Annotated in this window: 51 protein-coding genes (2 of these 51 running past the window's edge); 15 read left to right on the top strand and 36 right to left on the bottom strand. The window is 72.9% G+C overall.

Annotation, left to right across the window (positions count from 1 at the left end; all coding sequences use genetic code 11):
• The 3 genes in view from NZH93_RS02585 to NZH93_RS02595 are tightly spaced (at most 38 nt apart) and all read right to left on the bottom strand, a layout consistent with a single transcriptional unit that may run on beyond the window.
• On the bottom strand, nt 1–804 hold the start of the coding sequence (locus NZH93_RS02585) for a dipeptide/oligopeptide/nickel ABC transporter permease/ATP-binding protein (RefSeq protein ID WP_259621232.1). It extends 1,107 nt beyond the left edge of the window; 804 of the gene's 1,911 nt are visible here — the first part of the coding sequence; it begins with the start codon at nt 802–804; its stop codon lies beyond the left edge, outside the window.
• Nucleotides 804–1,799 carry an ABC transporter permease gene (locus tag NZH93_RS02590; protein WP_259621233.1) on the bottom strand — a complete coding sequence of 332 codons (996 nt, stop codon included), beginning with the start codon at nt 1,797–1,799 and terminating at the stop codon, nt 804–806. Before NZH93_RS02590 ends, NZH93_RS02585 begins: the two co-directional genes overlap by 1 nt.
• Nucleotides 1,800–1,837: 38 nt before the next feature.
• Nucleotides 1,838–3,340, bottom strand: coding sequence for an ABC transporter substrate-binding protein (locus NZH93_RS02595; protein ID WP_259621234.1), 1,503 nt, complete (start codon nt 3,338–3,340; stop codon nt 1,838–1,840).
• A gap of 448 nt (nt 3,341–3,788) precedes the next feature.
• Here NZH93_RS02595 and NZH93_RS02600 point away from each other — a divergent pair, with 448 nt between their 5' ends.
• Nucleotides 3,789–5,273, top strand: coding sequence for an alpha/beta fold hydrolase (locus NZH93_RS02600; RefSeq protein ID WP_259621235.1), 1,485 nt, complete (start codon nt 3,789–3,791; stop codon nt 5,271–5,273).
• A gap of 171 nt (nt 5,274–5,444) precedes the next feature.
• Complete coding sequence (locus NZH93_RS02605) at nt 5,445–6,284, top strand: class I SAM-dependent methyltransferase (RefSeq protein ID WP_259621236.1); 840 nt, start codon at nt 5,445–5,447, stop codon at nt 6,282–6,284.
• Nucleotides 6,285–6,329: 45 nt separating this feature from the next.
• Here NZH93_RS02605 and NZH93_RS02610 read toward each other — a convergent pair whose 3' ends face one another.
• The 3 genes from NZH93_RS02610 to NZH93_RS02620 all read right to left on the bottom strand — a co-directional run bounded on the left by NZH93_RS02610 (nt 6,330) and on the right by NZH93_RS02620 (nt 10,046).
• A complete protein-coding gene (locus NZH93_RS02610; RefSeq protein WP_259621237.1) occupies nt 6,330–8,342 on the bottom strand; it encodes an alpha/beta hydrolase in 2,013 nt (670 codons plus the stop codon).
• Between the two features lie 79 nt (nt 8,343–8,421).
• Nucleotides 8,422–9,312, bottom strand: a complete 891-nt coding sequence (locus tag NZH93_RS02615) for an NAD-dependent epimerase/dehydratase family protein (protein WP_259621238.1) — start codon at nt 9,310–9,312, stop codon at nt 8,422–8,424.
• Nucleotides 9,309–10,046 carry an SDR family NAD(P)-dependent oxidoreductase gene (locus NZH93_RS02620; RefSeq protein WP_259621239.1) on the bottom strand — a complete coding sequence of 246 codons (738 nt, stop codon included), beginning with the start codon at nt 10,044–10,046 and terminating at the stop codon, nt 9,309–9,311. The genes NZH93_RS02615 and NZH93_RS02620 overlap by 4 nt, the downstream gene beginning before the upstream one ends.
• An 88-nt stretch (nt 10,047–10,134) precedes the next feature.
• On the opposite strand from NZH93_RS02620, the gene NZH93_RS02625 reads away from it, so the two are divergent.
• From NZH93_RS02625 to NZH93_RS02645, 5 genes are all read left to right on the top strand, one after another.
• Nucleotides 10,135–10,764 carry a TetR/AcrR family transcriptional regulator gene (locus NZH93_RS02625; RefSeq protein WP_259621240.1) on the top strand — a complete coding sequence of 210 codons (630 nt, stop codon included), beginning with the start codon at nt 10,135–10,137 and terminating at the stop codon, nt 10,762–10,764.
• Between the two features lie 102 nt (nt 10,765–10,866).
• Nucleotides 10,867–11,316, top strand: a complete 450-nt coding sequence (locus NZH93_RS02630) for a YybH family protein (protein WP_259621241.1) — start codon at nt 10,867–10,869, stop codon at nt 11,314–11,316.
• A 41-nt stretch (nt 11,317–11,357) separates the two neighbouring features.
• Nucleotides 11,358–11,966 carry a TetR/AcrR family transcriptional regulator gene (locus NZH93_RS02635; RefSeq protein WP_259621242.1) on the top strand — a complete coding sequence of 203 codons (609 nt, stop codon included), beginning with the start codon at nt 11,358–11,360 and terminating at the stop codon, nt 11,964–11,966.
• Nucleotides 11,967–11,971: 5 nt separating this feature from the next.
• Nucleotides 11,972–12,445: a hypothetical protein gene (locus NZH93_RS02640; RefSeq protein ID WP_259621243.1), complete on the top strand. Its 474-nt coding sequence runs from the start codon at nt 11,972–11,974 to the stop codon at nt 12,443–12,445.
• Nucleotides 12,446–12,471: 26 nt separating this feature from the next.
• Nucleotides 12,472–12,891: a hypothetical protein gene (locus NZH93_RS02645; protein WP_259621244.1), complete on the top strand. Its 420-nt coding sequence runs from the start codon at nt 12,472–12,474 to the stop codon at nt 12,889–12,891.
• An 11-nt stretch (nt 12,892–12,902) separates the two neighbouring features.
• Here the strand turns inward: NZH93_RS02645 and NZH93_RS02650 are convergent, their stop codons facing one another.
• From NZH93_RS02650 to NZH93_RS02755, 22 genes are all read right to left on the bottom strand, one after another.
• Nucleotides 12,903–16,004: an AfsR/SARP family transcriptional regulator gene (locus NZH93_RS02650; protein ID WP_259621245.1), complete on the bottom strand. Its 3,102-nt coding sequence runs from the start codon at nt 16,002–16,004 to the stop codon at nt 12,903–12,905.
• Between the two features lie 3 nt (nt 16,005–16,007).
• A complete protein-coding gene (locus tag NZH93_RS02655; protein ID WP_259621246.1) occupies nt 16,008–16,424 on the bottom strand; it encodes a hypothetical protein in 417 nt (138 codons plus the stop codon).
• A gap of 160 nt (nt 16,425–16,584) precedes the next feature.
• Nucleotides 16,585–17,427: a sugar phosphate isomerase/epimerase family protein gene (locus NZH93_RS02660; RefSeq protein ID WP_259621247.1), complete on the bottom strand. Its 843-nt coding sequence runs from the start codon at nt 17,425–17,427 to the stop codon at nt 16,585–16,587.
• A 14-nt stretch (nt 17,428–17,441) separates the two neighbouring features.
• Nucleotides 17,442–18,452 carry a sugar phosphate isomerase/epimerase family protein gene (locus tag NZH93_RS02665; protein WP_259621248.1) on the bottom strand — a complete coding sequence of 337 codons (1,011 nt, stop codon included), beginning with the start codon at nt 18,450–18,452 and terminating at the stop codon, nt 17,442–17,444.
• Nucleotides 18,452–19,846 carry an alkaline phosphatase family protein gene (locus tag NZH93_RS02670; RefSeq protein ID WP_259621249.1) on the bottom strand — a complete coding sequence of 465 codons (1,395 nt, stop codon included), beginning with the start codon at nt 19,844–19,846 and terminating at the stop codon, nt 18,452–18,454. The genes NZH93_RS02665 and NZH93_RS02670 overlap by 1 nt, the downstream gene beginning before the upstream one ends.
• Complete coding sequence (gene eboE / locus NZH93_RS02675) at nt 19,843–21,003, bottom strand: metabolite traffic protein EboE (RefSeq protein WP_259621250.1); 1,161 nt, start codon at nt 21,001–21,003, stop codon at nt 19,843–19,845. The genes NZH93_RS02670 and eboE overlap by 4 nt, the downstream gene beginning before the upstream one ends.
• On the bottom strand, nt 21,003–21,869 hold the full coding sequence (locus NZH93_RS02680; RefSeq protein ID WP_259621251.1) for a TatD family hydrolase: 867 nt from the start codon (nt 21,867–21,869) through the stop codon (nt 21,003–21,005). The genes eboE and NZH93_RS02680 overlap by 1 nt, the downstream gene beginning before the upstream one ends.
• 2 nt (nt 21,870–21,871) lie before the next feature.
• Complete coding sequence (locus NZH93_RS02685) at nt 21,872–23,302, bottom strand: EboA domain-containing protein (RefSeq protein WP_259621252.1); 1,431 nt, start codon at nt 23,300–23,302, stop codon at nt 21,872–21,874.
• Nucleotides 23,299–24,153, bottom strand: a complete 855-nt coding sequence (locus NZH93_RS02690; protein ID WP_259621253.1) for an SCO3242 family prenyltransferase — start codon at nt 24,151–24,153, stop codon at nt 23,299–23,301. Before NZH93_RS02690 ends, NZH93_RS02685 begins: the two co-directional genes overlap by 4 nt.
• A complete protein-coding gene (locus NZH93_RS02695; RefSeq protein ID WP_259621254.1) occupies nt 24,150–24,272 on the bottom strand; it encodes a hypothetical protein in 123 nt (40 codons plus the stop codon). The genes NZH93_RS02690 and NZH93_RS02695 overlap by 4 nt, the downstream gene beginning before the upstream one ends.
• A complete protein-coding gene (locus NZH93_RS02700) occupies nt 24,269–25,438 on the bottom strand; it encodes an inositol-3-phosphate synthase (RefSeq protein ID WP_259621255.1) in 1,170 nt (389 codons plus the stop codon). Before NZH93_RS02700 ends, NZH93_RS02695 begins: the two co-directional genes overlap by 4 nt.
• An 88-nt stretch (nt 25,439–25,526) precedes the next feature.
• Nucleotides 25,527–30,254, bottom strand: a complete 4,728-nt coding sequence (locus NZH93_RS02705; protein WP_259621438.1) for a ThuA domain-containing protein — start codon at nt 30,252–30,254, stop codon at nt 25,527–25,529.
• 246 nt (nt 30,255–30,500) lie between these two features.
• Nucleotides 30,501–31,646, bottom strand: coding sequence for a Gfo/Idh/MocA family protein (locus NZH93_RS02710; RefSeq protein WP_259621256.1), 1,146 nt, complete (start codon nt 31,644–31,646; stop codon nt 30,501–30,503).
• 83 nt (nt 31,647–31,729) lie between these two features.
• Nucleotides 31,730–32,782: a substrate-binding domain-containing protein gene (locus NZH93_RS02715; RefSeq protein ID WP_259621257.1), complete on the bottom strand. Its 1,053-nt coding sequence runs from the start codon at nt 32,780–32,782 to the stop codon at nt 31,730–31,732.
• Nucleotides 32,783–32,877: 95 nt separating this feature from the next.
• A complete protein-coding gene (locus tag NZH93_RS02720; RefSeq protein ID WP_259621439.1) occupies nt 32,878–33,861 on the bottom strand; it encodes an ABC transporter permease in 984 nt (327 codons plus the stop codon).
• Nucleotides 33,862–33,902: 41 nt separating this feature from the next.
• Nucleotides 33,903–35,423 carry a sugar ABC transporter ATP-binding protein gene (locus NZH93_RS02725; protein ID WP_259621440.1) on the bottom strand — a complete coding sequence of 507 codons (1,521 nt, stop codon included), beginning with the start codon at nt 35,421–35,423 and terminating at the stop codon, nt 33,903–33,905.
• A gap of 95 nt (nt 35,424–35,518) precedes the next feature.
• Entirely contained in the window at nt 35,519–36,778 is a 1,260-nt protein-coding gene (locus NZH93_RS02730) for an ROK family transcriptional regulator (RefSeq protein ID WP_259621258.1), read from the bottom strand.
• Between the two features lie 953 nt (nt 36,779–37,731).
• On the bottom strand, nt 37,732–38,934 hold the full coding sequence (locus NZH93_RS02735) for an ROK family transcriptional regulator (RefSeq protein ID WP_259621259.1): 1,203 nt from the start codon (nt 38,932–38,934) through the stop codon (nt 37,732–37,734).
• 122 nt (nt 38,935–39,056) lie between these two features.
• Nucleotides 39,057–39,443, bottom strand: coding sequence for an STAS domain-containing protein (locus NZH93_RS02740; RefSeq protein WP_259621260.1), 387 nt, complete (start codon nt 39,441–39,443; stop codon nt 39,057–39,059).
• 106 nt (nt 39,444–39,549) lie between these two features.
• Nucleotides 39,550–40,200: a response regulator gene (locus NZH93_RS02745; RefSeq protein ID WP_259621261.1), complete on the bottom strand. Its 651-nt coding sequence runs from the start codon at nt 40,198–40,200 to the stop codon at nt 39,550–39,552.
• Complete coding sequence (locus NZH93_RS02750; RefSeq protein ID WP_259621262.1) at nt 40,200–41,372, bottom strand: sensor histidine kinase; 1,173 nt, start codon at nt 41,370–41,372, stop codon at nt 40,200–40,202. Before NZH93_RS02750 ends, NZH93_RS02745 begins: the two co-directional genes overlap by 1 nt.
• Nucleotides 41,373–41,445: 73 nt before the next feature.
• Nucleotides 41,446–41,898: a hypothetical protein gene (locus NZH93_RS02755; protein ID WP_259621263.1), complete on the bottom strand. Its 453-nt coding sequence runs from the start codon at nt 41,896–41,898 to the stop codon at nt 41,446–41,448.
• Between the two features lie 154 nt (nt 41,899–42,052).
• On the opposite strand from NZH93_RS02755, the gene NZH93_RS02760 reads away from it, so the two are divergent.
• Nucleotides 42,053–42,568 (top strand): hypothetical protein, encoded by a 516-nt coding sequence (locus tag NZH93_RS02760; RefSeq protein WP_259621264.1) that lies wholly within the window; start codon nt 42,053–42,055, stop codon nt 42,566–42,568.
• Here NZH93_RS02760 and NZH93_RS02765 read toward each other — a convergent pair.
• Both NZH93_RS02765 and NZH93_RS02770 read right to left on the bottom strand, forming a co-directional pair.
• Nucleotides 42,565–43,026 carry an RDD family protein gene (locus NZH93_RS02765; protein WP_259621265.1) on the bottom strand — a complete coding sequence of 154 codons (462 nt, stop codon included), beginning with the start codon at nt 43,024–43,026 and terminating at the stop codon, nt 42,565–42,567. The genes NZH93_RS02760 and NZH93_RS02765 overlap by 4 nt on opposite strands.
• A 65-nt stretch (nt 43,027–43,091) precedes the next feature.
• Nucleotides 43,092–43,724, bottom strand: coding sequence for a TetR/AcrR family transcriptional regulator (locus NZH93_RS02770; protein ID WP_259621266.1), 633 nt, complete (start codon nt 43,722–43,724; stop codon nt 43,092–43,094).
• Between the two features lie 197 nt (nt 43,725–43,921).
• On the opposite strand from NZH93_RS02770, the gene NZH93_RS02775 reads away from it, so the two are divergent.
• A complete protein-coding gene (locus NZH93_RS02775) occupies nt 43,922–45,142 on the top strand; it encodes a cytochrome P450 (RefSeq protein WP_259621267.1) in 1,221 nt (406 codons plus the stop codon).
• A 42-nt stretch (nt 45,143–45,184) separates the two neighbouring features.
• Here the strand turns inward: NZH93_RS02775 and NZH93_RS02780 are convergent, their stop codons facing one another.
• The 3 genes from NZH93_RS02780 to NZH93_RS02790 form a co-directional block, all read right to left on the bottom strand.
• Nucleotides 45,185–46,246 carry an aldo/keto reductase gene (locus tag NZH93_RS02780; protein WP_259621268.1) on the bottom strand — a complete coding sequence of 354 codons (1,062 nt, stop codon included), beginning with the start codon at nt 46,244–46,246 and terminating at the stop codon, nt 45,185–45,187.
• Between the two features lie 96 nt (nt 46,247–46,342).
• Nucleotides 46,343–46,705 carry a nucleoside triphosphate pyrophosphohydrolase family protein gene (locus NZH93_RS02785; RefSeq protein ID WP_259621269.1) on the bottom strand — a complete coding sequence of 121 codons (363 nt, stop codon included), beginning with the start codon at nt 46,703–46,705 and terminating at the stop codon, nt 46,343–46,345.
• An 11-nt stretch (nt 46,706–46,716) separates the two neighbouring features.
• Nucleotides 46,717–47,742 carry a saccharopine dehydrogenase family protein gene (locus NZH93_RS02790; RefSeq protein WP_259621270.1) on the bottom strand — a complete coding sequence of 342 codons (1,026 nt, stop codon included), beginning with the start codon at nt 47,740–47,742 and terminating at the stop codon, nt 46,717–46,719.
• Between the two features lie 96 nt (nt 47,743–47,838).
• On the opposite strand from NZH93_RS02790, the gene NZH93_RS02795 reads away from it, so the two are divergent.
• The gene (locus tag NZH93_RS02795; protein ID WP_259621271.1) at nt 47,839–48,792 is read left to right on the top strand and encodes a helix-turn-helix transcriptional regulator; all 954 of its coding nucleotides are present in this window, start codon (nt 47,839–47,841) and stop codon (nt 48,790–48,792) included.
• A 7-nt stretch (nt 48,793–48,799) separates the two neighbouring features.
• On the opposite strand, the gene NZH93_RS02800 is transcribed toward NZH93_RS02795, so the two are convergent.
• Nucleotides 48,800–49,258, bottom strand: a complete 459-nt coding sequence (locus NZH93_RS02800; RefSeq protein ID WP_259621272.1) for a nuclear transport factor 2 family protein — start codon at nt 49,256–49,258, stop codon at nt 48,800–48,802.
• 129 nt (nt 49,259–49,387) lie between these two features.
• Here NZH93_RS02800 and NZH93_RS02805 point away from each other — a divergent pair, with 129 nt between their 5' ends.
• The 4 genes from NZH93_RS02805 (at nt 49,388) to NZH93_RS02820 (ending at nt 53,742) form a co-directional block, all read left to right on the top strand.
• Nucleotides 49,388–50,227 (top strand): helix-turn-helix domain-containing protein, encoded by an 840-nt coding sequence (locus NZH93_RS02805; protein WP_259621273.1) that lies wholly within the window; start codon nt 49,388–49,390, stop codon nt 50,225–50,227.
• Nucleotides 50,224–51,144, top strand: coding sequence for a phosphotransferase (locus NZH93_RS02810; protein ID WP_259621274.1), 921 nt, complete (start codon nt 50,224–50,226; stop codon nt 51,142–51,144). Before NZH93_RS02805 ends, NZH93_RS02810 begins: the two co-directional genes overlap by 4 nt.
• A 202-nt stretch (nt 51,145–51,346) precedes the next feature.
• A complete protein-coding gene (locus tag NZH93_RS02815) occupies nt 51,347–53,032 on the top strand; it encodes a serine/threonine-protein kinase (RefSeq protein ID WP_259621275.1) in 1,686 nt (561 codons plus the stop codon).
• A gap of 50 nt (nt 53,033–53,082) precedes the next feature.
• Nucleotides 53,083–53,742, top strand: coding sequence for a DNA alkylation repair protein (locus tag NZH93_RS02820; RefSeq protein WP_259621441.1), 660 nt, complete (start codon nt 53,083–53,085; stop codon nt 53,740–53,742).
• 99 nt (nt 53,743–53,841) lie between these two features.
• Here the strand turns inward: NZH93_RS02820 and NZH93_RS02825 are convergent, their stop codons facing one another.
• Nucleotides 53,842–54,276: a DUF5980 family protein gene (locus NZH93_RS02825; RefSeq protein WP_259621276.1), complete on the bottom strand. Its 435-nt coding sequence runs from the start codon at nt 54,274–54,276 to the stop codon at nt 53,842–53,844.
• Nucleotides 54,277–54,441: 165 nt separating this feature from the next.
• Between NZH93_RS02825 and NZH93_RS02830 the strand changes: the two genes are divergently transcribed.
• The gene (locus tag NZH93_RS02830; RefSeq protein WP_259621277.1) at nt 54,442–54,801 is read left to right on the top strand and encodes an SRPBCC family protein; all 360 of its coding nucleotides are present in this window, start codon (nt 54,442–54,444) and stop codon (nt 54,799–54,801) included.
• 38 nt (nt 54,802–54,839) lie between these two features.
• On the opposite strand, the gene NZH93_RS02835 is transcribed toward NZH93_RS02830, so the two are convergent.
• Nucleotides 54,840–56,678, bottom strand: the 3' portion of a protein-coding gene (locus tag NZH93_RS02835) for an FAD-dependent oxidoreductase (RefSeq protein ID WP_259621278.1). The gene runs 78 nt beyond the window's last position; 1,839 of the gene's 1,917 nt are visible here — the last part of the coding sequence; its start codon lies beyond the right edge, outside the window; the stop codon is at nt 54,840–54,842.

The raw sequence follows: 56,678 nt of genomic DNA on the forward strand, positions 1-56,678 counted from the left end.
CACCTCGCCCGCAAGGATGAACGTCAAGCCCGCGACCACGATGGCCGCGCACGGCAGGAGGCCCGCCGCCGGGGTGGTGTAGATGCTGCCGAGGCCGTCGCTCAGCAGCCGCCCCCAGTCGTAGTCGGGCGCCTGCACGCCGAACCCGAGGTAGGACAGGCCGGAGAGGGACAGCAGCGCCGTGCCGACCGTCGTGGTCGCGTTCACCACGAGCGGTTCGGCGATGTTGGGCAGGATGTGCCGCAGGACGATCCTGGCCCGGCCGACGCGGAGCAGGCGGGCCGCCGCGATGTAGTCGCTGCCCGCCACCGCCGCGGCCGTGCTGTGGGTCAGCCGGGCGAAGCCGGGCGCCATCGCGAGCGCCAGCGTCAGGACCGCCCCCTGCGCCCCCACACCGAAGATCATCGCCAGGAACAGGGCCAGCAGCAGGCTCGGGAAGGCGACGCTCAGGTTGATGGTGGCGACCAGGAGGCGTCCCAGCCGCCGTCCCAGCACGAACGGCAGGGCGCCCGCCAGCACGCCCACCACCGCGGCCACGACCGTGGTGATCACCGCGAGCACGACGGAGAGCCGCGTCGCCACCAGGGTTCGGGCCAGGAGGTCCCGGCCCAGCGGGTCGGTGCCGAAGAGGTGCTGGGCCGACATGCCCTGGTCCATCGCGGCCACGTCGATGGTCTCCGCCCGCGACCCCAGCACGAGCGGGGCGACGACCGCGACCCCGACGACGGCCACGAGCAGCACCAGCGTGCTGATCCCGAGCGGGGTCCGCAGCACCGCGGCGCGCCCGGACGTGCTTCGTCGCATCAGGTCTCCTTGATCACCGAACGGGGGTCGACCACGGCGATCAGCACGTCCACGGCCAGGTTGATCAGCAGCACCGACCCCCCGAAGAAGACCGCCATCGCCTCCACCACGGGGAAGTCCTTCGACAGCACCGATCGCACGAGCTGGTTGCCCACGCCCGGCCAGGCGAAGACGCTCTCCACCAGCACCGTGCCCGCCAGCAGCGAGGAGAGGGCGAGCCCGCTGATGGTCAGCGCCGCGGTGAGCAGGTTGGGCAGCGCGTGGCGCAGGTACACCAGCCGCGCGGGCAGCCGCTTCGACCTGGCGGTCCGCAGGTAGTCCTCGGCCAGCACGCGTTGTGCCTCCACGCGGACGACGCGGGCCAGCAGCGCGGCCGGACCCGCCGCGAGGGCGATCACCGGCAGGACGTACGACTCCGGCCCGGACTGGCCCGCGACCGGGAGGACCTTGAACGTCACCGAGAAGACGAACACGAGCCCCACGCCGAGGACGAAGTCCGGGACGACCGAGAACACGCCCGTCACCGAGGTGAAGGCGACGTGCGTACCGCGCGACCGCCCGTCGCGGGTGGCGATCCCGGCGAGCAGGCCGAGCGGGATCGCCACCACTACGGCAAGGACGAACGCCGCGGCGGCGAGCCCGACGGTCGCCGGGATCAGGCGCGTCATCACCTGCGCGACCGGCACGTGGCTGATCAGCGAGTCGCCCATGTCCCATGTCACCAGGCCGCGCAGGAACCGCGCGTACTGGGTCCACAGCGGATCGTCGAGGCCCAGGGTCCGGCGGGTGGCGGCCACCACGGCGGGCTGCGCGTTCAGCCCGAGCGCGTTGCGCACCGGGTCGCCGGGGATGGCGTGCACCATCCCGAACGCGGCCGTCGCCAGCACGACCATCGACGCGGCGAACCGGCCGAGCTGCCGTCCCAGGAACACCGGCCACGGCCCGCGGAGGCCGGAGCGGATCCGGTCCCCCCGCGGCGCTGGTCCGGCGGTCACGTCAACGCCTCCGGACGCGGCGGCTCGGTCGTCGGCCGTCACGGGGCGAGCAGCCGCATGCTGGTCGGCACGATGGTGTTCGTGGCGTCGTTGACGGCGAACGTGGCGTTCTTGCCCCACCACAGGTTCGGGCTCATCGACAGCGGCGTGACGTCCGCGCTCCCGATCAGCGCCGCTTCGGCGGCGTTCCAGTCGGCACAGCCCTCGGTGCCGGTCTTCACCACCGCCTGCTCGGACAGCGACCGGTACCGGTCGTTGGCGATGGCGGCGAAGTTCTGCCCATTGGGCGGCGTGGTGCCGGAGAAGAACGGCGCGAGCGCGGCCGGGGTGGAGACGTTGATGATGATCAGCGCCGCTCCCCAGCTCACGGTTCCGCCGAGCAGGCCGCTCGCCACCTGGTCGGAGGGTCGCTGGTCCAGGGTCACCTCGACGCCGACCTCCTTCCACCGCGAGGCGATGTACTCGGCCGACGCGCTGGTCTGCGGCTGGTTGCTCAGGTGCAGCAGGCTCAACGTCAGCCTGGCGCCGCCCTTGGCGCGGACGCCGTCGGGGCCGACCGCCCACCCGGACCGGTCCAGCAGCGCCTTCGCCTGCCCCGTGTCGTGGGCGGGGGTGCTGCCGGTCATCACGTCGCCGGGGCAGATCCTCGGCACCGGCAGGAGCCCTGCCGCCGGTCCGCCGAGCCCGCCGCTGTTCACGGCGCTGAGCTGGCCGAGGTCCAGCGCCATCACCAGCGCGCGGCGCACGTCGACGTCGGCGCCGGGGTTCCCCGCGGCCTGGTTGAACACCAGCTCGTCGTTCAGGTTCGACGGGCCCGCGGAGAACAGCCCCGCGCCCTTGAGGCGCTTCTGCTCCGAACCCACCACGGACGCGGCGTTGAGCTGGCCGTTGAGCAGGAGGTTCGCCGTGGTGGTGGGGTCGGTGACCGTCTTGACGACGACCGTCTCCGGGATGCCCTCGACGTCGGTGCCGGGGTGGTCGGCCGGGCCCCAGGAGTACCCCTTGCGCAGGGTGAACGTGACGTGGTCGCCGGGCACGTTCTGCGACACCACGTACGCGCCCGACCCGCTGCTGCCCGACGTGAGCAGGTCGCGGTTCGCCAGCCCCGGCGCGCACACGAGCTGGAGCAGGCTGAGGTTCTGGATGAAGAAGGGCGCGGGCGAGGAACTGGTCACCGCCACGCTGCCCGCCGCCACGTCCCCGACCGCCGTGGTCCCGGCCTGCACGGCGAGCCCGGTGAACGGCGACCCGTTCTCCGGGTTGGCCACGTAGTTGATGTTGTCGGCGACCGTCTTCGCGTCCAGGGGGCTGCCGTCCGAACAGGTCACGCCCGGCCGCACCGTCAGCACCCACGCGCCCGAGCCCGGCTCGTTCCGCCACGCCGTCACCACGCCGGGCACCGGCTCGTTCTTCGAGTCGAGGCTCAGCGGGGTGTCGTAGGCCAGCGTGGACGCCACCGCGTTGGCGTTGGTGGCCGACTTGTGCGGGTCAAGGCTCCCGAGGTCGACCGGGACGGCCAGCGTCAGCGTCCCACCGCTCACCACCGCACGCTCGCCGGTTCCGCCTCCCCCCGCCGAGCAGGAAACCGTCGCCGCCGTGACGGCGGCGATCCCCACCATCACTCGAAGTGTGCGCTTCATGGGCTGAATACCCTTCATCAGCGGACCAGTGGCATCCGTCGTCGGTCCGCGGGAAACGTCCACCGCAGTCTCGGCGGCCCACCGCCGCGAAAGCTTTGTGGAATCGGCCAAAGCGCCCCGCCCCGGTTGGTGGCCCTCGTCAGACCGCACGCGCGCCAAGTACTCCGGTCCACTGTGGATGGCGGCCCCGACCTGCGGCTCGTCGTGGTGGCTGGTGGCCTCCGCACAACGCGTCCGCGCGACTTTGAAGTCGACCCCAACGCACCGCGACGTTCTCGTCGGTAATTTTCGGCGGTGGGCGAGCAGTGTGCCGCCACCTTTCCGTGCAACCGATCGAGGGATTTCTCCGATGAGCAAACGATCCTTGGCCGCGGTCGTCGCCGCCGTCCTGCTGGTGGCGGGCTGCGGTGAGGACGACGAGTCGTCGGCGCCGCCCACCACGACCCCGGTCGCCCCGGCCCGGCTGTCCCCGTGCGAGGTCCCGGAGATCCCCACCGCGCAGTGCGGCAGCGTCACGGTCCCGCTGGACCGGGCCAACCCCGAGGCGGGCACGACCACGGTGGGCTTCACGCTGGTCCCGCGCACCGATCAGGCCCAGCCGTCGCTGGGCACCGTCGTCACCAACCCCGGTGGGCCGGGCACCGGCGCGGTCGACGCCGTCGGCCACGTCTACGCCGACGGCCTGAAGCCGATCCTGGACCGGCGCGACCTGCTGCTCGTCGACCCGCGCGGGGTCGGCCGGTCCAGCCCGATCCACTGTCCCGCCCTGGAGGGCCCGGAGATGGTCTTCGCGTCGGCGGACGGGCAGCGCGCCGCCATCGGCGAGTGCGGGAAGCAGTTGGGGGACAAGGCCCGGTACTACGGCACGGCGGCCGTCGCCGACGACTTCGACGACGTGCGCGCCGCGCTGGGCCTCGACCGCCTGGACCTGCTCGGCGACTCCTACGGCACGTACCTGATGGCCACCTACGTCGCGCGGCACCCCGAGCACGTCCGCTCCGTCGTGCTGTCGGGCGCCTACCCGGTGCACACCGACGACAACGTCGCGGGCGGTGTCGCCATCGCCGCGCTCCGGCGCGCAGTGGGCCTGGTGTGCGAGCGGACGACCTCGTGCTCCGGCGACGCGGTCCTGGGCGACCTCGACGCGCTGGCGGCGAGGCTGCGCGCCACCCCGGTGCCGACGGACCTCCAGTACGAGGGGAAGACCTACCCGATCGTCCTCGACGAGCGGATGCTCGCCGGGACCGTCGGCAAGCTCTACGCGGGCTCGGCGGACGTCGACAAGAAGCTGGAGCTGGCCAGGGCACTGGCCGCCGCCAGGACCGGCGACCTCGCCCCGGTGCAGGACGTGGTCCGCGCGCACCTCGTGGAACTCGCGAGCATCTTCGCCCTGGGCCCCTCGGTCGTCTCGCACGCGCTGCTGTGGGCCACCACCTGCCACGACTACCCGCAGGACTTCGACTACTCCGACGGCGCCGCCGACCGCGAGCGCGACTTCGACGACTCGGTGAAGCGCCTGAAGACCGAGGACTACGCCCCCTTCTCCCCCACCGCCTGGCTCTCCAGGGACTTCTACGACGTCGGCGCCTGCCTCGACTGGCCGAACGACCCGACCGCGGGCGCTCCCTTCCCCAAGGGCACGAAGCTCGCCGACGTCCCCGCGCTGGTGCTCGCGGGCGACCTGGACGCCAACACCTCGACCACGTCCGGGAAGCAGGCGGCGGCCCAGTTCCCGAACGCCCGGTTCGTCGAGGTGAAGGACGCGGGCCACACGCCCACGTCCACCCCCGAGGGTGCGAAGCTGGTCATGGAGTTCATCTCCGCGGACCGCTGACACCGGGGAGCCGTCCGGTCACGGCGTTCCGGCCCAGCGCGGGCCGGACCCATCCTCACCGCGCACCGGCCACCCCGGCTGGTTGCGCGATCGGCCACCCATCCCGCCGACTTCTTGCGTTTTCCGGGATTGGTGATGCCAGGGCGGCAAGACCGACCTACCGTCGTCCCCATGGCCCACACCCCGCACACCCACCACCACTCGCACACCACCAGCCAGGCGGAGATCCTCGACCTCGACGCGGAGGTGCTCGCCGAGCACCTCGCGGCCATCACGGCCTGGCTGCCCGTCAAGGAGGACCCGCGCCAGGTCCTGGACCTGGGGTGCGGCACCGGAGCGGGGACCTTCGCCCTGCTGGCCCGCTTCCCCGACGCCGAGGTGACCGCCGTCGACGCGTCGGCGGACCACCTCCACCGCCTCCAGGCGAAGGCCGAGGCGCTCGGGGTGGCCGACCGGGTGCGCGTGGTGCTCGCCGACCTCGACGCGGACTGGCCCGACCTGGGCCGGCCAGACCTGGTGTGGGCGTCGGCGTCGATGCACCACGTGGCCGACCCCGACCGGGCACTGCGCGCCGTCCACGACCTGCTGGCGCCCGGCGGCCTGTTCGCCGTCGTCGAACTGGCGGGCTTCCCGCGCTTCCTGCCCGCCGACGCCCCGGAGGAGCGGCCCGGCCTGGAGAACCGCTGCCACGCCGCGCTCGCGCACGACCACGCCGACCGCGTCCCGCACCGCGGCGCCGACTGGGGCCCCAAGCTGACGGCCGCCGGGTTCACCGTCGAGGGCGAGCGCACGATCACCGCGAACGTCGAGGGCGCGGGGAACGAGGCCGTCGGCCGGTACGCGCTCACCAGCCTGGGGCTCATCCGCGGCAAGGCCGCCCCCGCCCTGAACACCGCCGACCTCGACGCCCTGGACCGGCTGCTCGACACCGACGGTCCCGCCAGCATCCTGCGCCGGCCGGACCTGGCGGTGCGCACCGAGCGCACGACGTGGGCCGCGCGCCGCGCCTGACCCCGTCACGCGGAAGGGGGACGACACCGTCCCCCTTCCGCCTGCTCAGCCGACGGTCACCGGGGCCGCCAGCGGAGGCCCGCCCGCGATACGTCCACTGTGGAACCGGGACGAGGAACCCAGCGCCACCAGGGCGAGGTTCGCCGCCGCGGCCGCTCCGACGATGGCGGTGAACGGGGCCACGAGGCCGTCGGCCGCGCCGGAACCCAGCACCGCGCCGACGAACGCGGCGCCGATCACCGCGGCCAGGAACGTCCTGCGGGCCCGGCGCGGCAGGTCGCGGGGAGCCCACGCCAGGTAGGCCCCGACGCCGATCATCAGGCTCACGCCGGGCGCGATGACCGTCGTGCTGGCGATGAAGTCGTCCGGGTTGACCGTCCACACCAGCAGGACGTCCAGGAACCACCCGCCGAGCCCGAGCGGGACCACCGTCAGCACCCGGAGCCAGACGCCCGCGCGCGGGCTGAAACCGCCGCGCACGTGCCGCCTGCGGGCCATCGCGCCGAGGAGCAGCAGGGCCAGGACCGTGACGGTGACGGTGATCCCGACGAGCAGCTTGGCGATCGTGGACATGCTCATCGGCACGTCGCCGAAGCCGACCGGCCGCGCGTCGAACCGGGAATCGTCCACCTCGCCGGTGTCGTAGAACGTCGTCAGCAGGTGCTCGCTCGCCTCGGGGCGGTGCTCCCAGAAGTCGCTGGTGTGGCCCAGCCCCGGCAGGACCACCTGCTTGCCGCGGGACAGCGTGGGCAGGAGTTCGTCGGTGGCGAGTTGGGACGGGGTGGAGAAGTCGACCGAGCCGCTGACGAGGAGGGTCTCGACGTCGCTCGGCCGCAGCTCCCGGTACTCGGCGTTGTCGGGGCTGTCCGGCCACACCGTGGAGAAGCCCGACTTCCCGGTCCAGAGGAAGTCGGAGGAGGCGTTGCCCAGCACCGAACCGGGATCACCGCCGCCCTCGTAGTAGCGCCGGGCCGCCGGGGCGTCGATCATGGCGAACGAGGCGAACTCGCCCCAGACGATCGAACTGGGCAGCATGACGTCGCCGAGGACCGACATCGCCCACAGCGCGCCGGTGTCCCCGCTGAGGTAGGCGTCGACGAGGGTCGGCGCGTTGTTCGGCGCCGAGCCCGCGCCGTTGTGGTGCATGCCGTACTGGCTCAGGATTCGGACGTTCGTGTCCTTGACGCGGAACGGGCCCCAGCGTTCGGGGATGGTCGTGGCGACGTCCCGGATCGAGGCGGCGAGGTCGGGCGTCCGCGCGGCGCAGTCGGCGTCGGCGCGGCACAGCTCGGCGTACTGGGCGAACTGCGAGTCGGTGATGCGCGGGTCCCAGACGAAGTGGCCGGGAGGGTTGACCGACACCATCGCGGACCGGTGCAGCGCCTCGGGGTGCCGCCAGGAGTAGACCATGGCGGTCCGCGTCCCGGCGCTGGAGCTGAGCAGGTTGATCTTCGAGTAGCCCAGCGCGGTGCGGGCCGCCTCCAGGTCCTCGACGCGCTGGACGACCGAGTAGCCGGTGAGGTCGACGCCCTCGCGGGTCAGCCGGGTCGCGCACAGCTCGAACGCGCGGGTGGTGGCGGGCAGGTCCTTCGCGCCCGCGAGTTCGTCCGAGGCGTGCATCGCGCCCTCGAACTCGGGGCAGTCCAGCCTGCGCGACCCGTCGATGCCGCGGTAGCCGACCAGGACGACGTCGTGGTCGGCGTTGAGCCTGCTCGCCTGCGGGAACGCCATGTTGGTCCCGCCGGGACCGCCCGCGAGCCGGAAGACCGGTGCGCCGGGGTTCGGGGAGCTGGCGCGCACCCGCACCACGGGCAGCGCGATCAGGTCGGACGACGGGTCGCGCCTGCTCTCCGAGACCACGAGCGTGCCGCAGTCGGCCGCGACGGGACCGGCCTCGGTGTCGAAGTCGCACTGCTCCAGTGCGAGCGACCCCGCCCCCGCCCCGTCTGGCACCGCGAGGGTGGGGTCCGGCCGGGCGGTCAGGTAGACGAGGGAGAGGAGCACGCCCCCGGTGATCGCGAGTGCGACGACGCGGGGGCCGGGCTTGGTCAGTGCCATGCCGGAACAGTAGAAACCCGGAGGGCCCCGATCTTCCCTCCGCGGATCGACCACTCCTCCCCCTCCGGGGTGATGCGGGTCAGGCGGTGGCCATGATCCGCAGCCGGGGATCGCCCACCGTCGTGAGCATGTCGGTGTGCTCGGGCCGCCACCCCAGCTCCCCGCGGGCCCGCGGCGCGCGGATGCGGCTGGACGCGGAGAGGATCAGCGCGTCGAACTCCCCCCACACGGTGACGGCCTCGTCCGGCGAGAGGCCGCGCGTCGGGCGGCCCAGGTCCTCGGCTACCGCCTGGGCGATCCACCAACCCGGCGTCTCACCGGCGACCGCGTGGTAGAGCGCTCCCGGTGACCCATTGGTGAGCGCGAGCGAGACGAGCGCCGCCACGTCGTCGACGTGCACGTTGGAGTAGGTGTTGAGGCCTTCCCCGACGTAGCAGGCGGCGCCCGTCACGGCGACCGAGCGGTAGACCTTCGACACGTGGCCGTGGTCGCCCGGCCCCCAGACCAGCCCCGGCCGGACGACCATCGCCCGGACCCGGTCGGCCGCGGCCCGCACCGCCTCCTCGACGGCGAGTCGGCGGGCGGCCAGCGGCTCGACGGTGAACGGGTCGTCCTCGGCGAAGCTGTCCTCGCTCCACCCGCCCGCCGTGCGCTGGAGGAGGACGCCGCTGCCGGACGTGAACAGGAACGTCCTCCCGGCGAGCGGGGCGAGCAGCTCCGCGACGACGTGCTCCTCGTGCGCCGCCGCCAACTGGGCGGCGAACACCACCGCGTCGGACCGCGCGGCCACCGCGACGACCTCGGCCAGTCCCCCGTCCAGGTCACCCGGCAGCGGGATGACGCCCGCCGCCAGGCTCCGGGCCGAGTCGGCGGAGCGGGCCAGGCCGGTGACGCGGTGGCCGTTCCCGGCGAGGTGGCGCGCGATCCCCCCGCCGACGAAGCCGGTGGCGCCGACGACGAGGACGTTCACGAGGGCAGCGAGCTGGGTTCGCCGCCGTTGGCCACGACGACGGTGCCGTTGATGTAGCTGCTGCCCGCGTCGACGAGGAACCGGACGACGGCGGCGATCTCCTCCGGCTCCCCGATCCGGTCGCGGAGGTTGGCCCGGCCCAGCGCGTCGACGTGCTCGCCGAGCATCGCGGTGGTGCCCGCGGTGCGGACCGGGCCGGGTGAGACACCGTTGACCCGGACACCGCTTGCCCCGAACTCGGTGGCCCACGAGCGGGTCAGCAGTTCGATGGCCGCCTTGGAGGCGCCGTACGCGCCACCGATGGGCGCCGGGGACGTCGCCGCGGTCGAGGTGATGTTGACGACCGTCCCGTGCCCCCGGCCCGCCATCGCCGGGACGAGCGCGCCGACCAGCAGGAACGGCGCGCGGGTGTTGAGGGCGAACTGCCGGTCGAAGCTGTCGGCGGTGGTGTCCGGCGTGTTGGTGAACGCGTAGACCCCCGCGTTGTTGACCAGGATGTCGACGTCGCCCGCCTCCGCGGCGAGTGCCAGCACCTCGTCGGGGTTCGTGAGGTCGGCGGTGACGAAGCGGGCGGTACCGCCCTTCGCGCCGATCTCCTCGACGAGCCGGGCACCCCGCTCCGGGTCGCGGCCGTGGGCGATCACGTCGATGCCGCCCGCGGCCAGTTCGATCGCAACGGCGCGGCCGATGCCCGCGGTGGCTCCGGTGACGAGGGCGGTTCGGGTGGTGGTCATGGGACGACCTCACTTTCTGGGTTGTTCTGTCCAGAACCGTAGGGACGAATTCTGGATTGCGCAACCCAGTCCGAGGTAGGCTGTGACCGTGACCGAGGAACCGAAGCCGCGCCGCCTGACCCCGAAGGGCCGGGCGACCAGGGACCGCATCATCGAGGCCGCGACCGAGCTGATCGCCCGCAACGGCGTCGCGGGCACCGGCATCGAGGACGTGCGCGCGGCGGCCGGGGTGAGCGGCTCGCAGCTCTACCACTACTTCGACAGCAAGCAGGCCCTGATCAGGGCGGTCATCACCAGGCAGGCCGACTCGGTCCTGCACCCCGACCAACCGCGGGTCACGGCGCTGGACAGCTTCGACGCGCTGCGCGCCTGGGCCGACGCCGCGATCGAGCGGCAGCGGGAGAACGGCTGCCGCGGCGACTGCACCCTCGGCTCGCTCGCCGGCGAGCTGAGCGTCAGCGACGAGGAGTCCAGGACCGACCTCGCCACCGGCTTCCTGCGCTGGAAGGACCTCATCCTCGACGGGCTGCGGGCCATGCGGGACCGCGGGGGGCTGCGCGCGGACGCCGACCTGGACGAACTCGCGCTGTCGCTGCTCACGGCCTTGCAGGGCGGCGTCCTGCTCTCGCAGACCATGCTCCACGTGCGACCGCTCGAAGCGGCGATGAACGCCTCGCTGGCCTACGTCCACTCGTTCGCCACGACCGCGGGCCGCTGACCCCGCACCGGGGTTCGTCTCCCCCGGCGGAGTGACTACCCGGCGTGGGGCGAACGGCAGGATGTCCGCTCAGGACGTTCCACCGATCGGGAGAACCACCACGTGACCACCACAGCCGACACCATCGACCGCTTCGTCGCGAGCTTCAACGTGCAGGACCTCGACGACACCATGTCCTTCTTCGCCGACGGCGCCGAGTACCTTCCCGGCGACGGGAAGACCCACCGCGGCCACGCCGAGATCCGCGCGGCGTTCGAGCCGATGTTCTCCGGGGCGTTCGGACTGGTCACGTTCGACGAGCACGACCGGCTCATCGACGAACCGGCCCGCCGCGCGGCCATCCGCTGGACCTGCCGCCTCGACCTCACGGCGGGGCCCGCCCGCGGCGGGAACCCGCTGCTGCGCTGGTTCCTCCTCGCCCGCTACGGCAAGCGGATCAGTTGGGAGGGCACCGACATCTTCCACTTCGACGAGGAGCAGCGGATCACCGGCAAGTACACCTACGGCGGCTTCCGCAGGCCGGTCATGCGCAAGGACGTCCCAGCGAGCTGATCCCCCTTTACAATACAGTTCTGCACTGTATTGTATCCGTCATGGACACCGACGACCGCGCCCCCGGACGACCGCGGAGCGCGGAAGCCGACGCCGCGATCCTGGACGCCGCGCTCGACCTGCTGATCGAGCGCGGCGCGGAGGCGACCAGCATCGAGCAGGTGGCCCGGCGAGCCGGGGTCACCAGGGCCACGGTGTACCGGCGCTTCCCCGACAAGGTCAGCCTGCTGATCGCCACGGTCGAGGCCGCGTACGGCGATCCCCCGCCCACACCGGACATCGTCGACGTGGAGCACCTGCTGGCCGGGTGGGCGTCCGTGCTCGCCGACCCGCGCCTGCGGCGGCTCCTGCGCCGCCTCTACGGCGCGATCGAGGACTTCCCGGACGTCGCCCGCGCCTACCAGGGCTCCCTCGGCGACCAGCGCGACCAGGCCCGCCGCGAGGTGTTCCGGCGGGCCCGCGACCTCGGGCAGTTCCCCGCGGACACCGATCCGGACGTGCTGCTGGACCTGCTCACCGGCGCGGGCTGGCAGCACCTGGCCGTCCACCCGGACACCTGCGCGGTCGAGGACGCCGAACGGTTCCTGCGCGCCGTGCTCCACCAGGCCGGGTACCGGCCCGGCGGTCACCGACGAGCGGAAGAGGAGTAGCCACCATGTCCACGGCCACCGTCGAGGCCCAGGAGCGCACCAGGGCGTTCGCCCGCGTCATCGGGCCCTACGTCGCCACCTTCACCACGTTCTACGCGTTCCGCCTGCCCGACCTGCTGGGGCTGCTCGACGACCTGCTGGCCCAACCCGTGCTGGTCTGGCTGCTCGGCGCCCTGATGCTCGGCGCCGGACTCGTCATCATCGGCGCGCACCGCAACTGGCGCGGTCCGCTCGCGGTCACCGTGTCGCTGTTCGGCTGGTTCGTCGCCGTGCGCGGGTTCCTCCTGGTCGTCACCCCCGACACGATCCGATCGGCTGCCGTCTCCACGGTCCTGTCCCCCACCGGTTTGACCCTGGCCCGCGTCTTCTTCGGCGTCCTGGCGGTGATCGGCCTCCTGCTGACCTACGCGGGCTGGTTCACCGGCGGGCGAAGCGCGGGAGAAGCCGCGGCGAAGGGCTCCTCCCTACCTTCCACGTGACTGGTCCACGAGGAAAGGTGAAACGCATGGTGGCGACGAAACGCCTGGCGGCGGCGACGTTCATGGCGCTGGCCACGGGGCTCGGGATGGTGGCGACGGCGTCGCCCGCCGTTGCCCAGACCAACACCGAGGTCTACAGCGACGACGACAACCCCGGTGGCATGGCCTGGTTCGTGGCGGAGGGAGAGCACTTCGGCGTCTGCGACCGGCAGAACGACTCGCTCGGCGTGCGCGGCAAGCTGACCTGGACGGACAGCGGCGGGTCGCACGAGCGGAAGCTCTGGCACCACAACGGTCACTGGCCCGACCGGCCGGACCTGAGCTGCTCCGAGTACACGAAGGACTTCAACATCCCCGAGGGCACGACCGTGTACCTCCAGGTGTGCCTCCAGAAGGAGAAGGGCGCCACCCTCAAGTTCTGCGACACCGACACCGGCGTCGCCTGAACCGACGGGAGCTAGCGCGGCGCGCGTGCGGCGAGGTCCTCCAGCGAGCGCGTCGCCCGCGCCGCACCGGTGACGTGCCCGGTGGCCTGCCAGATGCGCAGGGCCTCGCGCACCGCGTCCTCGGCTCGGGCGGGCCGTCCGGCGGCGATCTCCACGGCTGACGCGCTCATCAGCGCCTCGGCCTCCAGCAGCCGGTAGCCGCCCGCCCGCGCCGACTCCAGCGCACCGCGCGCGTGCTCGTCCGCCTCGACCACCCGACCCGTGGCGGCGAGCACGCGCGCCAGTGCCGCCGACGCGTCCGCGAGGTGGACGCGCAACCCGGACCGGGTGGCCGTCTCCCACGCCGACCGCAGGTGGTCCTCGGCCGCCGCGAGGTCGCCCAGGCCCTGCCGGGCCCGACCCAGCGCGATCAGCGCGCCGACCTCGACCGGGCGGTCACCGTCCTGCCGGGCGAACCCCAGTGCCTCCTCCGCCGCGTCCCCGGCGGCCCCGTACCGCCCACCCGCTTCGTGCAGCGCGCTCAGCCCGTTGAGCGCGGTCGCCTGGCCGAACCGGGAACCCAGGGCACCGAACGACTCCAGCGCGCGCAGCAGCGTCAGCTCGGCCTCCGCGGCCCGGCCGGTGCCGAGCAGGACGGACCCGAGGTCGGCGAGGTTCGCGGCCTCCCAGAAACCGAGTTCCTCCCCGCGGCACAGCGCGATCGCCTCACCCAGGCGCTCCTCGGCCTCCGCCAGCCTGCCGAGCTGCCGGTAGTGGCAGCTCAGCGAGTTCAGCGCGAGGTTCTCCCCCGACCGGTTGCCCAGCTCGCGGAACAGCTCGATCGCGCGGGAGCTGTGCTCGACGGCCTCGGTGAGCCTGCCGGTCCACTCCAGCATCGAGCCCAGGTTCGCCACGGCCGTCGCCTCGCACTCCCGCCACCCGCACGCCCGGCTGGCCAGCACCGCCTCCGTCGAGTGGTGGACGCCCTCCTCGTGCCTGCCCTCGCGGAAGTACGCGCCGCCGATGCTCAGGTGCACCAGCGCCGCGGCGGAACGGGCCCCGCGCCGCACGGCGGCGTCCAGCACGACCGGGGCCAGCTCCAGCCACTCCGCGCGCCTGCCGTGGTCGTGGAAGAACCGCCGCAACGAGTCGGTGAGGTACCACGCCCAGGGGTGCGGACCGTGCGCCGCCGCGTGCCGCAGCGCGGCGGACAGGTTCGGCACCTCGACGTCCAGCCAGGCCACCGCCTCGGCGGCGTCGGCAAAGCGCACCGGGCTGTCCGGCGCGGGCGACCCGTCCCTGGGCAGCGACACGATCCGCGCGCCCAGCAGCGCGACCGCCGCGTCGGTCGCGGCGAGGTAGCACCCGAACAGCCGCTCCCACGCGGCGGCGCGGGTGACCTCGTCCTCCTCGGTGCGGACGCGTTCCCCGGCGTAGCGCCGGACGAGGTCGTGGAACCGGAACCGGCCGGGCGTGCGCGCCTCGACCAGGTTCGCCGCGGCCAGCCCGCGCAGCCGCCGGGTCGCCTCGGCGGGCGGGACGTCCATCAGCGCGGCCGTCGCGTACGACGTGAAGTCGGGGCCGGGCACCAGCGCGAGCAGCCGGAACGCCCGGCGCTGGTCCGGTGTGAGCGCCCGGTAGGACACCGAGAAGGCGGCGGTGACCGCGCTCTCCTCGGCGCCGTCCAGGGCGAGTTCACCGAGCGGGTCACCCCGCAGCTCCGCCACGGCCGCCGCGAAGCTCGTCGTCTCGCCGATGTTCGCCGCGGCGATGCGCAGCGCGAGCGGGTGGTGGCCGCACAGCGCGGCCAGCTCGGCGGCGGCTTCCGGCTCGGCGGCGACCCGGTCGCCGCCCACCACGGCCGTCAGCAGGGCGTGCGAGTCCCGCTCGGGTAGCTGCGCCAGCGTCAGCGACCGGGCGCCGGTGCGGGCGACCAGCTCACCGAGCCGGTGGCGGCTCGTCACGAGCACCCGGCCCGACGACGGCAGCAGCGGGAGGACCTGCTCGGCGTCGCGGGCGTTGTCCAGCACCACCAGCGCCTTCCGGTCGGCCAGCAGCGACCGGTACAGCCCGCTCTGGTCGTCCTGGCCGAGCGGCACGTCCCGCATGTCCACGCCGAGCGTCCGCAGGAGCTGGGCCAGCGCCGCGGCGGGCGTCAGCGGCTCGTCGTGGGCGTGGAAACCGCGCAGGTCCACGTAGAGCTGCCCGTCCGGGAAGCGGTCGCGCGACGCGTGCGCCCACCGCACGGCGAGCGCGGTCTTGCCGACGCCGGGTGATCCGGTGACGACCCAGACGTCGCCGGGTCCGTCCAGTTCGGCCAGTTCCGCCGACCGGCCCGCGAAGCCGCGCACGTCCAGCGGCAGCTCGGCCGGGCGCGGCGCGGGCGGCTGGGGCGCGGGCGGCGCGGGTACCGGCGGCTCGTCCTCCCCGCGCAGGATGCGCTGCCTCAGGTCCCGCAACGGTTTTCCCGGTTCGATGCCGAGTTCGTCGACCAGCCGCTCGTGCGCCTGGTCGTAGGCCTCCAGGGCTTCCGGTGTGCGACCGCAGCGGTGCAGTGCCAGCACCAGCGCGGCCCGCAGCCGTTCCCGGTACGGGTTCGCGTCGACGTCCCGCCGCAGCTCGCCGGTGATCCGGGCGTGCCCGCCCACGGCGAGTTCGAGCTCGTAGAGCTCTTCGAGCACGACCAGCCTCCGCTCGTGCAGGGCCGGGCGCTCCTGCTCGGCGAGTTCCGGGCTCACCCCGCCCAGCGGGGTGCCCTCCCACAGGTCGAGCGCGGCCCGGAACAGCTCGACCGCGGCCGGACCCCCGGTGGCCCGCGCCCGTGCCGCCGTCTCCTCGAACACGTCGAGGTCGCGCTCGCCGGGCGCCACCTCCAGGACGTAGCCGGACGACCGCCGGATGATCGCGTCGGGGCCCAGCAGCTTGCGCAGGTCGGAGACGAGCACCTGGAGCCTGCCGCGCACGCTGCGCGGCGCGTGCTCGCCCCAGGTCACGTCGATCAGCCGGTCCTCCGGCACGACGCGGTTCGGGCTGAGCAGCAGCGCGGCCAGCACGGACGTCTGCTTCTCGCCACCGGGCCTGGCCGCGTCCGCGGCGCCGAGCACCGCGACCGGTCCCAGCAGGCGGTAGCGCACGGGCTACCTGAGCTCGGCCTTGGCCGAGCAGCCGGAGCCCCCGCCGGAGAAGGACACCGCGACGGCGGCCTCGTTCGTCCTGGGCAGGCTGGTGCCCGAGGGGATGGTGAAGCTGAACCGGCCCGCCGGGACGCCCGTCCTCGTCTTGAGGTAGGCCTCGTGCTCGACTCCGGTGGCGTCGACGTGCGACAGCCGGATCTTCACCGTGCCCGAGTCGCCGATGTACGGGCCGACACCGCCGCGCACAGCGGTCGGGAGGTAGGCCTCCCCGTCGGCCTCGTACGCCAGCGTGAAGCTCCCGCTGAAGGAACCGGAACGGCAGCTCCCGCTCACCTGGTTCCCCGCCGCGCCCGCCTCCGGCACCAGCACCACGGCCGCGAGCACCGCGACCACCGCGCCCTTCACCACAACTGCGCCCACCGTCGCCCCCCTGGTCGCGCGGACGTGCTCCGCGCCGATGTCCAGGAGTAGAACACACGGGGGTCGTCCGACGATCAACCGCGTCGCGACCCTGTCCGATCCGGACGCCGGGACCGGCGCGGGCGCGCCCCGGAATTCGGGGCGCGCCAACGGTGTCCGGTCAGAACCTCAGGTCGCGCAGGTACTTGTAACCCACCTCCGCCGTGACCAGCGCGTCCGCGGGCTGGTCGTTCTCCACGATGTACTCGTCGACGTGGTGGTGCCAGGTCTCGCGGAAGATCCGGCCGAAGTCGATCGTGCCCTTGCCCAGGTCGGCGAAGCTGCCGTCGGGCTTGCGGTCCTTGACGTGGTACTGCCGCACGCGCGGGAAGTTCTGCCGGAACACCTCCACCGGGTCGACCCCCGCCGTGACGACCCAGTACAGGTCGACCTCCAGGTGCACGTCCCGCCGCGACGTGCCCTTCGCGATCACGTCGATCGGGCGCTTGCCCTCCAGCACCTGGAACTCGTGCGCGTGGTTGTGGTAGCCCATCTTCAGGCCCGCCTTGCGCAGCACCTTCGACGCCGCGTCCAGGCGTTGGGTGAACGACACCCACTCGGCGAGCGTCGGGTAGTTCACGTACGGCACGTTGACGTAGGTGTTGCGCAGCGCTTTCGCGTCCGCCACCAGCTTGTTCAGGTCGCCGTCGATGCCCACGTGCGCGGACGTCGCCGAGATGCGGTACTTGCGCAGGAGCTTCGCGAACTCCTCGGCGGTGCGGCCGTAGGTCCCGGCCAGTTCCACCTTGCGGTAGCCGATGTCCGCCAACGCCTCCAGCACGGGCGCCGGGTTGTCGCCGATGACACCGCGCAGCGTGTAGAGCTGGATGCTGATCGACTCGCGCGGCACGCGGCGGCCGTGCCACCCGCCGCCGGTGGCGGACGCCGTGCCGGGCAGCGCCGCGACGGCCGCGGCCGCTCCCAGTGCGCCGAGAACTGCTCTTCTGGACGGGCTTTGCGTCATGACGCGCTGTCCTCTCAGGATTCTTCTCGGGTGGAGAACGCGGCGTCGAAAGCCGCCGCGGGCGGGTCGAACACGAGCCCCCTGATGAACTTCACGGCTTCCTCGGCGCCGCGCAGCCGGTCCATCCCGGCGTCCTCCCACTCGACGGAGATGGGTCCGGTGTAGCCGATGGCGTTGAGCGCCCGGAACGACTGCTCCCACGGGACGTCGCCGTGACCCGTCGACACGAAGTCCCAGCCGCGCCTCGGGTCCGCCCACGCGAGGTGCGAGCCGAGGCGGCCGTTTCGGCCGTCGAACCGCTTCTTCGTGTCCTTGCAGTCGACGTGGTAGATCCGGTCGGCGAAGTCGAGGATGAAGCCGACCGGGTCGAGGTCCTGCCACACGAAGTGCGACGGGTCCCAGTTGAGGCCGAAGGCCGGGCGGTTGCCCAGCGCGTCCAGGGTCTTGCGGGTCGTCCAGTAGTCGTAGGCGATCTCGGACGGGTGCACCTCGTGGGCGAAGCGGACACCGACCTCGTCGAACACGTCGAGGATCGGGTTCCACCGGTTCGCGAAGTCGGTGTAGCCGTCGTCGATCACGGCCTGCGACACCGGCGGGAACATCGCCACGTACTTCCAGATCTTCGACCCGGTGAAGCCGACGACGGTGTCCACGCCCAGCTTCGCCGCCGCGCGGGCCGTGTCGGCGATCTCGGCCGCGGCGCGCTTGCGCACGCCCTCCGGCTCGCCGTCGCCCCAGATGCGGGCGGGCAGGATGTTGCGGTGCCGCTCGTCGATCGGGTCGTCGCAGACGGCCTGGCCCACGAGGTGGTTGGAGATCGCGTACACCTTGAGCCCGTGGGACTCCAACTGCGCGAGCTTCGCGGGCACGTAGTCGGGCTCGGCCAGCGCCCGGTCGACCTCGAAGTGGTCACCGGAGCAGGCGATCTCCAGCCCGTCGTAGCCCCAGCCCGCTGCGAGGCGGCAGACCTCCTCGAACGGCAGGTCGGCCCACTGGCCCGTGAACAGGGTGACGGGTCGGCTCATCAGCGATCTCCTCTCGTGTGCACCGCGGGTGCCCGCAGTCCTTGCAGTTCCAGCAGGAAGTCCTTGACCTCGGTCGCGGCGATCCGCTCGCGCGGCTCGACGGTGGTGTCCGAGCACAGCAGGACCGGTCCGTCGGAGGGGTCGTCCGGCAGGCGGCCGTGGCTGCCCCGGACCGGGGACGGGTCGAGCGGGACCACGCTCATCGCGTACCGCAGACCCGCCTTCTTGCGCACGAGGTTCAGCCCCGCCTTGGCCTTCGCCAGCGGATCGGCCGGGTTGAAGAACAGCTCGGCCGGGTCGTAGCCCGGTTTGCGGTGGATCTCCACCCCCCGCGCGAAGTCCGGCGCGCGGTCGTCGTCGAGCCAGTAGTAGTAGGTGAACCACGCGTCGGGCTCGGCGACCGCGACGAGTTCGCCCGAGCGCTCGTGGTCGAGGCCGAACTCCGCCTGTGCCGCGCGGTCCAGGACGCGGTCCACGCCGGGCAGCGCCTCGACGACCGCCTTCGCCCTCGGCACGTCCGCCGGGTCCGCGACGTAGACGTGGGCGATCTGGTGGTCGGCCACGGCGAAGGCCCGCGACGTCCACGGGTCGAGGTACTCCATGCCCGCCTGCGAGTAGACCTCCAGCAGGCCTTCCCCGCGCAGCGCCCGGTTCACGTCGACGGCTCGGCGCGCCTCGGTGATGCCGTACTCGGACAGGGCGACCACGGTGGCGCCCGCGCCGAGCGCGTCGGTCAGCAGCGGCGCGATCTCCGCGTCCACGGCCTTCGCGGCGGCCACGGCCTGCGGGGAGTTCGGGCCGAACCGCTGGAGGTCGTAGTCCAGGTGCGGCACGTAGACCAGCAGCAGGTCGGGGCGCTGCTCGACGAGGATCTTGCGGGCGGCGCCGACGATCCAGCGGCTGGACGCGATGGACGCCGTCGGACCCCAGTACTGGAACAGCGGGAACTCGCCCAGCGCGGCCACGAGCCGGTCGTGCAGCTCCGGCGGGCGGACGTAGGCGTCGGGCGACTTGCGGCCGTCGGCGTGGTAGATCGGCCGGGGCGTGATCGTCACGTCGGTGGTCGCGCCCATCGCGTACCACCAGCAGACGTTGGCGGCGGTGTAGCCGGGGTGGGCGCGGCGCGCGGTCTCCCACAGCTTCTCCCCGCCCACCAGGCGGTTGTGCTGGCGCCACAGGTGGACCTCGCCGAGGTCGCGGAAGTACCAGCCGTTGCCGACGACCCCGTGCTCCGCCGGGGTGAGGCCGGTGAGGAACGTGGACTGGGCGCTGCACGTCACGGCGGGCAGCACCGTGCCCAGTTCCGCCTGCCAGCCCAGGCGCGAGAGGTTCGGCATGTGCGGCAGCAGCGCCGGGGTCATCCCGACGACGTCGATCACGACCAGCGGCTTCACGGGCGCGCCCCTTCCTCGACGGTGAGGTCCCGCGCGGGGACCGCGTTCTCCAGCGCTCCCAGGTGTTCGCGGGCCCAGCGCAGTTCGGCGGCGATGCCGCGGACGAGCGCGGTGTCGTCCTGGCCGACGGCGCCGGGGAGCACGCTCCACGTGTACGTCTCGACCTCCACGTGCGGCAGCGGACCGTCGGCGGCCAGCGCCCCCACGGCTTCGCGCAGCACGTCCGTGGTCGCCGACAGGGGCGCGGCGGGCCGGGCGTGCAGCGGCACGTGGAAGTGCACGCGCCACGGGTCCCGGCCGGGCAGCTCGTGGTGGGCCTGCGGCAGGTCGTCGGAGGCGAACACCACTCCCCCGCGCAGTTCGCGGACCTGGTGCAGGTAGCGGGGTTCGGTGAACGCCGCCAGCGCGCGGCGGCTCTCCGGCGAGCCGGGCCGGGTCACCTCCAGCGCCGCGGAGGCCTGCACCTTGACCACGCGCAGCCCGGCCGCGCGGATCTCGGCGACGGCGGCGGCCGGGTCGGCGAAGGACACCGCGAGGTGGCAGGTGTCCAGGCAGATCCCGACGTGCTCGGGGTCGACGCGCCCGGCGAGCCGGGTCACGGTGTCGTGCACGGTGTCCAGGACGCAGCCCGGTTCGGGTTCGACGGCCAGCGCGATCGGCCTGCCGGTCCACGCGGCCTGCGCGCGCAGCACCCGCGCCATCTCCTCGAGGGCGGCGAACGCCAGGGTGTCGTCCGACCGGGTCCACGGGGTGCGCCACCCCAGCGGCAGCGTGGAGATGGAGCCGCTCGCGGCGTCGTCGGGCAGCAGGTCGCCGAGCACGGTCGCGCAGTCGGTGGTGTAGCTCAGCCGTTCCGGGTCGGTCCAGCGCGGCTGGTACACCGAGTGCTTCACCACGGCGTCGTGGAAACCGCCGTAGGGGAAGGCGTTGAGGGTCCGGACCTCCAGGCCGCGCGCGTCGAGTTCGGCGCGCAGCCGCCGCCGGGACACCTCGTCCTCGGCGAGGCCGCGGGCCACATCCGCGGACAGCCACAGGCCGAGGCCCAGGTGGTCGACGCCGAGCAGTCGGCGCACGGGCAGGGCGAACCGGTCGAGTTGGGCGAGGACGCCGCGCAGGTCCTCGGCGGGGTGCACGTTGGTGCAGTAGGACAGGTCCATCAGCGGTCACCGCCGCCGCGCAGCACGGAGTTGCCGGAGAACGTGTCCGAGGACGCGGTGAAGCCGGGCAGGTCGTCCAGCAGGAGGCGTCCGCTCTGCCCGTAGAACTCCACCGGGTTGCGCCACAGCACGTCGTCCACATCGGACTCGCTGAAACCGGCCTCCAGCATCGCCAGTCCGGTCTTGTGGGTCTTGAGCGGGTCGGACCGGCCCCAGTCGGCGGCGGAGTTCACCAGCACCCGCTCGGTGCCGTACTCCTTGAGGAGCGCGACCATCCGGTGCTCGTCCATCTTGGTGTCCGGGTAGATGGAGAAGCCCATCCACGCGCCGGAGTCGGCGACCGCGCGCACGGTCGTCTCGTTGAGGTGGTCCACGGCGACCCGTTCCACCGGAAGGCCGGACTCCTTGACCAGGTCGAGGGTTCGGCGCGTGCCCGCCGCCTTGTCGCGGTGCGGGGTGTGCACCAGCGCGGGCAGGTCGTGCTCGACCGCGAGCTGGAGCTGGCGGGCGAACGCCTCGTCCTCCTCCGGGGTCATCGAGTCGAAGCCGATCTCGCCGACCGCGACGACGCCGTCCTTCTCCAGGTAGCGCGGCAGCACGTCCAGCACGGGCGTGCAGCGCGGATCGTTGGCCTCCTTGGGGTTCAGCGCGATGGTGCAGTGGTGGCGGATGCCGAACTGGGCGGCGCGGAAGCGCTCCCACCCGATGAGCGCGTCGAAGTAGTCGGTGAACGAGCCGACCGAGGTGCGGGGCTGGCCCAGCCAGAACGCCGGTTCCACCAGTGCGCGCACCCCGGCCGCGCGCATGGCCTCGTAGTCGTCGGTCGTGCGGGACGTCATGTGGACGTGCGGGTCGAAGATGCGCATCCTCACTCACCCTTCCCGAGCAGTCGTGCGGCGTCGGCGGGCACGTCACGGCCCGCGGCGGTGCGTTCGGCGGCGTAGTCGGCGACCATGCGCAGCAGCTCGTCGTCGGTCCGCCGCTCCAGCCCCGCCACGGCGGCCAGCGGCACGCCGGTGAACAGGCACTTGAGGACGCCGTGCCGCCAGCCGTGGTCGTCGAGGTGGTCGGCGGCGAACGGGCCGAGCGCGGCGGCGACGAGGCGGACGTCGTTGGTGCGCAAGGCGTCCCGGACGACCTCCAGTCCCGCGGCCGACGCCCGGTCGCCGACCAGGGCGAGGCCGCGCAGCACGCCGCGCTTCTCCGCGTCGTCGCCGTGCCGGTAGAGCGCGAGCAGTTCGGCGGACAGGGCGTCGTCGTCCAGCATGGTGGCGAGCGCGCCGAGGAGTTCGGCGCGGGCCGCGTCGTCGACGCTGCCGTGCACCAGGCCCTGCGGGTCGTCGGGCCGGTTGAGGCCGCGGCCGACCCGACGGCCCACCGCGGGGAACAGCCGTCCCACGACGGCGGGGTCGCGGCGCACCGCGCGCTGGGCATCGGCCAGCCACGGGTGTCGGGGCTTGGCGGGCTCGTCCGGCATCGCCGCCTTGAGCGCCTCCACCGCCCGGCGGGCCACGTCGGGGGCGGCGTGGCTGTGCCGGGGCAGTTCGACGGCGGCGACGCCGACGTAGTTGACGGCGGCGAGCGCGGCGAGGGTGGCACCCAGGTCCAGGTCGCCCTCGCCGAACTCCAGGTGCTCGTGCACGCCCGGCAGCATGTCGTCGAGCTGCACGTTCACCAGCAGCCCACCCGCGCGGCGCACGCACGTGGCGGCGTCGTCGGGTTCCACGGCCACGCAGTGCCCCACGTCGAGGGTGACGCCGAACAGCGACGGCGAACCCAGTTCCTCGCGCAGCCGCAGCGCCTGGGTGAGGTGCTGCACGAACATCCCCGGCTCGGGTTCGAGGCCGAGGGTGACGCCGAGCGGTTCGGCGCCCTCCAGCACAGCGGCGACGCCGGAGCGCATCCGGTTCCAGGCCTCGTCAGCGGGCACGTCGGCCGGTTTGATGCCGGACCAGAACGACACGCAGTCGGCGTTCAGCTCGGCCGCGATCCGCACCGCGCGGAGCAGGAAGTCCACCCGGACCTCCTGGGCCTCGCTGACCAGGGTCGGGTGGTGCTTGCGGTGCGGGTCGAGCAGGAACCGGGCGCCGGTCTCCACGACGCAGCGCAGGCCGAGCCGGTCGAGCTTCGCGGCGACGTGCGACACCCTGGCGGGCAGGTCGTCGGCGAACGGGTCGAGGTGGTGGTGGTCCAGGGTCAGCGCCACGGACGTGAAGCCGAGCCCGGCGATGATGTCGAGCGCGTCGTCGAGGCGGTGGTTGGAGAACCCGTTGGTGCCGTAACCGAGGTGGAAGGTCACGTCGGGCTCACCTTCCGGCCCAGCCGCCGGGCGAGCGGCAGTGCCAGAGCGACGGCGGCGGCCCCGACGACCGACCCGGCCCGTGCGGCGAGCGCCGACTGGAGCGGGACCATGCCGTGGATGCCCGCCTTCGTCGCGGTCCGCACGGACGCCGCGTCGGGCGTCCGCAGCGCGTCGAGCTGCGCGCGGCCGACGGTGGCGGCGTAGCCGGTGGCCGCGACGAGCCCGGCCAGGCGGTGCCGCCAGCAGGCCGACGGCCCGACGACGGCGGCGAACGCGCTGAGCGCCGTGCCGCCGAGCACCGCGCGGGCGACGGGCGCGGACGTGCCGTGCACCTCGCCGCGCGACAGCGCCGTCACGCCGAGGGTGTGCCCCGCCACGGCCGCGGCGGCGGGCAGCGCCCTCCGCGCGTCCAGTGCGCCCGCGCCGAGCAGGACGTCCAGCGCCCGGCACGCGGCCATCCCGACCGGACCGGCCGGGGTGGACTTCAGCACGGTGTCGTAGGACCACACGGCCAGCGCGAGCGGCACGGCGACGCGCAGCGAGTCCCGTCCACCCGCCCAGGCCGCGATCCCGAGACCGGTGGCGCTCAGCCCGGCCGCGACGGCCAGCGCCCGGTTCGGCGAGATCCGCCCCGACGGCACCGGCCGCTCCGGCCGCTCGACCGCGTCGAGGTCCCGGTCGGCCCAGTCGTTGAGGGCCATGCCCGACCAGTACAGCGCCACCGACGCGAGCGGCAGCAGCGCACGACGGCCGCGCAGCGGGTTCCCGGACGCCGCGGCCCCGGCGACGGTGTCACCGAGGACGGTGAGCGCGGCGGGCGCGCGCACCAGCTCCACGTACGCCCTCACGCCGTCCACCTCCTCGACCCGCGCACTCGCACGACCGCGAACCGACCCGGAACGGGCAGGTCCGCGCACCCGACACCCTGCACGCCGCTCTGGGCCGGCGCGCACACGACGTCCCTCATGCCCCGTACCTCCCCAGCTCACGGGCCCACGCGTGCAGGTCGCGGGTCTGCTCGGCGAAGCGGTGCTCGTCGTGGCCGAGGGGGTCCTTGAAGAAGAACGCCAGCGCTCCCAGCGCGCCGGACTGGCCGTCGGCGTGCGCGGCGGCCACGAGGCGGGCCAGGTCGAGCACGAGCGGCGCGGCCAGTGAGGAGTCCAGGCCGGTCCAGGTGAACTGGAGGCTCATCCGCGCGCCGAGGAACCCCTCGAACGACACGTGGTCCCACGCGGTCTTCTGCTCGCCGAGGTCGGGGACGTTGTCGATGTGCAGCGGCGCGGTGACCGGCTCCCCCAGCAGCGCGGCCAGGCCGCGGGCCTTGGACTCCAGCTTGCTGGCCGCGTGCTCGGGGTCCTCCAGCGTCGCCCCGTCGCCGCCGCCGAGCAGGTTGGTGCCCGACCAGGAGCGCACGCGAAGGCCGCGGGCGGTGAACATGGGCGCGAGGACGGTCCGCAGCAGCGTCTCGCCGGTCTTGCCATCGCGCCCGGCGTAGGGCAGGCCGAGGTCCACGGCGAGCTGGTGCAGCGCGGGCAGCGCGACACCGGTGGACGGGGTGAAGTCGACGAACGGGCAGCCCGCGCGCAGCGCCGCGTACGCGGTCAGCGAGCTGGGCGGCAGGACCGCGCGCTCCGGGTCGGCCAGCGCGGCCTCCAGCAGCGCGAGGTCGTCGTGCTCCGGCAGGTGCGGCACGGGTGGTTCGGTGGAGGACACGTTGACCACGACGACCCGCGCCAGGTCGTGCCGCTCCCGGAAGGACACCAGGTCGGCCGTGAGTCGTTGGGCGGCGGTGGCCTGCGCGCCGCGGTGGGTGGCCGGGTGGTAGCCCTCGCGGACCTCCGCGTCGACCGCGGCCAGCCCGTCGACCAGCGACGGCAGCAGGTGGTGCGGCAGGACGCCCGCGTGCGCGAGCTGCTCGGCGCGCTTCTCCAGGCAGGTGGTCACGACGTCGTGGCCGCCGACGACCAGGTCGTCCCACGACGGCAGGTCGACCTCGGCCAGTTCCGGTCTCGCGGTGACGCACCCGGTGGGCGGCGCGAGTCCCGCCCGCAAGGCGAGCAGTCCGCTCACGGCGGTGGTCGCCACCGATCCGCGCGCCCCGATCAACCACAGCCCGGTCCGCTGGTCCGCCATCACGGCCGCCCTTCTTCGCAGGGGGAAAGCTGGGTGGTGCGGGGCCGGGCAGACGCGGGTGACCGCGCCCGCCCGACCCGTGTGCGGCCTACTTCAAGCGCCGCGACGTGCCGTCGAGCAGGGCGATCACCGCGTCGGTGTCGCGGACGAGCACGGCGCGCACGCCGGTGTCCGGAACACCGACGGCCAGGACGCGGAACGCCCGCAGCTCCTTGACCGCCTTCGTGTCGTTGCCGTCCGCCTCCGCCTTGCGCGCCTTGGCGAGCTGCTTGGTCAGCTTGTCGTAGGACGCCTTCGGCAGCCGGTTGGTCGCCTTGAACCGGTCGAGGAGCTGGGACACGTCCCGCAGCGACGTGGTGACCGCGAACGGCACCGTCCTGGTGGTGGCGTTGCCCGCGACGTCGGTCGCGACGACCTTCAACTCGTGCACGCCGAGCGCCAGCTCGTGCAGCGGCAGGGCCGCGCCCGAGGTCAGCGCCCGCTGGCCGACGGTCGCGGTGACCGCGCGGACGCCGGAGGTGGCGTCACCGGCCTCCCACGACACGACCACGTCGGTCGCGTCGCCGTACACCCGGCCGTTGGCCACGCCCGCGACGATCAGCGTGGGCGAGGTGCCGTCGATCTCGATCGTCACCGCGCGGTCGGCCTCGGTGTTGCCCGCGACGTCGACCGACCGGTGCAGCAGGGTGTGGGTGCCGTCGCCGGACACCGCCACCGGGCGGAGGTAGGGCGTCCACGCCCCGCCGTCCAGGCTCCACTCGGTGCGCGCCACCCCGGAGGCCGGGTCGGCGGCGGTCAGCGCCACCGACACGGCGCCGCCGTGCCAGCCGCTCTCGCCGGGTGCGGCGAACGTGGCGGTGGTGACGGGGGCGGTGCCGTCGATCTTGACGTCCAGCGCCTTGACCTGCTCGACGTTGCCCGAGGTGTCGGTCGAGCGGTACTCGACCTTGTGGGCGCCGTCGGAGGCGACCACGACCGGCTCGGTGTAGGCGGTCCAGTCACCGCCGTCGAGCCGGTACTCGGTGCGCGCCACACCACCCGCGTCGGTGGCGACCAGCTCCACCGAGACCGGGGCCGCCGTGTACCAACCGGATCCGCCGGGGGGCGTGCCGGTCTTGGCGGTGGTCACCGGCGCCACCACGTCGAGGTCCTTGACGCGCACGTTGCGGAACCGCACGTCGTCGGAGTCGCCGTGGTTCTGGAGGCCGATGAAGCCCCGCGTCAGGTCGCGGGCCGGATCGGTGCTGGTGTAGTCGTTGATCTTCACCCCGTTCAGCAGCACCTGGATGCGCTGGTCGGTGACGAGGATCTCGTAGGCGTTCCACTGACCCGCCGGCTTGAGCGCCGCGTCGCGGGCGGCGATGTCGGCCGCCTTGAACGTGTAGATCGCACCGGTGGTGCGGTCCACGGCGTCGGTCGGGTCGATCTGGATCTCGTAGCCCTGGTTCACCGCGACCCACGGGTCGTCGCCGGGGTCGGGGAACCCGATGAAGACACCGGAGTTGTCGTCACCGGCGAGCTTCCAGTCGAGCTTGAGGCTGTACGAGCCGAGCTCGCCCTCGTGCCACAGCAGGCCCATGCCGCCCTCGGAGCGGATGGAGCAGTCGTTCTGGTGGACGAAGCGACCGGGACCGGCCTGGTTCCACGCCTCCAGGCTGCCGGGCGTGCCGTCGTAGAGGCTGCGGTAGCCCTCCTCGGGCGTGACCGGCGTGCACGCGGCGGGCTGGTCGGTGCTGAAGGTCAGCGAGTCCACGTCGAACAGCGCGCCCGAGCCGCCCTTGAACACGAGGTACATCTCGTGCGTGCCACCGGGATCGGTGATCGGGGTCGGGTCGAGGTCGACGTAGTTGTCCCAGCCGCCGGTGTTGGCGACGTACAGCGACTGCACGAGCGGGCCGTCCGGCGCGTCGAGCCGGACCTCCAGCGTGCCGCCGGACCCGCCGGACGAGACGCGGTACCCGATCCCGGTCACCCCGGCGAGGTTCACCGGGCTGAACTTGATCCAGTCGCCGTTCTCGATCTCGCCGACGCGCTTCTTGCCCTCCGCGGTGTCGCGTTCCAGCGCCCGCGCGCCCTGCGCGCCGGTGTAGAACTCGGCCTGCTTGTGCTTGGGCTGGAGCACCGCCTCGTCGGAGCCGGTCAGCGCCGGGGCACCGGGCGCGCCGTTGTCGGTGTAGGTGGCGTTGATGACGCCGAAGACGTTGGCGTCCGCGCCGTGACCGCCGTCGGCCGGGGTCGGGATGGTGCCCTGGCAGCCCGTGGCCCTGCTGAGCGGGTGGCCGTGGCTGTCGTGGCCGAGGATGTACTCCACGACCACCTTGGAGCAGTCGACCGGCTGGTCCTCGGGGTCGACGACGGTCACCGAGAACGGCACCTGGTCGCCGAAGCTGAACACCGAGCCGTCGAGCGGGGTGTTGAGGGTGACCACGGGGGCGGTGTTGCCGACGTTGATCACCACGCTGGCCGAGCCGGTCAGCCCGGTCGGGTCGGTCACCGACAGCTTCGCGCTGTACCGGCCGACGGTGTCGTAGGTGTGGCTCACCGGTCCGGCCTGCGTGGAGTCGGTGGTGCCGTCACCGTCGAAGTCCCACGCCCAGGTCAGCTCGGGACCGTCCTCGTCGGTGGTGCCCGTCGGGTCGAAGTTCACCGTCAGCGGCGCCGGGCCCGACGTCTTGTCGGCCGCCAGCTTCGCCACGGGCGTGTGGTTGCCCTGGGTGTAGTCGATCCGGTAGACCGCCGAGTCGGCCGCCCCGCCGAAGTAGCCGCTGCCGTAGTCGAGGACGTAGAGCGAGCCGTCCGGCCCGAACTCCAGGTTCATCGGCCTGGTCAGGGTCATCGAGTCGAAGAACGGCGTGATCGCGCCGCGTTCGCCGTTCGCGCCGACGTCGATGGTCTTGATCCAGCCGCGGTCCCACTCGTACGCGAAGTTCTTGTTGTCGAAGAACTTCGGGAACTTCGTCACCTGGTTCAGGTTCGGGTCGTAGTTGTAGGTCGGGCCGCCCATGGGCGACTCGCCGCCGGTGCCGAACTCCGGCACGGAACCGCCGTCGTAGGGGATCCACGCGGCCTTGGCGGGCGGCAGGTCGACCAGACCGGTGTTGTGCGGGCTGTCGTTGCGCGGGTTGGCGCAGTCGAACTTGGCGCCGGACGTGCCGGTGGCGAAGTCGTAGTCGTTGAACGCCAGGTTGTCCCCGACGCACAGCGGCCAGCCGTAGTTGCCCGGCTCCTTGATCAGGTTGAACTCGACGGTCCCGCCGGGACCGCGGTTCGGGTTGGCCGACCCGGCGTCGGGACCGTAGTCGCCGAGGTGGATCCAGCCGGTCTTCTTGTCCACGGCGAACCGGAACGGGTTGCGGAAGCCCATCGCGTAGATCTCGGGACGGGTCTTCTCGGTGCCCGGCGCGAACAGGTTGCCCGCGGGCACCGTGTACGAGCCGTCGGCGGCGACCTTGATGCGGACGATCTTGCCGCGCAGGTCGTTGGTGTTGGCCGAGGAGCGGCGGGCGTCGAACGCGGGGTTGCGGTCGGCGCGCTCGTCGATCGGCGAGTAGCCGTCCGAGGCGAACGGGTTGGTGTCGTCCCCGGTGGACAGCAGCAGGTTGCCCTGCGCGTCGAAGTCGATCTCCCCGCCCGCGTGGCAGCACAGGCCGCGGTCGGCCGGGATCTGGATGATCTTCTGCTCGCTCGCCAGGCTCAGGGTGCCGTCGTCGGACAGCGTGAACCGGGAGAGCTGGTTGTGGCCCTTGAACCGCTCGAAGTCCGCCGCGGTGCCGTTCTCCGGCGCGTCACCCGCGGGGGTGTCCAGCGGTGGCGCGTAGTAGAGGTAGACCCACTTGTTGGTGGCGAAGTCCGCGTCGACCGCGATGCCCTGGAGGCCGTCCTCGTCGTGGTTGTACACGGCGATCTGGCCCGCGAGCGACGTCGTCGCCTCCGGCGTGGTCAGCCACACGCGACCGTCGCGGGAGGTGTGCAACACCCGGCGGTCGGGCAGGACGGCGAGCGCGATCGGCTCACCGGTCTTCTCCTCGCCCAGCGCCAGCGTGATCTGGTCGAAGTCCGCGTCGGTCGGCGGCTCGTTCGGCGTCGTGCCGCCCGGCTCGCATCCGGCGGCCGCGGAGCCCGCGGCGTACTTGATGCCGCCCAGCAGGTGCTGCCGGAACGCCGCGTCCGCGTAGGACTCCTTGGTGTGGCCCATCCCCGTGTACCAGGAACGGCCCGAACCCTGCGTGTGGCACCACACGATGGGGTGGTCGCCAGCGGGGTCGGTGGGCGTGTAGCTGGTCTCGTCCAGCGCCGCCAGCACGTGCACGTCGGTGCGCGGGTTGCTCTGGTAGCTGTACCACTCGTCGGTGCGCGTCCACTTGTCCGGCAGGTGCGCCGTGGAGGCGTGGTCGTGGTCCTCGACGAGGACGTCGGCCTGCTGGATGGCCGGGTGGGACTTGAAGTACGAGCCCACCAGGTCGCCGTACCAGGGCCACGAGTACTCGGTGTCCGCGGCGGCGTGCACGCCCGCGTAGCCGCCGCCGTCCTGGATGAACCGCTCGAAGGCGCCCTGCTGGTCGTTGTTCAGGACGTCACCGGTCGTCGACAGCCACACGACCGCGTCGAAGCGGTCGAGGTTGGCGTCGGTGAACGCCCCCGCGTCCTCGGTGGCCTCCACGTGGAAGTCGTTGGCCGCGCCCAGGGCCTGGATGGCGGCGATCCCGTCCGGGATGGAGTCGTGCCGGAAGCCCGCGGTCTTGGAGAACACCAGGACGTGCTCGCCGTCCGGGTGGGCCGCGGCGGGCGCGGCGGCGCCGACGAGACCGGCGCCCACGCCGGTCAACAGGGCCAGGGCGGCGACCCCGAGGCGCGCCGCCGGTGGACGTAGGTTCGGGGGTGGTGTCCGCAACTGCGGGTCGTGCTCCACGCTTCGCTTACCACGCACGGGTATTCTCTCCTCGTTCTCACCGAACTGGGAACCGCGGAAGGCTGGGAAAACCCTCCTCTCGTGTCGCGGCACCGACCCGGCCCGTCCGCCGGGTCGGTGCCGCACTTGCTCCGGACCGTTCTCGGGGTGCCGTCAGGCGGGCACCGGCTGCCAGTTCGCCGCCACCGCGCTGTCCTCCACCGCCGCGAGCACCCGCTGGACCTGGAGCCCGTCGGCGAAGCTCGGCGCCGGGTCGGTCCCGGCGGCGATGGCGCCCACCAGGTCGACGACCTCGTGGACGAACGTGTGCTCGTAGCCGAGCAGGTGGCCGGGCGGCCACCACGCGCCGACGTACGGGTGGTCCCCCTCGGTGACCAGGACCCGGCGGAACCCGGCCTCGGAGTCGGGGGAGTCCCCGTCGAAGAACTGGAGTTCGTTCATCGACTCGAAGTCGAAGGCCAGGCTGCCGCGCGAGCCGTTGACCTCCAGGCGCATCGCGTTCTTGCGGCCCAGCGCGTAGCGGGTGGCCTCGAAGCTGCCGACCGCGCCGCCGGTGAAGCGGGCCAGGAACAGGGCCGCGTCGTCCACCGTGACCTGGCCCGTGCCGCCCGCGCCGTCCGGGCGGGACGTCGTGAACGTCTCGGTCAGCGCGGACACGCCGGTGATCGTGAGGCCGGTAACGAACTGCGCGGCGTCCACGATGTGCGCGCCGAGGTCGCCCAGCGCGCCGGAGCCCGCCTTCTCCCGGTCCATCCGCCACGTCATCGGCGAAGCCGGGTCGGACAGCCAGTCCTGGAGGTACACGGCGCGGACGTGCCGCACCTCGCCGAGCCGCCCGTCCGCGACGAGCTTGCGGGCGAACGCCAGCGCGGGCACCCGCCGGTAGTTGAACGCCACCATCGACCGCACACCGCGGGCGGCGGCGGCCACCGCGGCGGCGGCCATCTTCTCCGCCTCCGCGACCGAGTTGGCCAGCGGCTTCTCGCACAGCACGTGCTTGCCCGCCTCCAGCGCCGCCACCGCGATGTCGCAGTGCGAGTCGCCGGGCGTGCAGATGTCGACCAGGTGCACGTCGTCGCGCTGGACCAGCGCGGTCCAGTCGGTCTCGACCGCGGCCCAGCCGTACTTGTCCGCCGCTTCCCTCGTGCGGGTCGCGTCGCGGCCGCCCAGCACCGAGAGCCTCGGCACCAGCGGCAGGTCGAAGAAGCGGTGCGCGTTGCGCCAGGCCTGGGAGTGCACCGCGCCCATGAACGCGTGCCCCACCATCCCGACGCCGATCTCCCCGCGGTTGTCGTTCATCCGTCTAGGCCCTTCGTCGCTCCTGCGGTTCCACCTCGCCACGGGGTCCCGGCGCCGCCGCGCTGCGGCGCCGGGACCACCCGTCAGGAGTCGAACCCGACGTCGAGGTAGGAGTCCACGTTCTCCTTGCTCACCACGGCGGAGTAGGTCGTGATGAGCGCCGGGATCTCGTGCTCCGCGAGGTCGCCGATGCCCTTGGCCTGGCCGAGCAGGCGGGCCAGCGCGATGGCGGAGGAGGCCATGGACGGGCTGTAGAGCACCGTCGCCTTGACCACGCCGCTGTCGGCCTTGATCAGGTCCATCATGTTCCGCGACCCGGCGCCGCCGACCATGATGAAGTCCTTGCGGCCCGCGCCGTCGATCGCCGCGAGGACGCCGATGCCCTGGTCGTCGTCGTGGTTCCACAGCGCGTCGAGCTTGCTCGCGCCCTGGAGCAGGTTCGCGGTCTGCTGCTCGCCGGACTCCGGGGTGAACTGGGCGGACACCCGCGGGCCGACGGAGAAGCCCGCGCGGGCCAGCGCGTCCTTGAAGCCCTTGCTGCGTTCCTGGGTCAACGGTAGCGAGTCGATGCCCGCGACCTCGCCGATGATCGGGGCGGAGATGTTCTTCGCCTTCATCTGGGAGGCGATGTAGTTGCCCGCGTTGACACCCATGCGGTAGTTGTCGCCGCCGATCCACGCCCGGTAGGCGAGCGGCGTGTCGAAGATCCGGTCCACGTTGACGACCGGGATGCCCGCGTCGGTGGCCTGCCTGCCGACCTCGGTGAGCGCCTTGCCGTCGAAGGGCAGGATCACCAGCACGTCGACCTTGTCGTTGATCAGCGTCTCGACCTGGCCGATCTGCTGGTTGACGTCGTTGGTGCCCTCCGTGGCCTTCAGGGTCACGTCGGAGAACCGGCCCGCCTGGGCGCGGGCGTTCTTCGTCATGGCCGCCATCCAGCCGTGGTCGGCGGCGGGCGCGGAGAAGCCGATGGTGATGGCCTTGCCGGGCTGGCTGTTCTCCCCCGCTCCCCCGGCCACGGCGGCGTTGGACGCGCCCGCGTTCGGCGACTCGTTGGACGTGCAGCCCGCGAGGACTGCGGTGGCGCCGATCGCGGTGGTGCCCCACAGGAAGCGGCGACGGTCGAGTGATGGCATGGCGAACTCCAGCGGTGTGGGTGTTGGTGGCCTGGCGGGACGGGAAAACGGGTGGAGCACTGGCGGGCCGGACGCAGGAGGCCGGTGGTTCGCCGTCAGGTTTTTCGGACGCGGCGGCGCAGCCTCGTGCTCTGGAGCAGCACGGCGGCGACGATGATCACGCCCTTGGCGATGTTCTGGATGTCGGTGTCGAGGTTGTTCTGGGTGAAGATGCTGTTGAGGACGGTGAAGATCAGGACTCCGACGAGGGTGCCGATGAGGCTGCCCCGGCCGCCGGTGAGCAGCGTGCCGCCGATGACGACCGCGGCGATGGCGTCCAGTTCGTAGAAGAGGCCGTTGGTGGAGGCGCCCGACGTGGTGCGGGCGACGACCATGATCGCCGCGATGCCGCAGCACAGGCCCGCGATGCCGTAGACCAGCGCGGTGTGCCGCTTGACGTCGATGCCCGCCAGGCGGGCGGCCTCGGCGTTGCCGCCGACGGCGAACGTGCGGCGGCCGAACGTGGTGCGGTTGAGCAGCACCCAGCCGACCGCGAACACCAGCGCCAGCATCCAGATCAGCACCGGGATGCCCAGGAAGGCGCCGCGGAAGAACGACGTGAAGCCGGTCTCCGACACGACCTGCGTGCGCCGCCCGGACAGCCGCTCGGCCAGGCCCCGCGCCGAGGCGTACATGGCGAGGGTGGCGATGAACGGCACGATCTTGCCGTAGGAGATCAGCACCCCGTTGACCAGACCGCAGGCCAGGCCGACCAGCAGCCCGCACAGCACCATCATGACGGGCCCGAAGGACTGCGTCGCGACGGTGGTCATCCACACGCTGCTCAACGCCACGATCGACCCGACGGACAGGTCGATGCCGCCGCTGATGATCACGAACGTCATGCCGACGCTCACCACGCCGATGGCCGCGGCGAGCCGCAGCATCGTGGAGATGTTGGCCTCGGTCAGGAAGCCGTCCGGGCGGGTGATGTAGCCGACCAGGCACAGCACGACCAGCACACCGACGAGCCCGGCGAGGCGCACGTCCACGGTGAACCCGCCGCGACGCGGGCTCTCCCGTTCCGGCGGGGGCGCGATCTGGTCACCGGTGGCGAGCACCGGGGTCGAGGACTTGCTGGTCACGACGATGCCTCCTCTGCGACGCCCGCGAGTTCGGTCGCGGCGCTGCCTTCCATCACGATGTCGAGCACGGCCGCCTCGGTGAGGTCGGCGGCCGGTCGGTCGGCGAGCACCACGCCCTCGCGCAGCACCAGGACCCGGTCGGCGAGACCGAGCACCTCGGGGACCTCGCTGGACACCAGCACCACGGCCACCCCGTCGGCGGCCAGTTCGTGCACCAACCGGTACAGCTCCGCCCGCGCGCCGACGTCGACGCCGCGGGTGGGTTCGTCCAGCAGCAGGACCCGGCAGCCGCGCACCAGCCAGCGCGCGACGACGGCCTTCTGCTGGTTGCCGCCGGAGAACGTGCCCACGAGCCGCCGGGGGTCGGCGGGCCGCAGCTCCAGCTTCTCCAGCACCTCGCGCGAGTCCTTCATCTCCCGCGCCCGGTCGGTGAACCCGGCGGTGCTGTAGGCGCCGAGGCTCGCCAGGGTCACGTTGTGCGCGACCGGCAGCTCCAGCAGCAGGCCCTGGCTCTTGCGCTCCTCGGGGGCCAGCCCGATCCCGGCCTTGACGGCGGCGGAGACGCTGCCCGGCTTGAGCGGCACCCCGTCGACGCTCACCGTCCCGGAGTCGGGCCTGCGGGCCCCGAACACGGTCTCCAGGATCTCGCTGCGCCCGGCCCCGACGAGACCCGCGATGCCGAGCACCTCCCCGGCGTGCACGGTGAAGCTGATGTCGGCGAACTCACCCGCCCTGGTCAGCCCCTCGACCTTGAGCACCTCGGCCCGTTCGTCGGCCGTGGACTCCGCGCGCACCGGGAACACCGTGCTGACCTGGCGGCCGGACATGAGGTTCACCAGGTCCGAGGTCGGCGTGTCCGCGGCGAGCCCGGAGGCGACGGTCCGGCCGTCCTTGAGGACCGTGACCCGGCTGCCGATGCGCCGGATCTCCTCCAGCCGGTGCGAGATGTAGACGACGGACACGCCGTCGGCCGCCAGTTCGCCGACGATGCGGAACAGGTTGTCCACCTCGTCGGAGGCCAGCGCGGCGGTCGGCTCGTCCATGACGATGAGCCGCGCGTCGTGGGCCAGCGCCCGCGCCATCGACACGAGCTGCTGCCCGGCGGCGGACAGCAGGCCGACCTCCCGCTCCGGCGGGATCTCCGCGTGGCCGAGCCTGCGCATCAGCGCGGCGGCCTCGGCGTTCGCGGCGCCCCTGCGGCTGAACCCGAACCGGGACTTCTCGTGCCCCAGGAACACGTTCTCCGCGACCGAGAGCCCCGGCACGAGGTCCAGCTCCTGGTACATCGTCGCGATCCCGAGGCGCAGCGCGGCGACCGGTGACGGCAGCGACGTGGCCTCGCCCCGCCACAGGATCTCGCCGTGGTCCGGCCGGTGCGCCCCGGCGAGGACCTTGATCAGCGTGGACTTGCCCGCGCCGTTCTGGCCGAGCAGGCAGTGCACCTCGCCCGGCAGCACGCTCAGCTCGACGCCGTCGAGCGCGCGGACACCGGGGAACTCCTTCACGATGCCGGTCATCCTCAGCAGCGGCTGCCCGAGGTCGTCCGGTCCGGCGTCGACGTGCTCCTGCCCCTCGGTGTGGCCGTGGTCCTGCGTGGCGTCGTCCACAGCGCTCATGGGGCCACCATTCCTTCCGTGTGCTCGGTGTGCTCCTCGATCGGCACGGTGGCCGGGTCGTCCAGGACGCGGCGCAGCGCGTGCGCCGCGCCGCCCGTGGCCGGGGCCTGGAACCCCAGCCGGGACGCGACGATCGTCGCGCCGCCCGCGCCCTCCGCGAGGACGCGCGCGGCGACCTCGGAGCGGACCGGTTCGACCAACCACTCGGGCAGGGCGGCGAAGTAGCCGCCGAGCACCACCGCGGCCGGGTTGAACAGGTTGACCAGCACCGCGACGCCCGCGCCGAGCGCCGCGCCGATCTGGTGCAGGGCGTCGAGGGTGCGCCGGTCGCCGCTCACCGCTCGCGCCCTGACCAGCGCCATCCGGGAGTCCGGGTCGAGCGCCGGGTCGCGCACCGGGTCGTCGGGGGTCGCGCAGGCGTGCAGCAGCGCGCCGAGACCGACCTGCGTCTCCCAGCAGCCGCGCCGCCCGCACGAGCACCACGGGCCCAGCGGGTCCAGCGTCATGTGGCCGACCTCGCCCGCGTAGCCGAGGTGGCCGCGCACGAGTTCACCGCGCGAGAAGGCGCCCGCGCCGACGCCGTGGTCGCCGGTGAGGTAGACGAAGTCGTCGAGCCCGGCCGCCGCGCCCGCGTGGTGCTCGGCGATGGCCGCGAGGTTGGCGTCGTTGTCGGCGCCGAAGAAGTCGAGGGCGAGGCCGGTGCGGGCGGCGAGACCGTTGCGCAGGGCGACTTCCCGCCACCGCAGCCGCGGGGCGAACCGCACCACGGCTCCGTCGGTGTCGACCAGTCCCGGCACGGCGACCGTGGCGCCCACGACCCACCCGCCGCGGGCCTGGACGTCGCCGAGCACGCCCGCCAGCGCTTCCGCGAGGAGGTCGAGCACGCGTTCGGGGCCGGAGGCGGGGACGTCGCAGGCGATCTGCCTGCGCAGCAGCACCTCGCCGGTGAGGTCCATGACGGTCGCGCCGACGTGCTCCACGTTCAGGTCGAGCCCGACCCCGCAGGCCGAGGACGGCCGGAGTTCGACCAGCTCACCGGGCCTGCCCTGCCCGCCAGCCGTGGTGCCCGCGGGCCGGACGAGCCCGCGCTGCGCCAGGTCTCCGACGAGGGACGACACGGTCGCCTTGGAGAGCCCGGAGTGCACCGCGAGCTGCGCGCGGGAAACCTGCCCCTGCTCGCGCAACGTCCGCAGCAGGAGGACCAGGTTCGCTCGACGCGACCCTGTCCGGTCCGCCGGGCCCGGATATCGCAGCACTGGTGCTCCACTTCGTTGAGGAGCCGATCAAAAGTCGGTGTCTCAGCTCACAAAAGAGCCTGAACTACCACCCATATCGGACGCAATAGGCCATCTAGAGCAAGAAGTGGAGGTGACTTTTGCTGATTTTCGACAAAAGTCGGTCGGATCGACACGAAACTTGGCGGTGACGCAGCGTTCATCGGACGGGTGGGACGAGCGCGGGGAGGCCGTGGGCGGCGGGGCTGCCGGGCGGGTGGAGGTGCCGGGTCGATCATGGGCAGGCAGATGCGTGGGGGCGCTGTGAGCTGCGGAAAGGCGCCTGGCGGTCGGCGGACCACGGGTGGATGGCTGCTGCTGGTCGGCGAGGTCGGGCATGGCGGATCGGCCCGTGCCGCGCCGAGGTCAGCGAACGCCGCGTAGCGCCCGCGCCTGTCACGCACCCCGCACCTGCGGTGCGAGGGGCTCAGGTGACGGTCGGGAAGGCTCGGTCCGTGGCGGACCAGGCCACGCGCCCGGCCCTCGCCACGCCCGCGGTGTGGGGGTTCAGGTGGTCGTGGAGGAAGGCCCGGTCCGTGGCAGTCCACAGCACACCCTGCCCCCGCCACGCCCGAGGCGTGGCGGCTCAGGTCACCATCGAAAAGTCCGGTCCGCAGCGGACCAAACCACGCACCCGGCCCTCACCACACGCGCGGCGTGGGGACTCAGGTGACCGTCGAGGGGCCCGGTCCGTGGCAGACCAGGCCCGCACCCGGCCCTCACCACGCCCGCAGCGTGGGGACTCAGGTGACCGTCGAAAAGGCCCGGTCCGCAGCGGACCAAACCACCTCGCGGCGTCACACCCGAACCCCACCACCCCACCACCACGCCAGCGGCGTGAAGGCTCAGGTCGTCATCGAAAGCCCGGCCCGCAGCGGACCAACCCGCCCCCGCGGCACCACACCCGAACCCCACCACGCCCTCGGCGTGACGGCTCAGGTCACCGTCGAGAAGGCCCGGTCCGTGGCGGACCAGGCCGCGCCCGTCACGCCCGCCAGGTCGCCCAGTTCGGACAGCACGATCGGCAGGTTTCCCGTCGCCAGCGGCAGTGAGCGGCGGTAGACCGCGCCGCGGACCTCGGCCAGCAGCGAGTGGCCGAGGCGGGACACGCCGCCGCCGATCACGACCATGCCGGGGTTGAGGAAGCTCACCAGCGACGCCACGACGTGCCCGAGCCGCCTGCCGCCTTCGCGCACCAGGCTGGCCGCGGCGAAGTCGCCGGAGTTGGCCGCGCGGCCCACGTCCTCCGCCGTCACGCGGCCGTGGTCTTCCAGCGCGGAGGCGAGGAGCGCCGACCGGCCGCTGCGGGCCAGGGTCAGGCCTTCGCGGGCGAGTGCCGAGCCGCCGAAGTACGCCTCGAGGCACCCGACCTCGCCGCACGCGCACGCGGGCCCGAAGTCGTCCAGCCTGATGTGGCCGATGTCGCCCGCGGTCCCGGCGACGCCCCGGTAGACCCGGCCGCCGAGCACGATCCCGCAGCCGATGCCCGTGCCGACCTTCACGAAGATCAGGTCGTCGAGCGACCGCGCGACCCCGGCGTGCCGCTCCCCCAACGCCATCACGTTCACGTCGTTGTCGACCGTCACCGGGCAGCCCCACTTGCCCGCCAGCTCGTCGCGCACCGGGTACCGGTCCCAGCCGGGCATGATCGGCGGCGCCACGGGCATGCCGTCCCGGAAGCTCACCGGCCCCGGAAGCCCTATCCCCGCGCCGATCAGCCGCCCCGGCGCCTCGGCGAGCACCTGCTCGGCCAGCGCGAGCACCCGGCCCAGCACCACCACCGGTCCTTCGCGAACCGCGCACTCCTCGCTCGCGTGCGCCAGCACCTCGCACCGGCCGTCGGTGACGGCCACGGTGATCGACGTGGCCCCGACGTCCACGCCGAGCAGGCGCAGGTCGTCCGCCAGGTGCACGAAGGTCGACCGCCGCCCGCCCCGGCTGGCCGCCGGGCCGCCGACCTCGACGAGCCCGGTGTCCACGAGCTTGCCCAGCTCGGCGGTGAGCTTCGCCCGCGGCAGACCGACCCGCTCCCCCAGCGCGACCCTGGAGATGGCGCCCTCGTCGCGCAGCAGCGCCAGCAGGTCCGCCTGCTGGCGCGACCCGACCCGCGGCTGCCGCGCCGTGCTCGATGCGCCCACCACACCGCCTTCCCGAGAGCTGCTGATCACCACCCAGTGTGCAGGTTCCGCACCGCGGCACGCCGACACGGCCCCCGCCACGCCGTCAGGACGACCCGAACAGAGCACGTCGGTCCAGGAGGTCACGACACGGCGGAGAGCGCCTCGGGCACGGTCCGGTACAGCTCCAGCGTCTGGTCGAGCATGGTGGCCCGCAGTGCGCGCAGCGGGTTGCGGGCGGGAGCCACCACCCGCAACGGGGTGCCGCGGCGGACGCCGAGCTGGTGGTACTCCACCAGCAGCGACAGGCCGACCGAGGCGAGGAAGTCGACACCGGTCAGGTCGACCACCACCGGACCCCGGCCCGCGGCGGCGTCGGTGAACGCCGCGGCGAGCTGTTCACCCAGCTCCGACGCGGTGTGCGAGTCCACCTGGCCGAACGCGCGCACGACGACGGCGTCACCCCGCGTCTCGCGCTCGGCGCGCAGCGGGTCGACCCACTCGCCTCGACGATCATCACCGATCGACACGTGGCCTCCTGACCCTGCCTGGTGCGCTCACCCCCGAATCTAGCCGTTCGCCCGCGGCGGGCGGCCGTTCGCGGCGCGGATCCCTCCCGACGGCGCAGGCGCGACCTCAGACGAGCAGCCGGTGCCGCCACGCCCAGATGGCGATCTCGGTGCGGTTGCGCACGCCCAGCTTGCCCTGGACGCTCGCCAGGTGCGTCTTCACGGTGGACAGGGAGATCTCCAGGTCCTCGGCGACCTCCGCGTTCGTCCGTCCTTTCGCGACGGCCAGCACGACGTCCATCTCCCGCGTCGTCAACGGGGTGTCCGGTCGCACGAGGGTGCGGCTCGGGTCGCTGGTGAAGTGCGCCAGCAGCCGCACGGTGACCGACGGCGACACCATGGACTCGCCCTTGGCCGCGGCGTGCACGGCTTCGAGCAGCAGCCGGGGGCCCGCGTCCTTGAGCAGGAACCCGCACGCGCCCGCGAGCAGCGCCGCGTAGACGTTCGCGTCCACGTCGTAGGTGGTCACCACGACGACCCGCAGCGGGTCGGCGACGGTCGGGCCCGCGAGCAGCTCGGTGGCGCGGATGCCGTCGAGCACGGGCATCCGGATGTCCATCAGGGTGACGTCCGGCCGGAACCGGCGGGCCAGCCGCACCGCGGACTCGCCGTCGGCGGCCTCGCTGATGACCTGGATCTCCGGGTCCGCGTCGAGGATGAGCCGGAACCCGGTGCGCACCAGGGTCTGGTCGTCGGCGATGAGCACCCGGATCGGCATCAGACCCCTTCCCCGGCGCGCAGCGGGAGCCGCGCGGTGGTGCGCCAGCGGTGGCCGGGTTCCGGCCCGGCGTGCAGGCTCCCGCCCAGCGCGGTGACCCGCTCCGCCATACCCACGAGACCGTAGCCACCACCGGAGCGGTCGCCGCTCGCGCCGTCGTTGCGGATCTCCAGCACGAGGTGGCCGTCGGCGGTGTGGGCGCCGACGACGACCTCGGTGGCGTTCGGGGCGTGCCGCCGCACGTTGGTCATGGACTCCAGCACGATCCGGTTCACGGTGCCCGCCAGGTCCGACGGCACCGCCGTGGCGTCCAGCTCCTCCGACATGACCACGTCCGCGCGACCGTCCGCGGCAGCGCGGACGGCGTCGCCGAGCGTGCCGTCGGGCGGCGACGGCGCGGGGTCGCTGCGCAGCATCCCGACCAGCCGCCGCATCGAGGTGAGCGCCTCGGCGCCCGCCTGCTCGACCTCGCGGTACACGTCGACGGGGTCCTGGTCGGGCACCGCCGGGTTCTCCGCGAGCGCGTGCGCGGCCTGCGCGAGGACGACGATGCCGCTGACGTGGTGCGCCACCAGGTCGTGCAGCTCCCTGGCCAGTTGCAGGCGCTCGCCCTCGCGCACCCGGTCCAGCGCGGCGACGTGCCGGGCGTCGGCGTCGCGCAGCACCAGGCCGAAGGCCAGCGCGGTGCCCCACAGCAGCGCGGCGGGCACGGCGGCCAGCGCCACCGGCGACGCGACGCCGTAGCGCACCACCGGCGCGGCGACGACCGCCGCGCCCGCGGCCACCGCCAGCACCGCCGCCGCGACCGGTGGCAGGCGCCTGCACCCCGCGCCCGCGAGCAGCGCGATGCCGAGCACCTCGGTCGCGACCGGCTGGGCACCGGCCTCCGCGCCCACGAGCGCCGCCGCTCCCGTGCTGATCAGCGAGAACCCGATCACCGACCAGCCGAGCAGCGCGACCCGGTCCGGGAAGCGGCGGCGCAGCACGGCCAGCACCGCCACCGCCGTGCCCACGTACGGCACGAGGGCCGCCAGCACGGGCCCCAGCACGCCCCGCGCGCCTCCCTGGCCCTGCCGGACCACCAGCACGCTGTCCACGACCGTCGCCACCACCAGCGCGGTGATCTCGGCGACGAGCACGCCGCGACGTGCCGGCGGTCCGGCTGGGGTCATGGGCACGATCATCCCGATCCCGCGCCCGGTGCCGCCCACCGGGTCCGCCGTCGGTCCGCCGCCCGCGCGTCGATCACGCGGAGCGCTTCACGGCGGCGATGTAGGCGTTGGACGCGGGCAGGTAGCTCAGGACGACGGCGACGAGCGCGACGGCGCAACTGGCGTACCCGACCGCCGTGTTGCCCTGGGTGGCGGCGATCGAGGCGAGCTGGAGCAGCGTGATCACGGTCAGCACGACGCGGGCCCAGTTGCGGCCCGCCTTGAGCTTGAACGCGAGCCACAGGTGCACCAGCGCGACCACCAGCGTGACCCCGATGGCGAACCCGAGGCCCAGCGTGGCGGATCCCTGGATCTGCTCCTCGGTCAGCGCGTCCTGATTGGACTCCCGCAGGGTGTCGACGAGCTGTTGGCGGGACCCGGCCAGCAGCACGGCGGCGGCGAGGCTCACGGCGGTCGAGACGAGGAAGCCGAAGAAGGCCGTGATGATCGTGGTCGGAGGGGTCTGGGTGTGCGTTTCGGTAGCCATGGCCGAAAGCTATTTCCGTCCGGGATGCCGTGCAGCGCAACGACGTTCCGCCTAGTCCTTTCGGCCGACCCCCTAGTTCGCGGGGACTGGGGGACCCGCCTCGCCCCCTGTCCGCCCGTGCTCGGCCCATCCGGGCGGCGGGTACGGTTCCGCTGTGGCACAGGTCTTCATCCAGCCCTCGTACGGGACTCCCGAGGCGCGCGGGTACGGGAGGGCCACCCTGGACGCGTGCGTGCCGTTCACGGACGCCCGCTACGCCGAAACGCTGTCCCCTGCCGACCTCGCCGGGCTCAGCACCGCGCACCCGAGCGGCTCCGCGCGGTTCTGGGGCGCCACGGCCAAGCACGACAGGCGGATGGACACCGTGACCGCCGGTGACGTCGTGCTGCTCACCGGTCGGAAGCACGTGCTGGCGATCGGCGAGGTCGGGCACCGCTTCCGCGATCCCGCGTTCGCCAGGCTGCTGTGGAACCCCGCTCCGGGGAAGTGCGTCTGGGGCAACGTCTACAGCCTGCGCGGGTACTGGCCGGTCCGGGTGCCCTACGAGGCGGTCTGGGCGTTGCCCGGCTTCACGGTCGGCGACAACTTCATGGGCCTGCGGTTCCTGGACCCCGGCAGGTCGGCCGCCGTCCTGGCCCTCGTCGCGCCGGAAACGGGGCGGAACCCCTAGGTCCCGCCCGACGACCTCACCCGCACGACCACGGTGCGCGTGACGATGTCGCCGAAGCGCTGGTGCCGCGGCGTGACGGCGATCAGCACCGCGCCGAGCAGGCCGAGGAACAGGCCGTCCACCGCGAACAGCAGCCACCGCACGAGGTAGTCCCGCAGGGTCGGCGCCGTGCCGTCGAGCCGGACGATCCGCAGTCCCAGCCGCCGCATCGCGGGCGTGGCGCCGCCCTGGGTGTGCGGCACCCACACCTCGGACCACAGCGTGCCGCCGAGTGCGACCACGACGAGCATCACCAGCGGCAGGTAGAGGACCTCGCCGGGGGCGCCCACCTTCACGACCAGCGCGTAGGCAGCCGCAGCTCCCCACAGGGTCGCCGACGCGGTCGCCACCATCACCGTCACCTGGTCCAGCGCGTACTGGAGGTACCGGCGCAGCACCACGGTCTCCCCTTCGCCCACCCGGCCAACCCTGCCAGACGCCGACCGGTCGAGACGGGCGCGTCCGCCGGAGGTGGAGCGCGTGCTCAGGGCAGCAGGTCTTCGCAGGTGATGGGGCGGTTGGGCAGCGGGCTCCCCGGTTGGGCGCGCAGGCCGTCGAGCATGAGCGCCATGCAGCGCTCCGCCGCGCCGTCGATGCTGTCGAGCTGGTGCGGGAGCTGTCGCATGAGGAGCACGAACAGCAGCGCCACGTCGCCGGTGCCGATGTCCGGCCGCACCTGGCCCTCGGCCTGGGCCCCCTTGACCATGTGGTCGAGGTCGGACAGCAGCACCCGGCGGAACCGCTCGGTCGTCGGGTCGTCGCGGATGACGGCTCCCGCCTGCGCGGAGATCATCGCGAGGTGGATGCTGAGCCGGAATTCCCGCGAGTACCGCACGAACCGGACCAGCGCGTCCCACGCGGTCGGCTCCTCCTCGATGGACGCCCGCGCCTCCTCCATCGCACGGGTGAAGCTGTCCAGCGCGACCTCGCGGATCAGCGTCTCGCGGTCGGGGAAGCGCCGGTAGAGCGTACCGACGCCGACCGCCGCGGCGCGGGCGATCTCCTCCATCGGGGCGTCCGGCCCCTGCGCGACGAACATCGTCCTGGCCGCCGCGATGATCTGGTCGCGGTTGCGCCGGGCGTCGGCGCGCAGCGGCGTGCCGGGGTCGACTGCCATGGGGCGACGCCTTTCCGCTCGAACCGGGGGTCCGATTCTCGCACGCGGGTGATCGCAACCGGGCGTAACGGAAACCGGGGAGTTTCGCCCCGAAGTAGGTGGACGATTTTCTTCCGCTTCGCTAACTTGGAGAGAAGCGGAAGGTAATCCTCCGCATACTCACGGTTCTCGTCGACGCCGGACACCAGGAGATCGCGATGACGGAAGTGCTGCCGATGCGCCCCGAGCAGTTCCCGCTGAACAGGGAGTGCCCCTTCTCACCGCCGAAGGAGTACCGCGAGATCCGCGAGGAGGACCCGATCGCCAGGATCCACCTGCCCGACGGGAAGTGGGCCTGGGCCGTCACCCGGCACGAGGACGTCCGGACGGTGCTGTCCGACCCCCGGTTCAGCGCGGACCGGACGCACCCGGACTTCCCGGTCCTGGCCTCCGGCGGGCGGCTCCGGCCGCCGGAGGAGAAGGTCGAGAAGTCCCTCATCTCCATGGACGCGCCCGAGCACGGGCCCGCCCGGCGCGCGGTGCTCGGGGAGTTCACCGTGCGCCGGATGGAGGCGCTGCGCCCGCGCATCCAGGAGATCGTGGACGAGCGGATCGACGCCGTCCTGGCCGGGCCGCAGCCCGCGGACCTGGTGCGCGAACTGTCCCTGCCGGTGCCCTCGCTGGTGATCTGCGAACTGCTCGGGGTCCCCTACAGCGACCACGAGTTCTTCCAGGAGCACACCGCGACGATGGTCGACCGGATGAGTTCCGGCCAGGCCCGCCAGGAGGCCGTCCGCGCGATCGAGGACTACCTCAGCGACCTGATCAAGCTCAAGGAGGACGCCCCCGGCGAGGACGACCTGCTGGGCAGGCAGATCCTCAAGGGCCGCGAGGAGGGCACGTACCGGCACGAGGCGCTGGTGGCCATGGCGTTCCTCCTGCTGGTCGCGGGCCACGAGACCACCGCGAACATGATCTCCCTCGGCACGGTGGCGCTGCTGGAGAACCCGGACCAGCTCGCACTGGTCAGGGACGACCCGGCGAAGACGCTGCCCGCGGTGGAGGAACTGCTGCGGTACTTCACCATCGTCGACGTCGTCACCGCGCGGCTGGCGACCGAGGACGTGGAACTGGGCGGGGTCACCATCCACGCGGGCGACGGCGTGATCGGGGTCGGCTTCTCCGCCAACCGCGACCCGGAGGCCTTCGAGAACCCCGACAGCCTCGACCTCGAACGCGGTGCGCGCCACCACGTCGCGTTCGGCTTCGGGCCGCACCAGTGCCTCGGGCAGAACCTCGCCCGGATGGAGCTCCAGATCGTCATCGACACCCTGTTCCGCCGCCTCCCCGGCCTCGCGCTGGCCGAGCCGCTGGAGAAGCTGCCGTTCAAGGACGAGGCGGCGATCTACGGGCTGTACGCCCTGCCGGTCACCTGGTGAGACCGGTGCGTCCGCTCGGTGGGCGACCGCGCCCGCCGAGCGTCAGGCGCGCTGGAAGGTGTCGGACGAGAGCCCGTTGATCGTGGTGCCGCCCTGCTGGAAGCCGATGCCCATGCCGTCGACGACCTCGGCGGGGTAGTCCAGCCGGGGCGCGGTCAGACCGTCCAGCTCGGCGAGGTCCTCCCTGGACAGGTGGACGTCGAGCGAGGCCGCGTTGGCGTCCCACTGGGCGAGCGTGCGGGCGCCGATCAGGGTCGAGGTGACCTCGCTCCGGCTCCGGACCCAGGCGAGCGCGACGGCGGCCACCCCGGTGTCCAGTTCCTTCGCGATCCGCTGGAGCACGTCGAGCAGCGCGAACGTGCTCTCGGTGAGGTGCGGGGCCGCGTAGGCGGCGCGCCGGGAGTCGTCGGGGTCGGAGTTCGCGCGGGTGTACTTGCCGGAGAGGACACCGCTGGCGAGCGGGCTCCACGGCGTGACGCCGAGCCCGAGCGCCCGAGCGACGCCGAACTGCTCGCCCTCCGCGGTGCGGCGCAGGAGCGAGTACTCGACCTGGAGCGCGATGAACGGCTCCCAGCCGCGCAGCCGGGCGATCGTGGTGGCCTCGGCGACCGCCCAGGCGGGCGTGTTGGACGCCCCGACGTAGCGGATCTTCCCGGCGCGCACGAGGTCGTCCAGTGTGGACATCGTCTCCTCGACCGGGGTGTGCCGGTCCCACATGTGCTGCCAGTAGAGGTCGACGTAATCGGTGTTCAGCCTCCGCAGCGAGTCCTCGACCTGCCTGCGGATGTTCTTGCGGCCGTTGCCACCGGCGTTCGGGTCGCCGGGGTGCGTGTTGGCGTCGAACTTGGTGGCCAGCACCAGGCGGTCGCGGGCGCCGGGGTCGCGGGCGAAGTACGCGCCCAGCGCCTCCTCGGACTTGCCGTCGCTGTAGATGTTCGCGGTGTCGACGAAGTTGCCGCCCGCCTCCCGGAAGCGGTCCAGGATCGCGAACGACGTCTCGTTGCCCGATCCCCAACTGCCGTCGTCGAAGTTCATCGCGCCGAGCGCGAGCGGGCTGACGCGCAGCCCGCTGCGGCCGAGGGTGCGGTAGGAGTCGAGTGGCATGCGTTTCCTCTTCACTGGTGGGTTCCGGTGCCTCGCCACCAGCATCGCGCCGTCCGGTCCGCACGGGTAGGACGCGCCGGGGTGGGTGCGGCACTCCTAGGTGCGGTGGCCGCCCAGGTCGGCGACAGCGCGTTCGAGGTCGTGCTCGATGCGCCCCATGGTGTTCTGGTAGGCCTCGCCGAGGTCGATGCCGAGCCGGTCGGCCAGGACGAGGCACCACCAGACGCTCTCGGCCAGCTTGTGCTCCAGTTCCGCGCGGGGATCGCCCTGGACGGCCCAGGTCCCGTCGTGGGCGAGCAGCAGCCTCCCCACCTGGCCCACGTCGTTGGCGAAGCCCAGCATCAGCTCGTGCGACGTCCACACCTTGCCGTTGAGGTGCAGTTCGAGCCGCTCGTAGAGGGCCCGCACCCGCAGGGCCCGGCTGTTCGCCGCGCTCAGCTCGCTGTCGTGCTCGGTCATGGTCCGCTCCTTCAGAGGTCGACGACGTGGCTGTCCGCGATGGTCGCGACCAGCTCCGGTCCGTAGGCGGAAGCCGGTGACTGGAACCCCGGCGCGAAGTCCCCGGCGAGGACCCTCCTGGCGATCTCGACGGTCGACAGCCGGGTGAAGCCGTACCCGGTGGGCGTGTCCACGTAGGACCGGACGACACCACCGTCGTCGCCGACGACCTCCGCCGCCACCCGGCTGCGGCCGAGTGCCCGCTGCGCCTCGGTGGGCCCGTCGGGCAGGTCCGCGAGGTCGCCGTCCGGCGACGGCAGGGCGCGGGCGTTCTCGAAGTACACCTCGATGTTCGGCACCGAGGTCGACCGCCACGAGGTGATCAGGTCGCCCATGGGCAGCAGCACGGAGCTCTCCGGCCCGTCGCCGTAGTCGAGGTCGACCGAGGTCGGTCCGGGCAGCGCGGTGATCCGGCCGTCGGCGCGGACGAGCGCGCCGAGGTCGACGATCGACCCGTTGCTCGCGAGCGACCCGCGGGAGAACATCGACCCGCCCGCGAACGCCTCGTCCGGGTCGGGACCGCGGTAGAGCTTGAGACCGATCCGCAGCGTCCGCGGCCGGTCCACCCGCCGTGCGGCGTGGGCGGCGACGCAGTCGCTGGGGACGACGTCCCAGCCCGCTCCCGGCAGCAGCATCACCCCGGCCGCCGCCGCGGCGTCGCCGAGGGACTCCGCGAGCGCGAAGACGGCGTACTCGGCAGTGCTGTCGAGGTAGTGCGCCCCGGCCCGGACGCACGCGCGCATCATCGGCCCGGCCGTGGCGCTGAACGGGCCCGCCACGTTCAGCGCCACGGAGAACCCCTCCAGGCCGGTGCCCAGCGCGTGCTCGTCGTCGACGGGGAACACCACGGCGGGCACCCCGAGCTCGTCGGCCAGCGCTGTCACGCGGTCGGCGTTCCGGCCGCCGACGGCGAAGTCGAGCCCCACCTCCCGCGCCCGGTGGGCGATGAGCTTCCCGGTGTAGCCGGTGGCTCCGTAGATCAGCAGGCGTGCGTTCATCGCGTGGTCCTCGTCTTCCGCTCGGTCGGTGTCCCCCGGACGCTAGGACGAGTTCCGGACAGGGACTGTCCGGGTCGTGCCGTAGCGTCCTGAGGTGTGATCAGCACCTCCGCCCGCCTGCTGCGGCTGATCGCCCTGCTCTCGTCCCGGCCGTCGTGGACGTCGACCGCGCTCGCCGAGCGCCTGGAGGTCACCGACCGCACGGTCCGGCGGGACGTGGCCCGGCTGCGGGAACTCGGCTACGGGGTCGAGTCCGACCCCGGCCCGTGGGGCGGCTACCGGCTGGGCGAGGGCGGCAGGGCCCTGCCGCTGATCCTGGACGACGAGGAGTCGCTCGCCGTCGCCGTCGCGCTGCGGGAGGCCGCGCGGAGCGGGATCCTGGGCGGCGACCAGGCCGTCCTGTCGGCGTTGCTGAAGCTGCGCCGCCTGGTGCCCGCGAGCGTCGCGGCCCGGCTCGCCGCGATGGACACGACGTTCGAGCACACGGACCGCGCGGGTGAGCAGCCGCTGTCGACGGCGCTGCTCGCGGCGCTCGCGAACGCCGCCCGCCGGGGCGAGCGGCTCCGGCTGTCCTACCGCGACCTCCAGGCGAGGGAGTCCGTGCGGGAGGTGGACCCGCACCGGCTGGTGTTCACCGGCCACCGCTGGTACCTCGTCGCACTCGACGTCTCCCGCGGGCGGTGGCGGACCTTCCGCGCCGACCGCGTCGTCGACGCGCGGACGACCGGGCGGCCCACCGAGATCACCGACCCGCCGGACGCGGCGCGGCTCGTCGCGCGCATGATCACCAGCGACTACCCGGTGTACGCGAGGATCCGGCTGGACCGGCCGGTCGACGAGGCGCGGCGCCTCGTGCACCCGACCGCGGGCACGCACGACGAGGACGGGCCGGACGGCACGATCGTCACCCTCGGCGGCCTGGACCCGGAGTCCCTCGCGGAACGCCTCCTGCGGCTCGGCGTCCCGTTCCGCGTCCTGTCGCCGGACTCGGTCAGGGACGCGGTGCACCGCCGCGCGACGGCTCTGGCCGCGCTGAACCTCCCCACCTGAGCGGCGGTCAGGACGGGAGGTCCATGAGCCTGCTCAGGTCGCCGAACATCGTCGCCGACACGTCCCGGCGGGCGAAGCGCCACGTGCCGTCGGTGCGCCGGAACAGGTCCAGGTACTCGCCGCCCGCGACGGCCTGGAGCGGGAAGTCCGGCAGCGACTGGAAGACCGTGTAGTAGGCCCGCGCGGTGGCGGAACCCGCCGCCTCGTCGACCTCGATCAGGATGTTGGTGACGACGTGCTTCGTCCGGGGCGTCCCGTCCTCGTGCAGGAACAGGGTCCCGCGCGCGAACGCCTCGACCTCCTCCGCGCCGCGCAGGACCCGGCCGTCGAACGAGTACTCGGCGTCGGCGAACAGCGCGCCGAGACCGGCGAAGTCCCCGGCGTCGGCCATGTAGCTGTACCGGGCCATCAGGTTCTCCACCGCCCGTTCGGCGGACATCGGGGTGGTGGCGTGCTCGGTGGTCATGGTCGGTCCTTCCCGTCAAGCGGCTCCTGCGCACCGAACCCTCCCCGCTCCCCCGTGGCCGCGGAAGGACGTCCGGGGGTGGGTGCGCCACACCCCGCCACGGCGGCACGACCCGTCTAGGCTGGGCGGATGGGCACTGCGAGGGCCAACGAGCTCGGTGAGTTCCTGCGCGCGCACCGGGCGCTGATCGACCCCACCGACCGCGGCCTGCCCGCGGGCGGGAGCAGCCGTCGGGTCGCGGGTCTGCGGCGGGAGGAGGTCGCCGTGCTCGCGGGCATCAGCGGCGACTACTACGCGCGGCTGGAGCAGGGGCGCGAGCGCAACCCGTCCGCACAGGTGCTGGACGCGATCGGCCGGGTCCTCCTGCTCGACCTCGACGCGCGCGGCCACCTCTACCGGATCGCGGGCCTCAACCCGGTCCTGTCCGTGCACAGCGCCCGCGACCTGGTGCACCCGTCCCTGCTCGACCTGCTGGAGTCGTTCCCGGCGTCGGCGGCGTACGTGCTCAGCCCCGTCTTCGACGTCCTGGCCACCAACACCATCGCCGCCGCGCTGCTGTCCCCCTTCGCGGGCACGGACAACATGCTGCGGGTGCTCTTCACGCACCCGCAGGCTCAGGTCGTCTTCACCGAGTGGCGCGACCTCGCCGCGGCCACCGTCCAGGCCCTGCGGCTCAACGCGGGCTACTTCCCCGCGGACCAGCGGATCCGGGCCGTCGTCGCCGAGCTGAGCCGGGAGTCGCCGGACTTCCGGGCGCTGTGGGAGAGCCAGAGCACCAGCGGCCTGCACCGCACCGTGAAGGTGTTCGTGCACCCCGTCGTCGGCCGGGTGGAGCTGACGTACCAGACCTTCGACGTGCGCGACGCGCCCGGCCAGCAGCTCCTGGTCGGCACCGCGTCCCCCGGCAGCGCGAGCGCGGAGGCGCTCACCCGGCTCGGCGCGCTGAGCGCGGACCGCCCCGCGCCGTGACCGCGGACGACCTGCCGGACTGGCTGCCCGCCTGGTGCGCCGACCACCTGGGGGCCGAGCCCGCCGACGTGCTGTTCGAGCTGCGCTCGATCTCGGTGGTGTTCGGGCTGCGCCTGGCGAGCGGGCGGGACGTCGTGGTGAAGGCGCGGGAGGACGACGGCCGGGCCGCGTCGTGCGTCGCCGCGCAGGCCCGGCTGGCGGAACGCGGGTTCCCCTGTCCAGCACCGGTCACGCCGGTGGTGGCCGTCGGCGCGCTGGCCGTGCACGCGGAGGTGTTCCGGCCCGGCGGTGAGGAGTTGCGCGGCGACTCGCCGGACGTCGCGACCCGCTGCGCGTCCGTGTTCGCCCGGTTGATGGCCGAGCTGGCCGCCGTGGCCGTCGCGCCACCGCTGCCGAACCCGCGCTGGGCGCGGTGGGACCACGCGGATCCCGGTCTGTGGCCCGCGATCGGGTTCCTCGACGCGCGCGACCAGTCCGCCGTGCCCGCGCACGTCGTCGACGCGGCGGTCCGGGCCCGCGAGCGCCTCCTGGCCACCGACCTGCCGCGCGTGCTGGGCCACGCCGACTTCGAAGCGCAGAACCTGCGCTGGCGGGACGGCCGGGTGTGGGCGGTGCACGACTGGGACAGCCTGGCGTGGCAGCCGGAGGCGGCGCTGGTGGGCGCGGCGTGCGGGGCGTTCGCCAGCGCCTCGCCGCCGACCCTGGCGCCGATCGCGAGTTCGGCGGCGTTCCTGGTGGCCTACCAGGACTTCAGGGGCCGCCGGTTCACCGAGGAGGAGCTGGAGGTCGCGTGGGCGGCCAGCCTGTGGACCGCGGCGCACAACGCCCGCTGGGAAGCCCTGCACGGCGATCCCCCGGTGTCCGGTGAGGCCGTTCGCGCCCAGGCGTCCGAACGCCTCCGCCGCGCCAACGCCTAGTCCACGTCGGAAACCGGTCCACCAGGGGTCGCGGCGCGCGTCCACAGAGGACCGGTCGGTCTACCCGCGACGGGAAGGCCGTGCTCGCGCGAAGTTGATCATACGTAGGATGGGGCACGGTCTCACCGGGGCGCGCTCCGGCGGAAGATCGCCGGAGCGCCCGGATCCGCGGCGCCCACCCGACCAGGGCGAAGGGGTAGCCGTGAAGCCGCTCGGAGCGTCCGACCCGACCACGATCGGCCGATACCGGATCCTGGCCGAACTGGGCCGCGGCGGCATGGGCCGCGTGCTGCTGGGGTCCGGGCCGGACGGGCGGCTCGTCGCGGTCAAGCTGATCCACGTCTCCCTCGTCGGGGACGAGGGGTTCCGCGTCCGCTTCAGCCGCGAGGTCGAGGCGTCCAGGAAGGTCTCCGGGGCGTACACGGCCGCCGTCGTCGAAGCCGCCGCGGACGCGGACGTCCCCTGGCTGGCGTCGGTGTTCGTGCCGGGTCCGTCGCTGCACGACGCCGTGGCGACCGCCGGGCCGCTGCGGGAGGAGTCCGCGCTGCGGCTGGCGGCCGGACTGGCGACGGCGCTGATGGAGATCCACCGGGTCGGCCTGGTCCACCGCGACCTCAAGCCGTCCAACGTGCTGCTGACCGACGACGGCCTCCGGGTGATCGACTTCGGCATCGCCAAGGCCGTGGACGACCCCGGCAACAACCTCACCCGCGCGGGCTCCATGGTCGGCTCGCCGGGGTTCATGTCGCCGGAGCAGATCGAGGACGGCACGCTCGGCCCGGCGAGCGACGTGTTCTCCCTGGGCGCGGTGCTCGCCGCCGCGTGCACGGGCCGGAGCCCGTTCACCGGCGCGTCCACGTTGCAGACCCTGAACAACGTGGTGAGCGTCCGCACCGACCTCTCGGCGCTCCCGCCGCGCGTGCTCCTGATCGTGGAGCGGTGCCTGGCGAAGGACCCGAGCAGGCGCCCGACGCCCGAACAGGTCCTGGACCTGGCGCACCCGGTCCCCCCGTCGGTGCGCCCCTGGCTCCCCGCCGTCCACCGGATGATCGACGACCAGCGCACCGCCGTCGCCCGCTACCTGCCCGCGGGCCCGCACTCCCAGCCGCCGGAGGAGCAGACGATCCGCGTGGCGGTGCCCAGACCGAACCCGACCTCGGTGTTCGCCGCGGGCGAGCAGTCACTGGTCGGTCCGCCGCCCGTGACTCAGCCGCCCGTGACGCCGCCGCCCGCGCGCCGGGGCCCGCGGTGGGGGCTGGTGGCCGTCGCGGCGGCGGCCGTCGTCGCGCTGCTGGCGGGCGGGGCGGTCGTCTGGCAGAAGTGGCCGCTGTCCGGCACCGCGAGCGGCGGCCCGGCCAAGTCGTCGCAGAGCTCGACCCCGCCCGCCCCCGCGTCCAGTTCCGCGCCGACGACGACCGCTCCGAAGCCGTCGCCGACGACGTCCGCGCCCAAGCCGGCGGCCCGGAAGGAGCTGCGGCTGTTCTGGAACGGCGACCTCCAGGACAACGCGACCTGCCCCAGCGAGGACTGCCTGGGCCGGAACCGAGCCAAGTACGGCGCGGTCCGCCAGGAGGGCTTCGTGCTCGCCACCCGCGAGGAGGGCACGGTGCCGCTGAAGACCTTCTGGAACGAGGTTCGCGGGGACGTCGCCACCTGCGGCACCGAGGCGTGCGCGGGCGAGCAGAAGCTCGCGGGCTACGGCTTCCTCCGCGACGAGGGCTACGTCTACGCCGAGCGACGCCCCGGCACGGTGCCGCTGCGCCTGTTCTGGAACGCCGAGCGCGAGGACAACGCCACGTGCGTGACCGACGCGTGCGCCGAGGACCAGACCAGCGTCGGCTACCAGTACATCCGGGACGAGGGCTTCGTGTTCCCGGCCACCTCGTAGGCTGCACCGCACCACGACAGCAGGAGGACCAGGTGACGGTGACCGAGGTGATGGCCGAGTTGGCCGAGCTGGCCGACCCGAGGATCCGCCAGGTGAACGAGAAGCACGGCGACGACCACGGCGTGAACCTCGGGAAGCTGCGCGCGCTGGCGAAGAGGCTGAAGACCCAGCAAGACCTGGCGCGGCAGCTCTGGCGGACGGACGACACCGCGGCGAGGCTGTTGGCGCTCCTGGTCTGCCGTCCGAAGGCGTTCGACCGCGACGAGCTGGACGCCATGCTCCGCGAAGCCCGCACCCCCAAGGTGCACGACTGGCTCGTGAACTACGTGGTGAAGAAGAACGCGCACGCCGAAGTGCTGCGGGTGGCCTGGTTCGCCGATCCGGACCCGGTGGTCGCGAGCGCGGGCTGGGCACTGACCACCGAACGCGTGGCCAAGAAGCCGGAAGGCCTGGACCTGTCGGGACTGCTGGACGTCGTCGAGGCGGAGATGAAGGGCGCCCCGGACCGCCTCCAGTGGGCGATGAACCACTGCCTGGCCCAGATCGGGATCGACCACCCCGCGCACCGCACCCGCGCGATCTCAATCGGCGAGCGCCTGGAGGTCCTCAAGGACTACCCGACTCCCCCGAACTGCACGTCCCCGTTCGCGCCCGACTGGATCGCCGAGATGGTGCGCAGGCAGGGCGCCGAGCCGCAGCCTGCCCGCTGAGCGACCCGGACGGCGGAGTCCACTTCGGACTCGGTCCGCTCGCTCCCCCTCCGGTCGTCGGAATGACGATGGCCGCCACCACCGCCACTCCGGATCAGATCACGGGTAGCAGTCGTCCAGGATCTCGAGCTTCACCGGCACCGCCTGGGTGACCACGCCGTCGGTGGCCCAGACCTCCGGCGTGTACACGCCGACCGGCGCGGGCGCGATGGACACGTGGACGAACCCGACGATGACGCTGCCGGTGTTGGAGCCCGGCGGGAGCGTGGTGCCGCCCATGCTGCTCGATCCGGGCGGCAGCTTCCGGATGCCGGTCTGGATCGTCCTCGACCAGGTGCCGAAGACCGGGGCGACGTAGTACGTGTTGGGGTGGCCGTAGTCCGACGTGACGCACATCTGCTGGTCGATGTCGCGCAGCTCCCACGTCGGCTTCGTACCGCCGCCGGAACTGGCGAGCGCCGGAGCGCTGCCCATCAGCATCAGGATGGCCACCAGGCCGACCAACAGCCTGACGGCACTGCGGGTGGATCTCATGTGTGTCCTCCAAGAGGTTCACGCTTGGGCGGTTGTCACCGCCCTGTCCGGAGTCTAGTGATGTCGATCTTGGTCGGAGAAGGTCCGGACCACCCACACCACCTGTCAGGACCAACTCAAATGAGACGGCTCCCCGGTGCGGCGCAACGGGTCTAGGCTGCACGGGTGATCGAGATCGGCTCACGGACGCGCACGCTCCCCGCCCCTCCCCTGGTGGTCTGGGAGTCGCTCGTGGAACCCCGCCGACCGGGAGCCCGACCGTGGCTGGTCCTGCTGCCCGACGAGGTCGACCCCGTGGTACTGGCCGCGGAGGCGCCCGGCCGGGTGGTGTGGTCCTCGCTGTGGCCCAGCAGGCCGAACGACCAGGTGCGCTTCGTGCTGACGCCCTCCGGCGACGGGGGCACCTCGCTGGGGTTCACCCTGCTCACCCCGGACGAGGCCCCGGACCGGAGCAAGACAGGACACCTCAGGAAGCGGCTCAACCAGCTCCTCTTCGCCGACCTCCGCTACTCCTACGGGCAGTGACAGCGGGTGGACCACGCTCGTCCACCGACGCGGATCGCTTACCCCACACCGGTTTCCCGGCGCGCGATCGGCAGCGTCGCGGAACCGAGCGCGCTCTCCACCTGTTCCCACCGCGTGACCAGGTCCGACATCATCAGCATCAGGACGTCGGGGAACGCGTGCAGGAAGCTCTGGTAGCGGTAGTGGTCCAGGTAGAACACGACGACGTCGTCGCTGCGCGCCGTGACGGATGTGGTGCGGGCGTTGAAGAACAGGTCGTGGTGGCCGAGCAGCGCGCCGCGGCCGAGCAGCGCGGGTTCGTAGATCCCGCCGAAGTCGACCTCGACCTCACCGCTCGTGACGAGGAAGACCCCGTGCGCGGTGTCGTCCTCCCGGCAGAGGGAATCGCCTGCGCTGTAGGGGATCTCGTCGAACATCGACGCGAGCGTCTCCAGCTCGGGGTCGGCCAGCGGGGCGAACAGCCGCACCCCGTGGGGATCGGCGCTCTCCCGCAGGCACGCCACCCGCGCGGCCAGGTCGCGTTCGCTGATGTGCGTCATCCGCATCCGCACGAACCGCTGCATGCGGTCGGTGTTCCGCGTCTGGCGGCGGGAGGCGCCGGTGCTCGGCGGGGCGTAGAGCGTCGGGTCGCCGCCGATCCGCGCGGCTTCGCGCCTGCCGGACTCGTACGCGCTGTGCACGCAGCCCCAGTGGTAGGGGTTCGTGCCCTCACCGGCGAAGAACAGCCGGTCGCCGACCGGTTCGGCGAGCGTGCCGATGTCCTTCGACGAGGAGTTGACGCCGATGCAGGTGTACGAGCCGCGGGCGAACGGGTCCGTGGACCACGCGGTGCGCGAGAGGTGTTCGGGCGCCGGGGTTCCGGCGCCGAAGATGTCCCCGACGACGGTGGTGGCGTAGGCCGAGACGTCCTCTTCGGACCACGTCTCCAGCTCGCGGCCGAGCGAGGCGCCGAGCAGCATCACCAGAACCGGTTTGCCGTGCGACTTCCACATGCTGATGACGACCGTGGGGTAGCGGTCGGTGTCGCGGCACAGGTACCCGAAGACGTACTGGTCCTCGGGCCAGAACGGTTCGCGGTAGTGCAGCGCGATCTTGTTGAGGGTGCCGAAGCCCAACCGGGCGATGGCCGACCGCTTCGACTCGGAAAGCGGGGGCTCGAAGCGCACCACGTCGGCCTTGAGCACACCGAGCGGCACCGTCACCAGCACCTTGTCCGCCTCGAAGTCACCGCGGTCGGTCGTGACCCGCGCCTTGCCCGCTCCGGTGTCGATCCGGGTGACCACGTGGCGCAGCCTCACGTCCAGCCCCTCGGCGAGTGCGTCCACAACGGACTGGTAGCCCTGGTGCAGCGTGCTGTCGCCGTGGCCGTAGACCAGGTAGCCGTCCTCCCAGAACTTGAGCGACAGCTTGTCGGCGTCCTCCCCGACGTCCTCGCGCAGGATCACGTTGAGGTGGTAGCGGACCGCCTGTCCGTCCTCGGCGGACAGACCGCGCTCGGCCAGGACCTGCCGGACGGCCTCGCCGAGCGGGATGTCCGGGTGCTGACCCTTGCGCGCGGTCTCGGCACGCCGCTCCAGCTCGTGCAGCACGTCGTCGGCCAGTTCCCTGGTCCGGCTCTTGCTGCTGTGGTCGGCGATCCGGTTGTCCGCGGCGAACAGGTCCAGGCTGTCGAAGCCACCGGTGTAAGCGCTGTCCCCGCCCACGTAGCTGTACGGGATGCCCAGGTCCTCGACCAGCTCGGTGATCGGGTTCCCGTCCGTGCCGTGGATCCAGTGCGCGCCGAGGTCGACGCCGTGCCGGTCGGTCCAGATCCGCCCGCCGACGCGGTCGCGCGCCTCCAGGACCGTGACGGCGTGGCCCAGTTCGCGCAAGGCCCG

Origin of the sequence: Umezawaea endophytica, assembly GCF_025061645.1 — a bacterium.
Lineage (GTDB): Bacteria > Actinomycetota > Actinomycetes > Mycobacteriales > Pseudonocardiaceae > Umezawaea > Umezawaea endophytica.

What these genes read in the sequence shown, in the direction of transcription:
- NZH93_RS02785 (WP_259621269.1), bottom strand. Translation starts at nt 46,705, where the DNA reads ATGACCGAGCACGACAGCGAGCTGAGCGCGGCGAACAGCCGGGCCCTG.
- NZH93_RS02770 (WP_259621266.1), bottom strand. Translation starts at nt 43,724, where the DNA reads ATGGCAGTCGACCCCGGCACGCCGCTGCGCGCCGACGCCCGGCGCAAC.
- NZH93_RS02610 (WP_259621237.1), bottom strand. Translation starts at nt 8,342, where the DNA reads ATGGCACTGACCAAGCCCGGCCCCCGCGTCGTCGCACTCGCGATCACC.
- NZH93_RS02710 (WP_259621256.1), bottom strand. Translation starts at nt 31,646, where the DNA reads ATGAACGACAACCGCGGGGAGATCGGCGTCGGGATGGTGGGGCACGCG.
- NZH93_RS02780 (WP_259621268.1), bottom strand. Translation starts at nt 46,246, where the DNA reads ATGCCACTCGACTCCTACCGCACCCTCGGCCGCAGCGGGCTGCGCGTC.
- NZH93_RS02605 (WP_259621236.1), top strand. Translation starts at nt 5,445, where the DNA reads ATGGCCCACACCCCGCACACCCACCACCACTCGCACACCACCAGCCAG.
- NZH93_RS02700 (WP_259621255.1), bottom strand. Translation starts at nt 25,438, where the DNA reads ATGGCGGACCAGCGGACCGGGCTGTGGTTGATCGGGGCGCGCGGATCG.
- NZH93_RS02825 (WP_259621276.1), bottom strand. Translation starts at nt 54,276, where the DNA reads ATGAGATCCACCCGCAGTGCCGTCAGGCTGTTGGTCGGCCTGGTGGCC.
- NZH93_RS02640 (WP_259621243.1), top strand. Translation starts at nt 11,972, where the DNA reads ATGTCCACGGCCACCGTCGAGGCCCAGGAGCGCACCAGGGCGTTCGCC.
- NZH93_RS02660 (WP_259621247.1), bottom strand. Translation starts at nt 17,427, where the DNA reads ATGACGCAAAGCCCGTCCAGAAGAGCAGTTCTCGGCGCACTGGGAGCG.
- NZH93_RS02600 (WP_259621235.1), top strand. Translation starts at nt 3,789, where the DNA reads ATGAGCAAACGATCCTTGGCCGCGGTCGTCGCCGCCGTCCTGCTGGTG.
- NZH93_RS02725 (WP_259621440.1), bottom strand. Translation starts at nt 35,423, where the DNA reads ATGACCGGCATCGTGAAGGAGTTCCCCGGTGTCCGCGCGCTCGACGGC.
- eboE (WP_259621250.1), bottom strand. Translation starts at nt 21,003, where the DNA reads ATGGACCTGTCCTACTGCACCAACGTGCACCCCGCCGAGGACCTGCGC.
- NZH93_RS02665 (WP_259621248.1), bottom strand. Translation starts at nt 18,452, where the DNA reads ATGAGCCGACCCGTCACCCTGTTCACGGGCCAGTGGGCCGACCTGCCG.
- NZH93_RS02635 (WP_259621242.1), top strand. Translation starts at nt 11,358, where the DNA reads ATGGACACCGACGACCGCGCCCCCGGACGACCGCGGAGCGCGGAAGCC.
- NZH93_RS02790 (WP_259621270.1), bottom strand. Translation starts at nt 47,742, where the DNA reads ATGAACGCACGCCTGCTGATCTACGGAGCCACCGGCTACACCGGGAAG.
- NZH93_RS02745 (WP_259621261.1), bottom strand. Translation starts at nt 40,200, where the DNA reads ATGCCGATCCGGGTGCTCATCGCCGACGACCAGACCCTGGTGCGCACC.
- NZH93_RS02800 (WP_259621272.1), bottom strand. Translation starts at nt 49,258, where the DNA reads ATGACCACCGAGCACGCCACCACCCCGATGTCCGCCGAACGGGCGGTG.
- NZH93_RS02620 (WP_259621239.1), bottom strand. Translation starts at nt 10,046, where the DNA reads ATGACCACCACCCGAACCGCCCTCGTCACCGGAGCCACCGCGGGCATC.
- NZH93_RS02820 (WP_259621441.1), top strand. Translation starts at nt 53,083, where the DNA reads ATGGCCGAGTTGGCCGAGCTGGCCGACCCGAGGATCCGCCAGGTGAAC.
- NZH93_RS02715 (WP_259621257.1), bottom strand. Translation starts at nt 32,782, where the DNA reads ATGCCATCACTCGACCGTCGCCGCTTCCTGTGGGGCACCACCGCGATC.
- NZH93_RS02695 (WP_259621254.1), bottom strand. Translation starts at nt 24,272, where the DNA reads ATGAGGGACGTCGTGTGCGCGCCGGCCCAGAGCGGCGTGCAGGGTGTC.
- NZH93_RS02750 (WP_259621262.1), bottom strand. Translation starts at nt 41,372, where the DNA reads ATGACCCCAGCCGGACCGCCGGCACGTCGCGGCGTGCTCGTCGCCGAG.
- NZH93_RS02805 (WP_259621273.1), top strand. Translation starts at nt 49,388, where the DNA reads ATGGGCACTGCGAGGGCCAACGAGCTCGGTGAGTTCCTGCGCGCGCAC.
- NZH93_RS02680 (WP_259621251.1), bottom strand. Translation starts at nt 21,869, where the DNA reads ATGCGCATCTTCGACCCGCACGTCCACATGACGTCCCGCACGACCGAC.
- NZH93_RS02645 (WP_259621244.1), top strand. Translation starts at nt 12,472, where the DNA reads ATGGTGGCGACGAAACGCCTGGCGGCGGCGACGTTCATGGCGCTGGCC.
- NZH93_RS02775 (WP_259621267.1), top strand. Translation starts at nt 43,922, where the DNA reads ATGACGGAAGTGCTGCCGATGCGCCCCGAGCAGTTCCCGCTGAACAGG.
- NZH93_RS02755 (WP_259621263.1), bottom strand. Translation starts at nt 41,898, where the DNA reads ATGGCTACCGAAACGCACACCCAGACCCCTCCGACCACGATCATCACG.